Genomic DNA, 57,671 nt, shown 5'->3' on the forward strand with positions numbered 1-57,671 from the left:
CCTTGATGATCCGTCCCTTACCCGAGGAGGAGCAGTTGTCGCATCCGTAGAAGCGAAAATCGTGCTGCATCGGCGGAAAATACTCCGCTCCGTAGAAATAGGAACCCAGCCACAAACCGCCCTCACGGTCTTTATAGGCCTTGTAAACCAGTTCGTTCGCAACGGGAAGCACGCGCGGTTTGTGTTTATCGCCCGAACGGATCACCCCCTCTTCGATCTGAAAGATGCCGACCCCGTTGTCCGAAGCGACGAGTATCTCGTCGGGACCATAGGCGACGATGTCGTGGATGTGGTGGAGCAGGCTGCCGGGACGCCCGTCGCGGTAGTTGACGAAACGTCCGGTCCGGCGGTCAAAACAATCGATACCGGAAGAGTAGGTTCCGATCCAGAGATAGCCGACCGCATCTTCGTAGATGCTGTGCACCTGATTGTCCGAAAGACCGCCCGGCTGTTTGCGGTAGGCGGTAAAACGCCCGGTCCGCTTCGAAAAGGCGCAGAGCCCCTGATCGTAGGTCCCCACCCAGACAACTCCTTCGCTGTCAACCAAGAGCGAAGCGACCGAATTCTGAGAAATGGTCGACGCATCGGCCGGATCATGCCGGTAAACCCGCAACCGGCCGGTGGAGGGCGTATAACGGTAAAGTCCGTCGGTCATCGTCCCGATCCACAATTCACCGTCCGCGTCCTCGGCAATACGCAGCACCCGGCCGCTGATGGCTTCACCCGCATCGGTCCGGACGTCGAAATGGCTGAAAACGCCCGTTTGGGGATCGTAGACATCGACCCCGCTGTCCAAAGCGATCCACATACGATTGTCCCGGCTTATCAGCAGCCAGCGGACACTGTTGCTCGACATCCCGTCGCCATCCTCGCCTGTATAGTAGTACTTTCGGAAATCGAGCCCGTCGAAACGGTTGAGCCCGTCGTTGGTCCCGAACCAAATGAAGCCCAGCGAATCCTGCACAATGCTGTAAACACGATTCGACGAAAGTCCGTTCTCCATCACATACCGACGCGATATAACGCGGTCCGAGGTACGGGCCGCCACGACCGAGACCGCTGCGAACAGTAACAAGATATGGAGGATGATTCCGCGTTTCATGGGCAATTCGCCGTATCCGGAAACAAATTTAATCTTTTTTTCGAAAAAGAGCTTTCATGACCCGACAGGCCATGAAAGCTCGGCTCCGGTATTCCTCTCTACGAGAGAATTACTGCGCCTTGATCTTGATGCCGCCGTCGTTGAGGCTACGGATAGACATAGAACGGGCACTATTCTGCGATGTCTGCACATCTATCACATGAAACATGGAAGACCCCGTGGCATTCTGATAAGAACGTGTCCACATCCAGCAACCATTCTCAGCTCCGGAAGTCCAACTTCCTGTATTACTCCTATAACCGCTTCTGGGAGCATTGAACCCAGAAATATTGTCATCCTGCCGTCCTGCTGTCGGGAATACCTGCGGCTGGCCTTCGGCATCATAGTCGCAGAAGCAGCGCAGACGTCCCATGCAGCCATTGCCCCCGAGGTAGGCTTTCAGAGAATTAGCTTCGTCCTTGGTCGGCACGATCCAACCTTCAGGCGAAAGATTGTCCGCAATAAGGTCCTCCGCATTGCTCAACCCGGCATCCGCAACGGTCTCGAAACCGCCGATGGTCAGATAGGGATAAAGCAGTCCAAAACGTTCGCGATTCATCAACGCAGCAGTTTCCGTGCTCGCACCGTTGTTGTAATTGAAGATACAGTAGTTCGGTTTCCGACGGTCTGTTTCATTGGTCGTCACGTTCGTCGGAATGGCCTCGAAATTCTTGTTCTTGTTGTAATAGACCGTATTGAGGTGCTTGCCCATCCAGTACTGCGTGCCGATCTTCACGATAGGATAGATATTGGTTTCATCTTTACGCACATCGGTAATGACATGCGCAACCACAGTAGCCTCCTTGCTGCCGACGACCTCCTCGGGACCCATCCCCACGTCGCCGGGCATATAGACTTTTGTTACAGGTTCGGCCAGCGTCCCGGCGATATAGCCCGACAGCGTATTGTCGGCCGCATTGAACGATACGGTTCCACCGTGCACGGCGCCCGTCGGGGCAGCATAGACATAGGTAGCATCATCCAGATCGGAGTTGGCGAGCACGATCTGCGCCACATAGCCCATCGAGAGATCGACCTCGTCATTCTCCACCGGGTAGACCACCACGGCCTGCGCATTGATCTTGCCTTTCGCGCGCAGGAACTCCCGGGTAATCTGCGCCACCTGTTTCTGGCCGTCCATCACCTTGTAAACCTGCGACTCGCTGAAGTCGGGAATCTCGAAAACATAGGGCGTCATACCACCCTTACCCTGATAGACGGTGACGAAGGCCGTGCGCGTCTCACCGGTGATGGCCCGCTTGCCCGTAACGGTCAGCAGGGCGCTGCGCGCCTCCGTGCGGTCGTTGAAGCGGGTGTTGACGAAAAGCTGGTCGCCGTCAACCAATGCGGAGCACCACTCCTTCTCGGTATCCTCGACCGAGACCGACAGGTCGGTCAGGAACTCCGTGTTGAGTATGGTAAGCGTCGACGATGCCCCCAGATAGCGCACCGGAAGGTAGTCCGACGAAAGCGAGATGCCACCCTCGGTGTCCTGCGCCACCCGGATGCGCTGCGTCTGGCGTCCGCTGCGCACCATGATGTAGGAGGAACGCACATCGTCGGTGAGATTGCCGTCCACAACCACATACATCGACTTGCGGCCCGGAATCACCTCGTACTGAAGCCACGAATCCTCCGACGGAGCATAGATATGCCAATAGTTGCTGATCCGGTCGAGCGGCAGGTCGACCTGAACCGATTTCTTGGCCGGAGCGAAGTTCAGCGTCACATCGTCGAGCATCACCTCCTCGTCCGACTCCTCCTTCTCACACGAGAAGCCGACCAGCGCGAAGCACAATACGATCAGCGTCCGATACAGATACTTTTTCATAGTTCTCGGTTTTAGATTGTTCTATTTTCGTTTATTCGTTATTGGTCTGGTATACCTCGTCATAGGTCTCGTAACCCGGATTCTGCTGGTTGCGGATGGCCTTGTTGGCCTCCAGTTCCGACAGCGGAATCGGATAGACGACCTGCATGCGTGCCTGACTCTTGCCCGAGCCGTAACCGAAGGCAATGGTTATCTTGTTGGCATTTTCAAGCAGTTCGGGACGCTTCATCGTCTCGCCCCGGCGAAAATAGTCCCAGTAGTTGTGCCCCTCGAGCATCAGTTCCCGGCGCCGCTCGGCGAGCACCTCGGCGAGAGCCCCCGAAACAGAGGAGGACTCGAATCCCGTCGTGTTCGCGCGCGCCTCACGCACGCAGTTGTAATAGGGTTCGGCCAGCGCAACGGAACCGCCCTCCTTGCAGAGGTAAGCCTCGGCCAGCGTCAGATAGATCTCAGGCAGGCGGATGACAGGCTGATTGTAGACATAGTGATAGGTCTCACCCACATATTTGCGGTAACCCTTATAGTCCTTGTTGGCAATGCCCAAGTCGCAGACCAGATAGCCGCGCACATCGTCGGGATCGGACTGCAGCAGGGCGACCGTGGCCGGGAACAATCCGTAGGCGGCATAACCGACAGCCTGCGACACCTGTCCGTCGTTCTCTGCACCCGGATTTTCGTAGGTGGGCTTGCGGACAAGGTAGTTGAGGCTGTTGCCGCCGTTGTTGTCCGAAAGGCTGTAGACGAGTTCCCAGATATTCTCCGAGTTGAAGGGCTTGTAGTAGGAGGTCTTGTAGGTGTCGTAAGGAATCATCCGGTAGGTCCCGGCGGCGGCCCTCAACGCCTCCTCGCCCTGCTCAATGACATCGTCCCAGCGCTCCATGTAGAGATACAGGCGCGCCAGCAGGCCGCAGACGGCCACATAGTTGACGTGTCCCTGACGCGGAGCCGTGCCGGTCAGCAATCGCTTGGCCTCGAGCAGTTCGCCCTCGATGTAACCATAGACCGTGACCGCCGAATCGCGGCGCACCTCGTAGTCGAGGATGTTGTTGGCCATGTCCATGCCATCGAGAATGGGCACGCCCCACGCATAGGCTCCGGGCGTGGCGCCGATGTCGTACTCCTCGCCGTCGGGGAAGGAGAAGCGCGGCGGGTAGGCGAACAGCCGCATCAGGTCGAAATAGGCCAGTCCGCGCAGTGCACGGGCTTCACCCTCGACCCGGTGCAGGTCGTCGTCGCCCATGCCCTGCACTCCGCCGATAGCCTCGATGACGTCGGTGGCGGTCCGGATGCCGCCGTAAATCTTGAGCCACAGTCCCGAAGCGGCCCCCGACGAGGCTGTAGACTCGGCATAGCGGTTCTCGCGTTCGAAGCTGTTGCCGCTCGACACGCGCACGAAGAAGTCGTTGCCCTTGGCGGCCTCGTAGGCCATCAGGTTGCGTCCGTAATAGTTCGCATGCTGGAAGATGTCGTAGACACCGTTGAGCAGCGCTTCGATACCTTCGGGGGTCTTCAGTATCTCCCTGTCCTGATCGGTGTAGGACTCCTTGTCGAGGAAATCCCCGCACGAAGACAGCCCCGGAAGCAGGAGAAGCGCAGCCAAATAGATCCGTATCTTTTTCATGGTGCTTTGCGATTAGAAGTTGAAGTTGAGACCGGCCGTGAAGGTCATGGCCGAGGGGTATTTGGCCGTAGCGATGTAACCGTCGATCTGCAGGTCGGGATCGTAGCCCTGCGCCTCGGTCCACACCCAGAGGTTCTCGGCCTGCACGAAGAGCGAGAAGCCTGTCATGCGCAGTTTGCGGAAAGTGCTGGCCGGGAAGGTGTATTGCAGGCGAACGTTCTTCATCTTGAGGTAGTCGCCCTTATAGAGGTAACGCGTGGAACTGCCCGCCGAGGTCTGGCCGTTGATGCGGATGCGGTTGGAGGCGTAGCGGTTGTCCGGGGTCCAGCGGTCGAGCTGGCGCGCGTCGATGTTGTAGTCCATCGACTGGCCGTCGATACCCGTGCGGCCCGCGGCGCGCGAATCGTAGACGTCGTGTCCCCACGCATAGGTGAACAACGCCGAGAGGTCCCAGCCGCGGTAGCTGAACAGTGTGTTGAAACCGCCCGACACGGTCGGAACGCCCTTGCCCACGATGCGGCGGAACGAGGGGTTGTCGCTGTTGGAAATGATGTCGTTGCCATATTCGTCCACACCGTAGTAGAGCACCTGTCCGGTGTTGGAGTCGATGCCGGCGAACTTGTTCAGGTACCACGCACCGACACTCTGTCCGTTGCGCATGATCTGGGCATTGGAGCCGATGATGTCCTGTTCCAAACCGAAATATTTGGCGCTCAGGGTGGCCATGTTGAGCTTGAGATCCCACTTGAAGAGCTTGTTGAGGATATGCGCGTCGAGGTCCAGCTCGAAGCCCCGGTTGCGGATGCCCGCCGAGGTGTTCATCAGCATCGTGCTGTATCCCGACACCTGCGACACGGGAACCTCCTGCAACAGATCGGTGGATTTGCGCGAGTAGTACTCGGCCGAAATGCGGATGCGGTCCCTGAACATCCCCAAGTCGACGCCCACATTGAAGACGTTATTCTTCTCCCAGCTCAGGTCGTAAGTCGCACGGAACGTCTGCGAAAGGGCGTGCCCGGAGTCATAACGTCCCGAACCGTTGTAAAGCGTCCGCCAGTTGTAGTATTTCGACGGCAGGTTGCCGTTGTAGCCGTAGCTCGCCTTGAACTTGATGTTGTTGAATATCCGCTTCACAGGGTCCAGCCACGCCCAATTCTCGTTGGTGATGCGGTAAGCCGCCGACACGGACCAGAAATTACCCGTTCGGTGTTCGGGCGAGAAACGCGAAGAACGATCCTGACGGAACGACCCCCCGATGAAATAGCGGTAGCGGTAGGAATAGTCGGCACGGGTGACGATCGAGACCTGCGAATAGTCATAACCGCTGCCGTTCCACCCCGAGATTTCGGCGGCGGACGAAAGTACGGGCCGCAGGTCGTTGAGGAAATTGACCGCCGTCACGGAGTTCCACTCCTGACGGAAATCCACCAGTTCCAACCCCGCCGTCGCGCTGAAGCGGTGACGTCCGTTGAGCGTATAGTTGAAGTTGAGCATATTCTTGTTGGTGGTCTTCAGGCGCTTCGAATCATAATCGGTCAGCTCGCCGCCCACGAGGTAACCCGTACCGAAATCCCGGTCGAAATAGTCGGAGCGTCGGCCGGTGATGTAGTACTGCGAAATATCCGAACGGAAATCGAGCCAGTCGGTGATGTTGAGCCGCACCCACGCCGAGACGAAGAGGTTGAACTGCGGGCGTTTGCGGATGTTGTCGCGGGCACTGGCGATGGGGTTGTGGTTGCCGTTGAGCAGGTTGTTGGGAAAGCGGAAGTTATAGGAACCGTCTTCGAGGTAGGCCGGGACGACCGACGGCAGCAACAGCGCCGCGTAATGGGGCATGTTGTAGTTCGAACCGCTGGTGAGAGGCCCCGACTGTTCGGTTCGGCTGATGTTGGCCGAAGCTCCCCAGTTGATACGTTTCTTGCGGTCGTCGGCGCTCACGCTGACACGGGCCGAATAGCGTTGCAGGTCGCTGTTGATAATGATGCCCTGCTGGTTGAGGTAGCCCACGGACATATAGTATTTCAGGGTCGAACTGCCGCCCGAAAGCGAAAGGTCGTACTGCTGGAACGAGGCGTTGCGCAGGATCTTGTCGTACCAGTCGACCGAAGGGAGTTTACCGGCGTCGGCTCCCCAGAAGTCGTAGCTGTAGTACGAACCGTCGGGCCGGGGAACGGCGTAGTAATTGTTGAAATCCTGCTGCGCCTGCTTGTACCACTGGTAGTAGTTCTTACCGTCGACCGTGAAGCCAAGCTTGTTGTTATAAAGCCCGTTGAGGTTCTCGACGAACTGTCCGCCGGCCTGTTGCACCAAACGGTGGAATTGACCTTCGGTCCAAAGTTCCTTGTACTGCTCCGAATCGACGAGGTCGGGCCGCACTGCCGGAGAGATGCGCGAGAAACCCGCTTGCACCGAGAGCGTATAGCGCACGCGATCGGACGGGACGCCCTGCTTGGTGGTAATGACGATCACGCCGTTGGCGCCCTGCGAACCGTAGAGCGACGCCGAGGCGGCGTCCTTGAGGATGGTGATGCTGGCAATGTCAGCCGGATTGAGCGTAGCCATGGGGCTCGACACCGCACCGCTGTGCCCCGAGGTGTTGTCCTGATCGAAGACCACTCCGTCGATGACATAGAGGGGTTGCCCGCCCGAACCGATCGACCCGAAGCCGCGCAGACGCAGTTCGGCCGCATCGCCGGGCTGTCCGGAGCCCGAAGAGAGCAGGCCGGGGACAAGTCCGCCGAGCAGACCCTCGAACGACCCCGCGGCACGCCGGGAAATGTCGTTCGACGAAAGTATCGAGGCTGAACCCGTATAGGCCTCCCTAAGGATGTTCCCGTAACCGGTCACCACCACGTCGCTGATTTTCACGGCATCGCTTTTCAGCACCACGTCGATCGTACTCCGACGCCCCACCTCGACCGTCTGCGGCTCCATGCCGAGGAAACGATAGGTCAGCTTCAGGCCTTCGCGGGGCATTACCTGTATCTGGTAAGAACCGTTCTTGTCGACGGCCACGGCGTTCGTGGTCCCCTCCTCGGTGACGGTGGCGCCGAAAAGCGGCTGGTTGCTCTCGTCGAAGACATACCCTTTGACGGTTGTCTTCGCCGCGGCCGGCTGCCGCCGCACCGAATCCGCTGCCGGGGAGGCCGGATTCCCGGCAGCGTGCACCGACGCGAAAGCCGGGACAAGCAGGGTCAGAAATGCGACACATGCCGCCACACCCTTGCGCCGCAAACGGTTCGCATTTGTAGGACAATAGTTCATAAGCTCGGGTTTTAAGTTTTGTTCTCGGTTCGGTCTATCGTTCGAAAATCAGGCTGTAGGCCCCGCGGCCCGTCACATCCTTGAGGTTGTAGACCCGCTCGTCGTTCTCGATGCGCCAGTTGCGCACGCTTCCCTGTCCGTAGACCATCTGGCCGCTGTTGTGCCCGGCGCCGGGCACCTCCTGAATGGTCCAGTTGAACTCCAGCCCCTTTTTGAGAGCGATGTCGCGCGAGGCGTTGAAGAACTTCCATGCCCGCTCGTAGCGGTGACGGCCCTGAATGCGGTTGGGATTGTTCTCGGCCATGTCGGGGCTGACGGGCTCGGTGTCCTCGGTGCCGATCAGGATGATCAGGTCGCGCTTGAAGAAGGGCGCGAGATAGTCGTCCGAAGCAAAGGGGGTGTCCTTCACCGAATAGGGCCAACCGGGAGGATCCGCAGGTTCGCCCGAAGGGGTGAAAAGCCCGCGCTCGTCGGGATAGGTGTAGTTGCCGGGATTGGCCGCCACGGCACGTCCCACACGCGCTTCGGGCATGGCCAGCAGGTAACGGTGGACGAACTGCCCGCCGGCCGAATGGCCGAACATGTCGTAAGTCTCGCTCACATTGCCGGTCTTCTCCTTGAAATAGTCGAAAATGGCCTCGATAAGCCGGTAAGTCCACACCTCGCGCGGCCGCAGGCGGAAAATCTTCGGATCCTCGGAGACCCAGCCGAACTGGTAGCCGTTCTCCAGATAGCCGTTGTCGTGCTTGAACTCGGGAGCCAGTACGATGAAGCCGTACTCCTCGGCCAGATTGCGCCAGACACCGCGCTGGATGCGGCCGCTGCGCTCGGCGCCGTGCATGGAGACAAGCACCCGCATCTTCTTGATGTTGCCCTGCGTGGGAATGTAGTAATAGAGGTTCACGGGGTGCTCTTTCATCGGTCCGTAGCCCGTGAAGACCATCATCCCGCCACCGCGCCGAAACTTGCCGTCGTCTTGGGCGAAAGAGCCCGAAAAGACGAAGAGCACGGCGAAAATCGAAAGGATCGTACGTTTTATCATAGCAGTTATTCGAACAGTAAGTTAAATGCGCTGTTTTTGCCGCGGGCCTCGGTATCGGCGGGATTCGTCACGGAAGCCTTGCCGTAGACCATCCGCAGGGTCGAGTGGCCGACGCCGTCGACCTCGGAGAGAACGAAATGAAGCGGCAGTCCCGACTCCCCCGCCACCGTCGTACAGGCCGCGAAGAAATTCCGCCCGCGGGCATAACGGTGCGGACCCTGAGCCATCGACGGAGCGTCCTTGGGCAGCGACGAGTCGTTCTCGTCGGTATCGGCGGTACCTACCTGAACATACATTTTCCGGGCGAAGAAGGCCGTAAGGTGTCCGGCATCGGCAAAGGGCGTCGCGGCGACAGCATAGGGCCAGCCGTAGGATTTCCCGTCGGTTCCCGTGATACCCTCGGCAAAGGGAAAGGTCCACGACCCGGGATTGGCGGCCACGGCACGCCCCACACGCGCCCCGGGCATGGCCAGCAGGAAGCGGTGGACGAACTGCCCGCCGGCCGAATGACCGAAGAGATGATAGGTCGCAGAGGTATTGCCCGTTTCGCTTTTGAAATAATCGAAAAGCGCCTCGACGGTCCGATAGGTCCACTTCGGCTCCTCATTGAGCACACCGGAACCGGCCGAACGGTAGACACCCCCGAACTGGTAGTCATTTTCCGTATAATAAGTCTTGGAATATTCCGGCGCCAGAACGACGAAGCCGTACTCTTCGGCGAAATATTTCCAAGCGTTGCGCTGGATGGTGCCGTCACGCTCGGCGCCGTGCATGGAAAAGAGCACGGGCATCCGTTCGACCTCGCCGCCGGAAGGAATGTAGTAGTAGAGCGTGATCGGCTTGTCCTTCAACGGTTCATAGCCCGTATAGACGAACGAACCTTCGCCGCGCTGCTCGAACACCCCGTCCTTAGGCACGATGCCGGGCGGGGGGGGGTTCACGGGTTCGCCCTGATCCTTGCCGGAGCAGGAGGCAGACAGAAGGACAGCCAGCAAAAGATATTTCAGTTTGTCATACATGGGCGGACGGGTTTCATATTTTAAAATTAGACAATTCGTCAATATCCGAAGGAAAATCGAGTACAAAAAAACAACAAAATCGTGCGACCGGCCTTCGGGGGCATCAGCGGACCAGCTCGATGATCCCGAACGAATCGGCTGCCGCAGGACCGTCGAGAGTGACGAAAAGCGCCGCTTCGGCCGGAACGGTGCGCTGCGCATGACGGATCGGAATGACCGCTTCGGTGTGTGCGGGCCCCATCTCGGCTTCGCGCTGCGTCGAAGCGATATTCACCCGGTTGACCTGAAGGACGGGATTCCCCGCACGCACGCTCCCGCCACCCCGCAGAACATGGAAACGGACACCCCGGATACCGGGCACGGTCGCAGGATCGAGCGTCAGGCGGATGCGCCGCCGGGAGCCGTCGAATTCGAACGGCGACCACGAACCGACCATTCCCCGCGATTCGGGACGCACGAAGTCGCTCCCATAGGCTCCGTAGCGGGCGAACAGCTCTTCGACCGCAGCCTGCACATCGGGACAGCGTTCCTGCGGCGAAAGGGGTTCGGCGGCCGACGCGAGCCATGCAGAGTCGAGCCGCGCGAAGTCGGGCGTCATGCCGCGTTCCTTGCAATCGAAATAGTGCTCCCAACGGGGCACGATATAGTCGCGGATCAACCCCGACCAGACCCGACAGGCGTAATCGTGGAGCGAGGCACCATCGCTCCAGCAGGTGACAAGCCGCCGGGCGTCACGCCGGTAACGCTCCTTCTCCGCATCGCTGTGCCCCCGGGCTTCGGCAAAGCCGAGCCACCGTTCGAGCCTGTAATTGGGAGTCGATTCCAGCAAACGGTCGGCGGCGAGGAGCAGCGAGAGGAAGGTATCGCGTTCCGCAGCGGCGGTCGCCGGATCGCCCGCAAGATAGGCGGCGTTAGCGCGCTCGACGGCAATGTCCGCCTTGCCGGCCGCATAGAGCGCCGCATAGAGCGCCAGATCAGCGCGGTAGAGCCTGCTGTCGGACAGTTCCGGTCCGGCAGCCGCAAAGTGTTCCACGGCCCGGAAGAAATCGGCCGAAAGATCGACCGGACTGCGCCGCTGATCGTAAGGGGTCATCTGCCAGCGGTAGCGGGCCTGATTGGGAATGGAAACCGAATAGGAAGAACGGAGGATATGGTCCCAGAAACGGCCGAGCTCCCCGGGACAATCCCCGTAGCGGTTGCGGGCATAGCGTCGCACCCATTGCCCCACGTCGATCGGCTCGGAGGACCAGCCCGCATCGGCGATCATTTCGTACACCACATCGTTGTTCTCCACCCCTTCGGGTGCCGTGCCGTAGCCGACGAGGTTACCCCTACGCGCCGATTGCAGGGCAGCCAGATGACCGTTTGCATAGAATTCCAACGAGCCGCTGAGGGCCGAACGTCCCCCGAAATTGGGCACGGTGCTGTAAATCCACTGCTTGCCGCAGAAACCGTCGGCATACTCCCAGCCGGGGGTGTTGCGCCACACCATGGCGTTGAAATCCTCGGCCAGATCGACCACCAGCAATTTGTCGTCAGGAGCCCCCGCCAGCAGGGCCCGGATATTGTCCGGAGTCCATATGTCGCGCTGGTAGCCGAACATCCATCCCTGCAACACCCACACGGCGTCAGGATTGACGGCTGCGATGCTCTCGTAGATGGTTTTGCCGTAACGGGTCAACTGCGTGTGGACCTCCTCGGGCGAAAGTTCCCCGAAGGGAAGTTCCATCTCGTTGAACGAATCCACGAGGTAGTATTCACCCCGTCCGAACTCCCGTTCCCACTCCTCCATATAGCGGGCGGCAATCTCCCGGAAGACGGGCGATTCGACCGGGAGCATCCAACTCTTCATGTGACCGTTCCAGCGGGTCTCAGTCAACGTGACCCCGGGACGCACGCGGGCGATGGCCGGAGGCACGAAGCCGGCGAAACCGCTGAATACGGGCGTGATGCCCAGTCCGCGCATGCGTTCGAGAATCCGGTGCTGGAGGGCGACCTGTTCGTCGAGCCACTGCTCCGAAAGAGGAGAGTCCAGCCCGCTCATGTTCCCCATACGCATCCAAGGCAAGTGCCCCGGGGCGGTGAAGAGTTCATTGATCTCCTCTTCCGTAAGCCCCATATCACGCCATACGCGCGCCAGAATGGCCTCGCTGCCGATAGGCGCCAGCGCCATATCGAAGCCGTGCAGCGCCATCCAGTCGAGTTCCTTCTCCCACTCGTTCCAGCTCCAGTAGGGATAGGTATAGCCAAACGTGCATACGTTCATATAATAATGGTGGCGAAACGGCGATCTGACCTCGCGCAGCGGTGTATCGGGGAGCCGTTCGGGCAGTTCCATACGCGTACCCGTCCACGTCACCTGACCGTAGCCGTTGGTCGTAACATAATCGTAGAATCCCCGCGTCAGGGCCACGCCGCTGCTGCCCTCGATCACGAGGCATCCGTCCGTCACACGGGTCGCAAAGCGGTCATGCCCGTCGGGCGCCTTCTCCGTCAGACGCAGTTCGACATCGGGGGCGCGGCGGCCGAGCGTGCGTTCGATCACCTCCCGGGCACAGGATTCGGGACTTTGCGGAGCATCGCCGCACGACAGTGTCACCACAGCGAGAAGAAACAAAAGGACAGGTCGGTAGATTTTCATTATTTCATATGCTTTACGGTTCATCGGACAGTACAAAATTAAACGGCCGATATCCGAGAGATAAAAAAATAGATACAAAAGAAGGCTAAAATAGTACGGATATGCCCTTCGTCAAAGAGCAAAAAGGAATACGCAGGGAATCCGCGTCCCGAAAGCCGGCAAATGGAATAGATTTTGCTTTTGTTCCGGTAAAAACCGGAACGAGATGCAAAAGAGAATAGTCGTACTGGGCGGCGTGGGGTTCATCGGCACCCACCTGTGCCTGCGTCTGCTGGACGAGGGCCACGAAGTTTTCTGCGTGGACGTACGCGATACCGCCAATTCGCCGCTGCTGCGCGACATGCCCCCGTATCCGGGGTTCCGGTATGTCCGCCACAACATCGTCAACCATTTCGGGATTCGCTGCGACGAGATCTACAACCTCACCTCGCCGTCGCGCGTGCGTTACAACAAGGCGCTGCCCGTCGAAACGCTCAAGGTCAGCATGCTGGGGTCGATAAACGCCCTCGACACCGCCCGCACGGAGCATGCCCGCATCCTGTTCGCTTCGGCGGGAAATATTTACGCCACGGACGGCCGCGACACCTCCGAGCAGTCCGGCTCCGGCTCCACGCACCGCATCCTCGCCGAAGGCAATCGCGCCGCCGAGGCGATACACCGCGCCTATCAGCAAGAATTCGGGGTGGACGCCCGCATAGCCCGCATCTTCAACACCTACGGCAGCGGCGCCGACCTGATGGACCAGCGCGTGGTGATGAAGATGATCGTCGCGGCGTTACAGAACCGCGACATCCCGGTAAACGGCAGCGGCGAACAGTTGCGGACCTTCTGCTGGGTGGAGGATATCGTGGACGGGCTGGTGCGGCTGATGGACGCCCCGCCGACCGAGACCACGCGGACGATCAATTTCGGCAGCAACCACGAGGTGGCGATCCGCGCGCTGGCCGAGAAGATCATCGCCCTGACGGGCAGCCGCTCGCAGATCGTACACACCGACGCCCGCATCGACGACGTCCGGCGACGTACACCCGACATCTCGGCGGCACGCCGCGAGTTGGGATGGGCGCCCCGCACGCCGCTCGTCGAAGGGCTGCGCCGCACGATCAGCTACGTCGAGAAGGAGCTCGCCGACAAGACCCATGCGGGAATAACGTGGGTGGAGATAAGTTAAAAACAGACGAATATGAAAGACTTCGACAAGATCATCTGGCGGGATGCACTGACGTTCGTGGATTTCTTCGCCGTCTGGTGCGGGCCGTGCCGGGCGATGCACCCCGTGATCGACAAATTTCAAAAAGAGATGAACGGCCGCGCGGATGTTTACCGGGCAGACATCGAGGACCCCGACCTGATCGAAATCGTGCGGCGCTACAACATCATGTCGGTGCCGACACTGATGTTCTTCCGCCGCGGGGAGGTGCTGTGGCGCGAGAGCGGACGGGTGGACTACGAGCATCTGGTGAACGTGCTCAACGAACTCGAGAAGCGCGAACACATACTGCTTTAGGGCTCCAGACGCCAAGCCAGCTCCCCGCGGAGATACTCCGCGGCAGGGGACGGCTCCAGCGAACCGGCTGCGCGGAGTACCGCCTGCCGGTTTTCATCGTTCAGGGCCCCCACGGCGACCAGCAGCGCCACGGCCCCCTGCGCAAGCATTGTGTGTTCTTTTACTTGTTCATTTGGGGCGATCCACTCCGGCGACGGATGCGGGGCACGGGCGGCGGCCATCAGGACGGCATACTGCCGGAGGCAGGAAGCGTCCGGCGTGGTCCACGCTTCGAAGAGCGCGGGAAAGGATTCCGAACGGCTCAGGAGGGCGAAAGCGACCTCCTCGGCCATCTCGGAATTGAGCAGTCCGTCGCCCCAGAAAGCGAATTCGGAGGGCGTAAGGAGTGCGGGATCGGCGATGTGGAATGCCGCAAGGCGCAGACAGCGGACATCCTGCTGATAAAGGTATCGGGCAAATGCGTGATCGGTGCCCTCGGCACGCGCCAGCGTGCGGAGCGTCGGGAGGCTCACGCCGTAGTTCAGGCCGTAGGGCTTGCCGTAGAAGCGCATCGAATCGGCCACGGCGCCGTTGCGCTCACGTCGGAAAGCCCCGAGCAGCGCGGCCATTCGGGAGGTGAAATCCATATTCGGGACAGATTATTTGCGGCGCGGCAGGGCGACGTTGATCGTGCGGCCGAATTCAAAGACGGGAAGCACGGCACGGGCATATTCGCGGCCGCCCGCGAGGACGGTACAGGTCGAAGGATCGGCGACACGGCAGGCCACGACCGAAGTCTCCTTCGGACCGGCTTCGAGATCGCACTTCGTATTGCCCGAAGGCTCGATCTGCAACAGCACGATGTCGCCCGAAAGGTCGCTGTCAGGAAGCAGTCCGGCGGCCGGGCTGAAGCGGCAGACGATATATTGTTTCTTGTCGGCCTGCGGATAGACCACATAGCGGCGGGTCTGGGTCGAAACGGTGCGCTTGCCGAGGAACAGCTCCAGATAGCTCTGCTCCATGCGGTCGATCTCGGCCAGAGCGGCCCGGAGGCCCTCGCCGAAGACATTCTCACCGGCCTCGCCCGTGATGAGTTCGATGCGGTGGCGGCGCAGCGAGAAAATTTGGTTGGCGGCGGCACGCGCGGCATCCTCCAGCGCGGGAGTCGTCATGTCGGTCTTGTCGGGCTGCAGGCGCGCGAACTCCTCGTCGGAGGAGGCGTGGGTATAGGTGCGCGTCGAAGCGGGCACGGGAGCCGCGGCATTGAGGTAGGTATCGCGGTCCAACAGGGCGATCTGCGCCCCGGTGATGCTCCACGTCGTCTTGTCGGCAAGCGGGGCGCGCACGCCGAGGTATTTCTGGGCATAACGCGCATAGGGTCCCGTGAGGGTCAGGTCGCGCTCGACCGTGACATCCACGGCGAGGATCGTGCGGGGCTGGGCGATCGTGACGCCCGAAGCGGTCTCGTTCGCGCCTTGCAGGGCGATGTATGGGTTCTGTGCCGAAATGCCGCCCGTGAGCAGCAGGGCAAATGCCAAAAGTCTGAGTTTCATAGTCCGAGTCTTTTTATTGCAGTTCGACAAATGTAACTTTTTTTCGTGAGCCGTCAAAATTTCAGGTAAAAATCGCGGGTCAGGGTGCGGTATTCGGGGGTATAGCACTCGTGTTCGCCCGTGCCGACGACCAGTTCCGAGATTTCGGGTGCGGTCGCGGCCGCATCCGCCCGGGAGAACTCCATCAGCGCCCGTTTGGCCGGATGGCGGAGCGTGGTGCGCACGTCGGTGCGGCGCGTGAGGGCCAGCCGCCCGGCGCAGACTGTGAGAAACCGTGCGGCCTCGGACGTGGGAAGGATCACGGCGAAGCGGCCCGCAGGGGCCAGCAGGCGGAGGACGGCATCGCGCAGTTCGTCGAAAGGCAGGTGCACGGCATGGCGCGCGGCGGTGCGCCCCTCGTCGGGACAGGTGAGCGAATCGACGAAAAAAGGCGGGTTCGAGACGATCAGATCGAACAGCTCCGGCGTCGAAAACTCCTGCACCGCACACCGTTCGAAGGCTACCCTATCACCCCACGGCGAGGCGTCGGCATTCTCACGGGCCTGCACGACATCGTCGATATCGACACCTATAACGGATGCCTTCGGGGCCCGCTGGGCCAGCATCAGGGCGATCAGCCCCGTGCCGGTGCCGATGTCGAGCATCCGCCGGTCGGAGGGCCGCACGCCGGCCCATGCCCCCAGCAGGACGCCGTCGGTGCCGACCTTCATCGGGCAGCGGTCCTGACGGATGGAGAATTGTTTAAACCGGAACCCGCTTAAGAAGCGGGATTTATGCGGAGTATTCATTATTCCTTAAATAGTTATCGATCCCGGCCCCGAATAACGAGAAATCGTACCGCACGGGGTCGGCCGCATCGAACGTGCGGAGCGCGGCGGTGATCTCCTCCACGGCGCGCCAGTCGTTCTGGCGGCGGGTCAGCAGTCCCAGCGCACGCCCCATATTGCCGACATGGACGTCCAGCGGCAGATAGAGGGCCGACATGGGGATGCGCTCCCACGCGCCGAAATCGACACCCCGGTCGTCGCGGCGCACCATCCACCGCAGATACATGCAGAGCCGTTTGCAGGCCGCGCCCTTCTCGATCGACGAGAGGTGTTTCTCGCACCGCGGAGCATGGTCCCCGGCGAAAAACGCACGCCGGAAGTCGGCCAGCACCGCAGGCATGCTTTGCGTGACCTCGTAACGCTCTTCGAAGAAATTGCCGATGCCCCCGTGGCACTCCTCCATGCGCCGCAGGGCCAGCACGAAATCGCGCAGGTCCTGCCCGTTGAAAGTCCGGTGGACATAGGAGGAGAGCAGCGCCAGTTCGCGTTCCGAGGCGTTGCGGACGAAATCGGCCGGGGCGTCGTCCATGAAGTGCATCATGCGGTGGCCGCTGCTGACGATGGCTTTGCGGTTGCCCCACGCGATGGTGGCGGAGAAGAAGCCCGCGATCTCCCGGTCGGCACGCTCCGTATAGCGGTGCGGCACCGAAATCGGGTCGTCGGGGATAAATTCGGGACGGTTGTATTTGTCGTGCAGAGCTTCCAGCAGCTCCCGCAGGTCGTCGTCAGAGAATCGTTCCATCGGACATGGTGATCTTCCGGTCGGCCATCGCGGCGAGGTTCTCGTCGTGGGTCACGATGACGATGGTCTGGCCCAATTTCTCACGCAATTCGAAAAACAGGCGGTGGATCTCGTCGCGGTTGTGCGAATCGAGGTTGCCCGAAGGTTCGTCGGCCAGTAGTACGGCTGGGGAATTGACCAGCGCCCGGGCGATGGCCACGCGCTGCTGCTCGCCGCCCGAAAGCTGTCCGGGTTTGTGGTCGCGGCGTGCCGTGAGGTCCATCATGCCGAGCAGTTCGGCGGCACGGCGTTCGACCTCGGCGCGGGGGCGGCGGCCGATCAGCCCCGGGATGCAGACATTCTCGAAAGCCGTGAACTCCGCGAGCAGGTGGTGGAACTGGAAGACGAAGCCGATGCGCTCGTTGCGGAATTTCGACAGGGCCTTGTCGCCCAGCGACGAGACATCCTCACCGCCGATCTCCACACGTCCGCTGTCGGGGCGCGAAAGGGTTCCCATAATTTGCAGCAGCGTGGTCTTCCCGGCACCGCTGGCCCCCACGATGGAGACCACCTCGCCCTGCGCCACGTCGAGCGAAACGCCTTTCAGCACTTCGAGCGTGCCGAAACTCTTGTGTATGTCGGTAACTCGTATCATTGGCGGAACATATTAAACAATTGGACCGTATCGACGGCTTCCCGCACGTCGTGGACGCGCAGGATCGCCGCACCCTGCCGCAGGCACTCCCACCCCAGCGCGACGGTTCCGGCCAAGGATTCGGCGGGCGTCGCGTCGAGGACCTTATAGATCATCGACTTGCGCGAAAGGCCCGCCAGTACGGGATAGCCCAGTTCGCAGAGGCGGTGCAGGCCCGCCAGCAGTTCGTAATTCTGCTCCGTGGTCTTGGCGAAGCCGAAGCCGGGGTCGAGGATGATGTTCCCGGGCCGGATGCCCGCCGCAAGCATCGCCTCGGCGCGCATGCGGAAATAGTCCACGACCTCGGTGGTGATGTCGCGCCGGGAGTCGGTCTGCGACTGCATCGTGCGGGGATCGCCCTTCATGTGCATGGCGATGTAGGGAACGTCGTATTTCGCGGCGACGGAGAGCATCGCGGGGTCGAGTTCCCCGGCGGAAATGTCGTTGATAATGAGCGGACCGAACGTCTCGATGGCCTTTGCAGCCACCTCGCTGCGGAACGTGTCGACCGAGACCGTCACACCGGGAGCCAGCCGCCGCACGGCCTCTACGCCCAGCGCCACACGCCGCCACTCCTCGTCGGCAGGGACCTCGTCGGCACCGGGGCGCGAGGAGTAGCCCCCCACATCGATCAGATGCGCACCCTCGGCCACGGCCTCCCGGACATGCCGTTCGACAGCCCCGGCATCGGGCATGCGGCTGCCGGCGTAGAACGAATCGGGCGTGACGTTCAGGATCGCCATCACCTGCGGCGCGGAAAGGTCAATCGATACGGGCTTCATGGCTGAAAATTCGGTCGAGTTTCAAAACGGCAAGTTCGAGGTCCTCCTCGAAAATATTGATCACGACATAATCGGCTTTCTCGCTCAGCGCGTCGTCGTCCAACTGCACGGCGATGCGGCGGCGGACCGCTTCGGGATCGCACTTGTCGCGGCGGCAGGTGCGTTCGAGACGCAGTTCCAGCGGTGCGAGGACAGCGACGGTCCGATCGACCGAATCCTCCAGTCCCGCGTCGAAAAGGATAGCGCTTTCGAAAATCACATAACTCCCCTCCTGCCGTTCGGCCCATGCGGCGAAATCCGCAAGGACGGCCGGATGGACCAATGCGTTCAGGTCGGCCAGAGCCGCCGGGTCGGAAAAGACCTTTCCGGCGAGATAAGAGCGGTTCAGGGCACCGTCGGCATAGGCTTCGGCGCCGAAACGGGCCGAAATAGCCGTCCGTAATTCCGGGTTCTCCGCCATCAGCCGCTTGGCTTCGGCATCGGAGTCGTAGACCGCAACACCCCGCTGTGCGAAAAGGCGGCAAACCGCACTTTTGCCGCTGCCGATGCCTCCCGTAATTCCGACCTTCATCATGGATTTTCAGGGACGTTGATTTCGGGAATGTCGCCGACGGAGATAATCTTGATATCGCTGAAACGCGGAGCAAGGGCATTCTGCAACGACTGCGGGTCGATGATGAGCTTGCCTTCGTGTCCCTCCTCGTGCGACCGCTTCGTCTTAAGGTCCGTGAGCGGGATGCGCAGCGTCTTGTTCATGTAGACCCGGTAGCCGAAGAGGTTCGTGCCGACACCCTCGACCACGCATGTGACCTCGAAAGGCTGTCCGTCGACACTCACCTTCACGGTCTGTTCGGCGGTATATGTGTAGCTCAGCTTGGCGATATACCACAGGATGAACGACGCGACCAGCAGCGCCAGAAAAACCGGCGACACATAGCGGTGCATCCATTTCAGCAAATTTTCCATAGTGCGGATAGATTCTCTACGCAAAGATAATACAAGCCGCGCGCAATGCCAAATTTATTTGGCCATTGCAGGGCACAGCCGACAGCGTGCAAAAAAAGGACCGCCCCAAAGTCGGACAGTCCTTTTCAAAGAAATTAGCTTTGCGGATTATTTCTCCTCGTCGATCTTGGCACGCTTGGCCATCAGGTCGTAAGCGAGCGGCGTAGCGATGAAGATCGTGGCAGCCGTACCTACGACCACGCCGATGATCAGCGCGAAGATGAAGCCGCGGATCGTCTCGCCGCCGAAGAAGAAGATAGCCAGCAGCGTCACGAGCGTCGTACCCGAGGTGTTGATCGTACGCGACAGCGTCGAGTTGATGGCGTTGTTCACGTTCTCCTTCAGGTTGCGTTTGGGATAGAGGCCCAAGAACTCGCGGATACGGTCGAAGACCACCACGGTGTCGTTGATGGCATAACCGATGATCGTCAGGATCGCCGCGATGAACGCCTGATTGACCTCGAGGTTGAAGGGCAGCAGACCGTAGAACATCGAGAAGATACCGATAATCAGCAGGGCGTTGAAAGCCAATGCCGCCGTGGCACCCGTAGCCCACTGCCAGCGCTTGAAACGGAAGGTGATGTAGAGACCGATGGCGATGAGTGAGAAAAGCACCGAGTAGATGGCATTCCAAGTCATGTCCTTGGCAATCGAGGGGCCGATCTTGTCGGCCGTCAGGATACCGTTCTCGTCGGTCTGCGTATTGCGGAACTGCTCGAAGGTGATGTCATACGAGTAAAGCGATTTCAGCGCGTCGTAGATGATCTGTTCGACCTCGTCCGTAGCCTCGTCCGACGTGTCGTCGTAACGATACTGCGTCACGATACGCATCTGGTTCTCATTACCGTACTGCTTCACCTCGAAACTAATCGACGAGGCGTCGGCACCGGCGATCTGCGAGAAGGTCTCCTCCACATTGGCACGCACCTCTTCGGCCGAAACCGGTTTGTCGAAACGGATCACATAGGCGCGACCGCCGGTGAACTCGGCACCGAGGTTCAGGCCGCGGGCGAAGAACGACACGCACGAAAGAACCATCAGGGCACCGGTGATCATATAGGCAATTTTACGCATACGGATAAAATCGACATGCGTGTTGTTCAGGAAATTCTCCGACCACTTGTACGAGAAAGAGATGCTGCCCCACTTACCGACAACCCACTCGATCAGGAGGCGCGTAATGAAGATGGCGCAGAAGACCGAGGTGATGATACCGATGATCAGCGTCGTGGCGAAGCCCTGTACCGGACCCGTACCGAAAATAAAGAGGACGATACCCGTGATGATGGTGGTCAGCTGGCCGTCGATGATGGCCGAGTAGGCTTTCGAGAAACCGTCCTTGATGGCCAGACCAAGGCCCTTGCCGCCGCGGAGCTCCTCCTTGATACGTTCGTAGATGATGACGTTCGCATCGACGGCCATACCCATCGTCAGCACGATACCCGCAATACCCGGAAGGGTCAGCACGGCGCCGAACGACACCAGAACGCCCATCAGCAGGAAGACATTGGTAAGCAGCGCGATGTCGGCCATCCAGCCCGCAGTCTTGTAGAACAGCCCCATGTAGAGCAGGACGAGGATGAAGGCCAGCACGAACGAGATCATACCGGCATTGATCGACTCCTGTCCCAGCGAAGGACCTACGACCGTATCCTGAATGATCTTGGCGGGAGCGGGAACCTTACCCGAGTTGAGCACGTTGGCAAGGTCCTTGGCCTCCTGAATGGTGAAGTCGCCGGTGATCTGCGACTGGCCCTTGTCGATCTTCGAATTGACGCGGGGAGCCGAATAGACGTAACCGTCGAGGACGATGGCGATGCATTTGCCGATGTTCTCGCCCGTCATGCGCGCCCACTCCGAGGTGCCCTCGGCGTTCATGGTCATCGAAACCTCGGCCGTAGCGCCGCGCTGGGCGTACTGCTCGGTAGCCTCGGTAACAACCGAACCGTCGAGCGGAGCCTTGCCGTCGGGGGTCGAAACCCGGATGGCATAGAGGTAGAAGCGGCCGTCGATCTTGTCGTCGCCCTTGACGCCCCACTTGAACAGGATGTCGGCGGGGAACAACTCGCGCACGGCGGGCTGGGCGAGGTATTCGTTCACGGCAGCCATGTCGGCCTTGTAGGCGGCACCGATGGCGGCACCTCCGGCAAAGCCCGGATCGAGAACGGCAAAGAGCGGGTTCTGCTTGCGGTCGTAACGGCCCGTATGGGCAGCCTCGGCCGTGGCGGTCGAATCGGCGGCACCGACCTCGGCGATCAGGTCACCGGTCTCGGCAGCGGCAGTTTCGGCAGCGGCGGCAGCCTCGGCGGAAGCGGTTTCAGGCTCCGCAACAACGGGGGCCTGCTCCATTTCGGCCTTGATGAGCTTGTCGGCGGCAACCAGCGTCGGCAGCACCTCGTTGGCATCATAGGTGGTCCAGAACTCCAGCGAAGCGGTGCCCTGCAACAGGTCGCGGACACGCTGCGGCTCCTTCACGCCCGGAAGCTCGACCAGAATGCGGTGCGAGTTGGGAAGGCGCATGATGTTGGGCTGCGTAACGCCGAAGTGGTCGATACGGCTGCGCAACACGTTGAACGACGCGTTGATGGCGGCCTCGGTCTCCTTCTTCAGGATCTTCTCGACATCGGCGTCCGAACTCTCGAGCGTGATGTCCTTACGGTCGGGGCTCACGAAGATCTCGGCGATGGAACGGCCGTTCGACAGACGCGAATAAGCCTTCACGAAGTCGGAAATATAGTCGCTCGACGTGCCCTTCTTCATGGCCTCGTTCGCCTCGGCAACGGCCTCGACGAAGGCGGGATCGTTCTGGCTGTCGCCGGCGAGCGCCTTGATGACGTCCTCGACCTGCACCTCCAGCATGACGTTCATACCGCCCTTGAGGTCGAGACCCAGATTCAGCTCCTTCTCCTTGCACTCCTTGTAAGTGAACTTACGGAAGCCCAGATTGTAAACCGGCAGGTTCTGCACCGAATCGAGGTAGTGCTGTTCGGCCTCGGCCTGCTGGTCGAGGGGGAACTGCGCGGCATACGCGGCCGCCTTCTTCTCTACGCCACGCGTTTTAAACGTGAACGAGAGCTGGTAAACGCATGCGAGGCCCAGCAGGACCGCGATGAGTTTAATGAAACCTTTGCTTTGCATTTGAATGAAAAATAGTTGTTATTATTTGTTGTAATTCTTGTCATTACGCATAATAGCACGCAAAGATAGAAAAAAAGAATTAAATAACGCGGGTTCGGCGGGAGGAAATTGGGGATAATATGCAAAAATATCGCCATAAAGGTCCCGCCGGACCCGCATTGCAGCGTCCTGCCGACGCCGGATTTTCTGTCGGCAATCCCCGCCGGAAAGAAAGGCTTCAGCCATTATTCGGCTCCGAGGGGAGAAAACCGGCTTGCAAATGTCAAAAAATCCGTATTTTTGGGACCGCATGACAAAACATCCGGAATACAAATACCACCTCGCGGCGCTGTTCACCGTCACGGTGTGGGGCGCGACGTTCGTCTCGACCAAAGTGCTGATCGCCAACTCGCTGACCCCGGCGGAGATATTCCTGCTGCGGTTCGCGACAGCCTACGTCTGCATCTGGCCTTTCGCTCGACGGCGCATGTGGGCCGCGAACCTGCGCGACGAGCTGCTGCTGGCTGCGGCGGGACTGAGCGGCGGATCGCTCTATTTCCTCACCGAGAACATCGCTCTGGAGTATGCCCCGGCCTCGAACGTGTCGCTGATCGTCTGCACGGCACCCGTATGGACGGCCGTGGCGATGAGCCTCTTCTACCGCGGCGAACGGATGTCGCGGCGGCAGGTCACCGGATCGGCGCTGGCCTTCGCGGGGATGGTGCTCGTGGTCCTCAACGGCCATTTCGTGCTGCACCTATCGCCGCGGGGCGATATGCTGGCGCTGTCGGCGGCGTTGCTATGGATGGTCTATTCGCTGGTCATCAAGCGCATCGGAGGCCGCTACCCCGCCATCTTCATCACCCGGAAAGTATTTTTCTACGGGTTATTGACGATCCTCCCGGTCTTTGCCTTCCGGCCCTTCGCGGTGGAATGGGAGGTACTCGCGCGTCCGGTGGTCTGGGGCAACCTGCTGTTTCTGGGGGTCATCGCCTCGATGCTCTGCTATGTGCTCTGGAACGCCGTGATGCACCGTCTGGGAGCCGTGCGCACGACCAACTACATCTACTTCAATCCGTTGGTGACAATCGTCACCGCGGCGCTCTGCATCGGCGAGCGCATCACCCTTGCAGCGCTGACCGGCGCGGCGCTGATTCTCTACGGGATGTGGAGAGCCGAAAGGCCCGCCTCTTAAACAGGGGGGGGGCAGAACCGGATGATTAGCAGGCAGTGCATCTGCCGCCCCTAAATCCCGCTTCTTAAGCGGGCGGGAGCGCAGATTAGGGCCTGACACGCCAATTCCTGCAATCGCCCCTAAAACCCGCCTCTTAGGCGGGGACCATCTTCAGGCCGACGATGCCGATGAAAACCAGCGAGAGAAAGAACATCCGCCAGAAAGTCACGGCGTCGTGGAAAAAGACGATGCCGAGGATCACGGTTCCCATGCCCCCGATGCCCGTCCAGATCATATAGGCCGTACCCATCGGAATGCTTTTCTGCGCAATATACAGCAGCCAGCCGCTGACGCCCATCGAAACGGCCGAAAGGACCAGAAAAAGGAAATGGTAGCGCGGATTGAGGCTTGCCAGCTTGAAGCCCAGCGGCCACCCCATCTCGAAAAGACCCGCGAAAATCAGATAAACCCAAGCCATCGGAATCAAATTTTGTTGGCGAAGATAACGAAATTTACTGAAACACGCAGTTCCCATCCGGAAATCGTTATTTTTGATTATCGCGGAACAGATTTCGGCATAACACAAGTTCACCCCGGATGGGTCATACTAACGTATTTCCCATTCGGGGTGAACAAGGCAGGACGAAATATGTCCGCAAGAATCGAAAATTACTTAACCTCTTCGAACTCCACATCCTCAGGCTGTCCGTCGCCGCCCTGCTGGCCGCCGGCGTTCGACTGCGACTGCTGGCCGGCGTCGGCACCGGGCTGCTGGGCGCCCTGAGCCTGCTGCTGGGCAGCGTAGATGTCCTGCGAAGCGGCCTGCCATGCGGCGTTGAGCTCGGTCATCGCGGTGTCGATGGCAGCCACGTCGGCGTTCTTGTGCGCCTCCTTCAGCTTGCCGAGCGCCGTCTCGATGGCGGCCTTCTTGTCGGCGGGCAGTTTGTCGCCGTACTCGCTGAGCTGCTTCTCGGTCGAGAAGATGTTCGAGTCGGCAGCGTTGATCTTGTCGATACGCTCCTTCTCGGCCTTGTCCTTCTCCTCGTTGGCCTTGGCCTCGTCGCGCATCCGCTGGATCTCCTGCTCGGTAAGGCCCGAAGAAGCCTCGATGCGGATCTTCTGCTCCTTGCCCGTGCCCTTGTCCTTGGCCGAGACGTTCAGGATGCCGTTGGCGTCGATGTCGAACGTAACCTCGATCTGCGGCACGCCGCGCGGTGCGGCGGGGATGCCGTCGAGGTGGAAGCGGCCGATCGACTTGTTGTCGCGGGCCAGCGGACGCTCGCCTTGGCAGACGTTGATCTCCACCGAAGGCTGGTTGTCGGCAGCCGTCGAGAAGGTCTCCGACTTGCGGGTCGGGATCGTCGTGTTGGCGTCGATGAGCTTCGTCATCACACCGCCCAGAGTCTCGATACCCAGCGACAGCGGCGTAACGTCCAGCAGCAGCACGTCCTTCACCTCGCCCGTGAGCACACCGCCCTGAATGGCGGCGCCGATGGCCACGACCTCGTCGGGGTTGACCGAACGGTTCGGGGTCTTGCCGAAGAACTCCTCAACGATCTTCTGGATCGCGGGGATACGCGTCGAACCGCCCACGAGAATCACCTCGTTGATCTGCGAAGCCTCCAGACCCGCGTCACGCAGAGCCAGTTTGCAAGGCTCGATGGTCTTGCGGATCAGGTGGTCGCACAACTGCTCGAACTTGGCGCGGGTGAGCGTCATCACGAGGTGCTGCGGAATGCCGTTGACGGGCATGATATACGGCAGGTTAATCTCCGTGGTGGTCGAGGAGGAAAGTTCGATCTTCGCTTTCTCGGCAGCCTCCTTCAGACGCTGCAGGGCCATCGGGTCCTGACGCAGGTCGATCTGGTGCTCGGCCTTGAACGCCTCGGCCATGTAGTCGATCAGCACATGGTCGAAGTCGTCACCTCCGAGGTGCGTGTCGCCGTTGGTCGATTTCACCTCGAAAACGCCGTCGCCCAGCTCGAGGATCGAAATATCGAACGTACCGCCGCCCAAGTCATACACGGCGATCTTCATGTCGCTCGACTTCTTGTCCATGCCGTAGGCCAGCGCTGCGGCCGTAGGCTCGTTGATGATACGGCGCACCTTCAGGCCGGCGATCTCGCCCGCCTCCTTCGTAGCCTGACGCTGCGAGTCGGAGAAGTAGGCCGGGACGGTGATGACGGCCTCCGAGACCTCCTGTCCCAGATAATCCTCGGCCGTCTTCTTCATCTTCTGCAGAATGATGGCCGAAATCTCCTGCGGGGTATACTGCCGTCCGTCGATATCCACACGCGGGGTGTTGTTGTCGCCCTTGACGATCGTATAGGGAGCGCGCGCGATGTCGGCCGAAACCTTGTCGTAGGCCTCACCCATGAAACGCTTGATCGAGAAGACCGTGCGCTTGGGGTTGGTGATCGCCTGACGCTTGGCCGGGTCGCCGACCTTACGCTCGCCATCGGCCGTGAACGCCACGACGGAAGGGGTCGTGCGGTGTCCCTCGGAGTTGGGTATTACAACGGGCTCGCTGCCCTCCATCACTGCTACGCAGGAGTTCGTGGTTCCTAAGTCAATACCAATAATCTTTGCCATAATCGTAAATATGTTTTAATTGTTATTTATTTTCTTTTTCGTACCCCCGGTCCAGCCTCCCGGACTCCAGCCGCGGGTTACGCCCAAGATTTGAACAAAGGTCGTACCAATCGGCAATCCCTGCCAAATTGTCAGCCCGATGGCAGAAAAATGCCATACATCGGGTTGTTGTACGGCATTTTGTCACCCGCCCGCTTAAGAAGCGGGGCGGGAGCGCAGAACCGGATGGGAAGCGTTCCTGCATACTATCGCGCCCTAAAACCCACCTCTTAGGTGGGCGAAAGCTCGTACCTTTTGGTGCCAAAAGGTACCCAAAACCATCCGCATGTCGCTTTCGCGGGACCGTCGCTCGGCTGCACTAAAACGGGCGCCTGCGCGGGTTTGCAAGCAAACCGGCCCCGTTTTTAACGCTCCGCCTTCGCACCGTTCTTTTTCCGCTGCAAGCGATAATGCGGACCACTTCCCCGCACCGCCGGCATCGAGTAGGAGATTTAAAACCCGTTTTTTAATTATCGCGGAGCAGATTTCGGCATAACGCAGTTCGGCCCGGACGGGACATACAGAGGTATTTCCCGTCCGGGACGGACAAGGCAGGGCGAAAGGGACCCGTGAGAATCAAAAAAGGCCTGCAAGATGCAGGCCCTTCTCCGGCGGATGCCGGACTTAATCGCTATAACTCAACTACTCGCTCAGGATACGCATTGCAACGTCGAGAATCGTCGTGTCGTCCAACGTGACGACGCCCCCATCCGGACCCGGTTCGAAGTGCACGCCGACACATTCTTTCGACTCGTGCTTGCCCCCGAAATAGTTCCGGACCGTGTCCACATCGATTCCCAATTCATCTGCAATGCGTTGCGAGCTGCCGCTGGGCAGCCTGTCCTTGATACGGCGCAACTCGTTAAATGTGATAATCATATCCCTTGAATTTTTGGTTGATAGTTCTGCACAACTAAGTTAGTACAATTTTGCGTAATTGCAAAATTTCTGCCTGAAAAAGTGGAATTAAAATGAAACGCGCCGCAAAAAGGACGAAAGGCATTCCGGGGCAAAAGAAAAACCCCGCCGAAGCAGGGTTTTTCGTAGGTCGAAACCGTTGTGCGACACGCGGATCAATCCTCCGCCGGTTCGATATAGAACTGGAAAATCAGCGGCGCGAAAGAGGGAATCTCGGTCGTTACGGTCGTCGTGGTCGAGGTTTCGCCCGTCGAACCGTAATTGTAACCGTAGTCGCCGTAATAGCCGTAGCCGTAACCATAGCCGCCCAGACCGCCGTAACCGTAGTAATCGCCGTAATAGCCGCCGTAAAGGCCGCTGTTGCCGTAATACATCTGCGAATAGTTCAGGTAGTTCAGGTAATCCAGATAGTTCGAAGAATAGCCGTTACCCGACGGCGACGAGGTCGAACTGCCGCTCTTGCCGCTCGTCCCGTAGGCATTAGTCGAAGTGGTGACGAATGCCGCCCACTGACCGTATCGCAGGTTGGGGACCGTGTAGTAGAAAGCCGTAATCAGGCCGCCTTCCTCCGGCGTATAGGAGAGCGCCTCTCCCTCGGAGGTAACCTCTCCGTAGATGATTTTCTTCACTTCGTCGATATTCGTGTCGAAAATGAAGCCGTCGAGGAAACGGCCGATATACCAGATTTTGGCCGTACCGTCGAGTCCGACCGAATCCGATTCGAGTTTATCGACGCCTTCATAGGCTTTGTAGTCGTCGCCTTCGCCGTGGAAACGCTTTACAAGCGCCTCGGAAATCTCTTTTTCCAGATCGGAGCCGTTATAGGGCTCGAAACCGACATTATAAGGCTTGTTGCTGACCTTACTCTCCGCATCGCTGAAATCGAACGAGAACTTATCTCCTTTCCCCGTTTCGGCCGGATCGTACTTGACATTGACATAGAGCTGCGCCACGGTATCGCAGGCCGAAACCCACCGTTCGGCACGGTTATAGGGGTGCTTTCCGTCCTCGGGATCGGTCGGGCGCTTTTCGCTGCCGTCTTCCCCGTCCTTGGTGAACATCACCATCCCGCCGTTCTCTTTGGCAAAGGCGTCGACCAGCGAACCTTCGGCCTCCAGCGGGTTTTTGTCGATGCCGACAATCTCCATCTCCATGATAAGGGGACGCTTGGCGCTGAGCGAATACTGGCCCTCGTAACCGCCGTCGCCGCTTATGCCGCCCGAACCGACGACACGCGACGGCATATAGAGCCGCACTACGTCGCCATCGCGCAGAAGATACTCCCGGTCGATTCCCTTGTTGCGGGCATACTCCTCTCCCAGATGCAACGTATTGCGCATGGCCAGATAGGTACCCTCGATCAGACCAGCGTTCGCCTCGCCGCAATAGCGGTAATAAGGTACATAATGGGTATATTTGGTAAAGGTCCCGAGCTGGTAGGCTTCCGCGGCGCGGCGCGTGAGGGCGATGTTGCCGCTCAGGTCGCGGCCCGAGAAATCGAACTTCACCCAGCAGATCGTATCGTTCACCGGTTTGGCGTCGGCCTTGCCGGGCTCGAGTATATCGACATAATAACCGCCGTCGGTCTGCAGATTCTCCAACAGTTCGGGATGTTTCTGCGTCATATACGCCTCGAGGGCCTGGTCCTCGAACTTGTCGTACGACTCGGTCTGCTCTTTGGCACAGGAGGCCAGCAGCACGATGCAGGCTGCCGGGAGGTACAGAAAACGGGTGATCAATTTCATATTTTGTTAAACGGTTCTTTTTTCGGGTTCTGTATTATTCGACGGATTCGACCCTGAAATACCACGCGACCGGGCTTTCCCGCGGAATCGTCGTGAAATATTTGTCGCCGAAAGCCTCGTTGTAGGTCATGTATGCCTCGACATCGTCCTTCGCGCGACAACCAAGTAACGCATGCCGGAGCCCTTTTAGTATGTCGCCGCGCATATCGAGCGTCAGCGGTTCGAACGACCAAGCCCCGGGCGTCAGCCCCAAGTCCTCGTAAGCCTTCAGCAGCAGCGGATCGTTCGAGTAGAACGGGAACGTCGAATCCGTGATGTTCGAATAGCCGAAGACGTAGGCCCGGAAAGTAATGGTGACTTTCGACGCGGCCGTAACCTCCGGATTGGACTCCCGGTCGGGGCGGTAATAATTGACGATATACCGGTAGACCGTGCTGCCCGCCGTGGTGTAGAACGGCAACTGCCCGTCCTCACCGACCGACGCCTCGGGGATGAGCGCAGGGGAGTGAGTCTTCTCGAGGTACGAGACGATCTTCTGACGCTGCTCGGGAAGGATGTCCTTCTCGTCGGAGCAACCGCTCAGCAGCACGGGCAGGGCCAAGCCCAACAGGGTGATAAGTCGTTTCATCGGCATATAATCGTGCAAATTTACATAAAACAATCCGATTTACGAACAAGAAACGAAAAAAAACGTCCGCCCGGCATGCCGGCGGACAAAAAAAGCAAAGGAACCGGAACACCGGCTATCCCCTGCGCCTGTAATAATCCTTGTGCGGGTCTTTGAGACGCTGCAATTTACGCTGCTTCCACGCGTAAATGAGCATCGTGAACACGATACCGGCGGCAACGACACCAAGGAGAATGAAAATAAATCCGACAGGAATCCCTTCCATAGACACAAAAAATTGGTGAGGCAAAACATTTTGATTAGGCGGTGCAAAGTTAATACAAATAATTTGCCAAAGCAAGGGGGGGGGAAATTCCGGGACTCTTTCCGCAAAAAGAGCCGTTTGGTATACCATTCGGTCTTTTTATATTACAGCCGCTTGAGGGCCGCACGGATCAGCTCTTCGACCGAAGCCCGGGGAAGTTCGCGCATCACGGCGCGCAGGACCTTCTCGGCTGTGGCGCGGGCGAAGCCCAGCATGACCAGCGCGGCGAGAGCCTCGTCGAAGCTGCCTCCGTCAGCCCCGGCAAGGGGCGCATCGCCCGCCGCATCGGTGCCCAGCACGGCCAGCTTGCCGCTCAGCTCGACGATGATCTTCTGCGCCGTCTTCAGGCCCAGCCCCTTGACATTTTTCAGCAGCACGGCGTTGCCCGAGGTGATGATGCCCTGCAGCTCGCGCGGCGAGTAGGTCGAAAGGATCATGCGCGCCGTATTGCCGCCCACGCCCGAGACGCTTATCAGCAGCCGGAACACCTCGCGCTCGACCTTCGTCGAGAAGCCGTAGAGCAACTGGGCATCCTCGCGCACGACGTAGTGCACATAGAGTTTGGCCTCGGCGGCATGCTCGACGGCGGCATAGGTTTCGAGTGAAATATGGAGGTAGTAGCCTACCCCGCCGGCGTCGATAACGGCATAAGCGGGAGCGACTTCGGCAACGGAGCCCTTGATGTATTCGTACATGAAAATCAAAATTTAATGCGGGTTGGGCAAAAGTAAAGATTTTTTTTTACCTTTGTGACTCAAACGCGGAATAATTAACTTTTCAAATAGAAAAACGACATGAAAAAAACTCTCTTTCCGGCGCTGGCTGCGGCTCTCGTCCTTGCGGCCTGCGGCACGAAAACCGCAGAGCAGACCGGGGATGCGGCTGAAGCGGTCGCACAGCAGGTTATTTCGAGCGACATCGCTTACGTTCAGGTCGAAGCCGTGCTGGCACAGTGCGACCTTTACAAGACCGAAGGCGTAGCGCTTCAGGAGAAGACCGAGAAGGCGCAGAAGAGCTGGGCACAGCGTGAAAAGGGACTTCAGGCCGAGGCCGCACAGTTGCAGGAGAAGTACCAGAAGGGACTCATCACCTCGCGCGACGCACAGACCCAGCAGGAGAATATTCAGAAGAAGGCCGAGTCCTATCAGGCCAACGCCCAGAAGGAGGCCCAGACGCTCGACGAGGAGAACTATGTGTTCACCAACCGCGCTCAGGACCTGTTGCAGCGTGCCGTGCAGGATATCAACGCCGACAAGAAGTACAAACTGATCATCAACGCCACGGCGCTCATCGATGCCGACACGACGCTCAACATCACCCCCGCCGTGCTGGCGAAGGTCAATGAGCTCTATGCTGCGGACAAGAAAGCCGTGAAGAAATAACCCCGCCCCGCGGAATCTTAAAATACCGGCTTCCCCGCAAAGCGGAAGTCGGTATTTTTTTCGTACCTTTGCGAACGACTAATTAATAACGCCGACAAACGATGGGATTCGTTCCGTTTACATTCGTCGATTTCATCGACATCATCTTGGTTGCCGTCATCATGTATTGGATATACCGCATGACCAAGGGCACCAATGCGCCGTATATCCTCTCGGGAATCATAGCCGTCTACCTGCTGTGGGTGGTCGTGCGGGCGCTGAACATGGAGTTGTTGTCGACCATCCTCGGGCAGTTGATCTCGGTGGGAGCCATCGCGCTGATTATCGTCTTCCAGCCCGAACTGCGGCGGTTCCTGCAGATGATCGGCATGCGCCAGAAGCATTTCAACTTCATCTCGCGCATCTTCTCGACGGGCGAGGACACCGTGCAGACCAACGTGGCGCCGATCGTCACGGCCTGCCGCGAAATGTCGGAGACCAAGACCGGGGCCCTGATCGTCATCGGACAGCAGAGCGACCTGCGGCTGATCGCCGAGGGCGGCATCGCCCTCGACGCCAAGGTTTCGACGTCGCTCCTGAAGAACATTTTCTTCAAGAACGCCCCCCTGCACGACGGCGCCGTGCTGATCGAGGGCGACCGGATCGTGGCGGCCAAGTGCATCCTCCCGGTGACGCAGAGCGACGTACCCAAGTCGTTCGGCACGCGCCACCGCGCGGCGATCGGCATGAGCGAGATTTCGGACGCCATCATCGTGGTCGTCTCCGAGGAGACGGGCGACATCTCGATCGCGCAGGGCGGCGAAATCCGCCTGAACATCGACCCTGTCCGGTTGCAGCAGACCTTGCAGCGCTACCTGACGATCAATTCGCGCAAACGTTCGAAAAAAGAGGTGGCGGAATAATCAGCGCAAGACGCCGGATTCAGGGGCGGCGAAAGTTTTTCACGCTTTCCACCCGCTCCGCGTCCCCGCAACAGTCCAAAATACCCAAAACATAAATTATGCTTTATCCATCCCAAACGGCCCGCCTCGCACTGCGCGCATGGCGGGAGGAAGACCGGCCGGCTTTCGCCGCCATGAACGCCGACGAGCGTGTCATGGAGTTTTTCCCCGCACCGCTGACGGATGCCGAATCCCGGGAGATGTTCGACCGCATCCGCGACGAATTCTCGACGGAAGGATTCGGTCCTTACGCCGTGGAACGCCTCTCCGACGGCGAATGGCTGGGCTATGTGGGACTGCACCGCGTGACCTACTCCGGCGGCATGGAGGGTCAGGTTGAGATTCTCTGGCGCCTGCGTTACGACGTCTGGGGGCAGGGCTATGCCACCGAAGCGGCCCGGGCCTGCATCGCACACGCCGCGAAACTCGGCATCCCGGAGCTCATCGCTTTCACCTACGTCGGCAACCTGCGTTCGCTGGACGTGATGAAGAAGCTCGGCATGGAGTGCGTCGGGGAGTTCGACCACCCCGGTCTGGCGCCCGGCCATCCCCTGAGGCGTCACGCGCTCTACCACATCTGGACCGAATAACGACAAAGTCCGCGGCCCCTCGGGGTCGCGGACTTTTCTTTTACAAGAGTTCAAAGGTTACTTCAGCTCGAATCCCGCCGTGCCGCGGATATCGTCCGAAGCGGCTCCAACATAGGCCGTAAACGTGCCCGGTTCGGCAACCCACGCGCCCTTGGCGGCGTCATAGTATTGCAGCATATCGGGCGTTATGTCGAACGTCACCGTCTGCGTCTGCCCGGGGTTCAGCGAAATTTTCCGGAACCCTTTCAGTTCCTTCACGGGGCGCGGCAGCGACGACTGCTCGTCGCCGATATAGAGCTGCACCACCTCGGCACCCGGACGCGAACCCGTGTTGGTCACATCAGCCGAGATACGGATGCGGCCTTTGCCCGAAAGCGTCGAACGGTCGGCCTTCACGTTGGCGATGTCGAACGTCGTATAGCTCAGGCCGTGGCCGAAGGCGAACAGCGGCTTGAGCTGTTCCTTGTCGTGCCAGCGATAACCCACGAAGATGCCCTCATTATAGGTGACCTTGTCCGTGCCGGGGTATTCGCCCAGCGCATGGGCGCTGTTGTCCTCCAGCCGCACGGGGAACGTAAAGGGCAGTTTGCCCGAGGGATTCACAGCCCCGAACACCACGTCGGCCAGCGCATTGCCCGCCTCCGAGCCCGAGAACCAAGCCTCCAAAACGGCCGGAACGCGGTCGATCCACGGCATCGCAACGGCGTTGCCCGAGACGATCACCACCGCCAGATTGGGATTGGCCCCGGCCAATGCCTCGATCACCCGGTCCTGCGCATACGGCAGGCCGTACTGCAGGCGGTCGGAACCCTCGCAGTCCTGATGCTGGCTCTTGTTCAATCCCCCGACGAAGATCACGGCGTCGGCCTTGCGAGCCGCGGCCACGGCATCGGCAATGAGCTGCTCCTCGGAACGGCTCTCGCTCAGGTCCTGACCGGTCTTCACGCCGTTGTAGTTGCCCGTCACGTCACCGACATAACCACGCTCGTAAATCACCTCGGCCTTGTCGTCCACGGCGGCACGGATACCCTCGAGCGGCGTATATTCGTGCCGCACCTTGAGCGACGAGGAACCGCCGCCCACGGTCATCATCTTGACGGCGTTCTCACCGACGACGGCAATCGTCCGGGCTTTCCCGAGGTCGATCGGCAGCACCCCGCCGTCGTTCTTCAGCAGCACCATGCCCTCGCCCGCAATGCGGCGTGCGGCAGCCAGATGTTCGGGCGAATTGAGCGACCCGAAAGGCTTCTGCGAATTCATCGCCGTGCGGAAGATCAGCCGAAGCACCCGGCGCGCCTTGTCGTCGAGCGTCGCCGTCGAAGCCTCGCCCTTGCGCAGCATATCGAGGTAGGGAGCCGCCAGATAGTAGTTGTCATAGGCGTTGCTCGCGCCCCAGCTCAGGCCGTCGGTCCACGAGCCGAACTCCATGTCGAGGCCGTTCTCGGCCGACTGCTTCGTGTCGTGCGTACCGCCCCAGTCGGAAACGACCACGCCGTCGAACGCCCAATCGCGTTTGAGGATGTCGTTCAGCAGGTATTGGTTGTGGCAGCAATGCTGGCCCTTGTATTTATTATAGGAGCCCATGATGGCCCAAGCTCCGCCCTCCTCGACAGCCGCCTTGAAGGCCGGAAGGTAAATCTCGTAGAGGGTCCGGTCGTCGACCTCGACGTCGATGCCGTGGCGGTGCTCCTCCTGATTGTTCAGCGCGAAGTGCTTGACGCAGGCGGCGACACCGTTTTTCTGCACCTCCTGAACATAGGGAACCACCATCCGCGAAGCAAGGAACGGATCTTCGCCCATATACTCGAAATTGCGGCCGTTGAGCGGCGTGCGGTAGATGTTCACGCCGGGACCCAGCAGGATGTCCTTTTCGCGGTAGCGGGCCTCCTCGCCGATGGACTGCCCGTAAAGGGCCGACATCTCGGGATTCCACGTCGCGGCGAGGCACGTCAGGGCCGGGAATGCCGTGCAGGAGTCGTTCGTCCAGCCCGCCTGATCCCATTCGTCCCACAGCACCTCGGGGCGGATACCGTGGGGGCCGTCGGTGCACCAAACCTCGGGGATACCCAGACGCGGAACACCCGCCGAGGAGAATTTGGACTGCGCATGCAGGATGGCGACCTTCTCTTCGAGGGTCATGCGCGAGAGGGCGTCCTCCACCCGTTTTTCAAGCGGCTGCGACTCGTCGAGGTAGACGGCCACATCGCTCCCCGGCTGCTGAACGCCGCCGCAGGCGACCGCCGCAAGGGCACACAGCACAGTGAGGCTTTTCAAAAGCGATTTATTGTTCATCGACAAAGTGTTATTGGTAATTATACACAAAGATAACAAAAAGACGAAAGGGCGCAAAATCGAATAACGTTCAGCTCGGCAAAACGTTCCGACTGATAAAAGTGTCGTTACGACACCAAAACCGAATAACGTCCGGCCCTGTAAAAACTTTCCGACCTTCTGAAAGTGCCGTTACGGCACCAAAAAAGACCGTGGAAAAATCCACGGTCCCATTCTTTATCGTCCGTCCCTTGCGGGATGCGGAAACTACTCGGCCGATTGATCTGCGGCGGGCTGCTCGGCGGCCGGAATCTCGGCCTGCGGCATCGGGGCCGGAATCTCCGACTCGAGCACACGCTCCTGCAGTGCCTTGGCGTCGTTCGAAATCTTCGTATTGCTCTCGATCACGCGTCCCCGGTCCATGGTCAGCGTAGCCGCGAGGCTCAGCACCACGATGGCGACGGCCATCGTCCAAGTGAACTTCTCGAGGAAATTCGACGTCTCGCGCACACCCATGACTTGGTTCGACGCGCCGAAGTTGGCGGCCATGCCGCTCTTGGGGTTCTGCACCAACACCGCGAGGATCACCAATACGCTCGCAACGAGTATCAGGGCAATGCAAATCGTGTATAACATATCCTTAAATTTTAATTATTGTTATCTATTTTGCCAATTAGCTCGGCAAAGTAAACACTTTTTTCGGGATTTAGCAAACTTAATTTGCGATAAATCGCCACGGCCCGGTCCCGAAGCCCTTGGGCGAGATAGATTTCGGCCAGTTCCTCGGAGACCACCTCGTCCTCCTCCTCCAGCCGGGCCTGCGTCAGCACCTCCTCCTCGGGTTCGCCCTCCTGAGCGACGATGCGCAGGTTCTCCTCCCCGAGGAAGCGGTCGATGATTTCGTCGGACGAAAGCCTGCCCAGCGCCGAAGCATCGACGGCAGGCATGCACAGCGAACTCTCGGCCCGCCACGGAGCCATCAGCGCCGCCCGCGGGTCCTCTTCGCCCGTGACAGTCCCGAGCAGGATGCGCCCCGGAATGAACCACGGGCAGGCCCCGACCAGCGCCGAAACTTCGGCGGCGGAGGGCAGTCCGGCAGTGCGGGGTGCGGCAAAGTATGCTTTCAGGTCAGCCATGTCCGGATTACCAGTTGGAGGCCGAAGCCTGAAAGATGTCGGTCACGAGTTTGTCGACGATCTGCGGGATGAGCGTCCCCTCGACCTCGGTCAGCAGTTGGGTCGATTCGTAGTCCTCGTAGGCAGTGAAGGTCTTGTTCCACGAAGCCTTCTCGTCGAGGGCGTTCGTGAAGCGCACCTTGACGGTGATCGTCAGGCGGTTGAGCAGGGCGTAGTCGTCGCTCGACACCGAGGCCGTCGTCGACGTGTAGTTGACGATCTCGCCCTCGAAAGCGAAGTCGCCGCCCTCGTCGACCTGCATCAGCCGCGTGCGGCGCGTGAACATGTCGACCAGCGCCTCGGTGAGCGTCGAACTCAGGATCGGCGACACCATCGTCGCGTTGTTGGGGAAATAAGCCACCGAGAAAGTTTTGGCGTCGGGCGGGATCGAAGCGCCCGACAACGAGTACTTGATGGCCACGCCGCAGCCCGTGAGCAATGCGGCGCAGAGCGCCGCTATCGTAAGTTTGATCTTCATAAGCTAAATTTCCTCTATACCCAACTCCTTTATCTTGCGGTATAGTGTGCGCTCCGACATAAATAGTTCGGCGGCGGCTTCGCGGCGGCGGCCGTTGTTGCGCCTCAGCGCGCGCACGATCTGTTCGCGCTGCATGTCGGCCTTGGTCATCTCGCGGGGCGGCTCGTCGGTCACCTCCTCGCTCTCGGCATAGACCGGGGCGGAGGGATAAGCGGGAGCGGCCGGGACCACGGCCGGGACGAAACTGCTCTGCGTCGCGCTCGGCAGCAGGGCCTTGATGTCGCGGGCGGGTTCCGGGCAGCGGCCCGTGCCCTGAATCAGTTCGGCCATCATCCGCTTGAGGTCGTTGATATCGGCGCGCATGTCGAACAGCACCTTGTAGAGCAGTTCACGCTCGGTGGTCATGTCGTCCGGATGCGGCGTCCCGGCGGCCATCGGCGCACCGCCGCCCTGCGGAGGCAGGTATTTGGCCAGCACCTCGGCGGAGATCACCCGGGTCTGCTCGATGGCCGAGATCTGCTCAGCGACGTTCTTCAACTGGCGGATGTTGCCCCGCCAGTAATAGCGCATCAGCATCTCGCGGGCACTGTCGTCGAGCGTCACGGCGGGCATGCGGGACTGCACGGCCACATCGGCGGCGAAACGGCGGAACAACAGCGGAATATCCTCGGGGCGGTCGCGCAGCGACGGCACGAGGATCGGCACCGTGCCCAGACGGTAGTAGAGGTCCTCGCGGAAACGCCCTTTGGCAATGGCTTCCTGCAAGTTGACATTCGTGGCGGCCACGACCCGCACGTTGGTCTTCTGCACCTTCGACGAACCCACACGGATAAATTCGCCGGTCTGCAATACGCGCAGCAGGCGCGCCTGCGTCGAATGGGGCAGCTCGGCCACCTCGTCCAGAAAGATAGTGCCGCCGTCGGCCTCCTCGAAATAGCCCTTGCGGGCTTCGAGGGCTCCGGTAAAGGCGCCCTTCTCGTGGCCGAAAAGCTCCGAGTCGATCGTACCCTCGGGAATCGCCGCACAGTTGACGGCTATATATTTATTGTGTTTGCGCGCCGAGTAGGCATGGATGACCTGCGGGAAGAACTCCTTGCCCACACCGCTCTCGCCCGTGACGAGCACCGTCAGGTCGGTCGGAGCCACACGCAGGGCCACCTCCAGCGCCCGGTCGAGGAGCGGAGAGGTGCCGATGATGCCGAAGCGCTGTTTTACGGTCGTGATGTCTGTCATTTATTCGTTTTGTTCGGGTTGTGACGCCCCGTCGGGAGTCGTGGCCGCGGCCGTCTGCGCCGCCGGGACTTCGAGGTATTCCGCCTCGGCCTGCCTCTCCTTCGCGTCGCGCCAGTAGCCGAAGGCGATGGCGCCCGCGGCGATCACGGCGGCGGCGATCGCTATCCAGATGAACCAGTCGGCACGCCGCCGCGGAGGGCGGTCGACATAGCGGCAGGCGGCAGTGGTCTTGGGCGGCTTGCCGTAGCGCAGGCCCCGCACCGAAGGATCGGGATTCATCTTCGCGGAGGGCGACACATGCGGCTCGGCGAAGGCCGTGCGGACCGCTTCGGCCAGTTTTCCGGGTTCCAACTGCGACTGGCGGGCGGGTTTCCCGCCGTCGGGGAGCGGAGCCGCGGGGCCGGGGTCATAGATAAAGGCGATGGTGCCGTTGGGGCCGGGGTTCATCACCCCGAAACCCTCGAGCGGGTACTCCTGCCCGTGTTCGACGGCATGGCGCACTTCGAAAACGAAGCGGGCGATCTCGCCGGCGGCCTCCAGATCGCCCGTGCCGCCGTCGCGCAGGAGTCCCCGCAGGACCCCGTCGTCACGCTTGAGCAGCTCGGAAAAGACGACGCTCCGCTCCGGCTCCTTGACGATGAACGCACCGAGCTGGGGCACGACCAACCGCTTGTGCGCGGCCAGATATTGTTTTATAATGGGAATCAGCACTGTCGAATCTTCTTTAAATCCGGGTTCAAAATTACCTTTTTTCATAGAAAAAAGCAAAATATAACGGCCTTTTTCAAAATAATCGGACAAAGTGTTGGTTATCCGGAAAATATTCGCCTACTTTGCATCCCGATTTTTCGGAAAATCCGGGCGAGCTACTTCGGCCGAAAATTCACGATGTAGCCGAGCCGGATTGAAAAAACCTTACCGAACGAGCCATGAAAGACAAGTACATCGACCTGATCGAACAATCGTTCGATTTCCCGCAGGATGAGTTCTCCGTCGAGGACAACGAGCTGAATTTCCACGACATTCCGTTGATGGAACTGATCAAACAGTACGGAACTCCGCTCAAGATCACCTACCTGCCGAAGATCTCCCAGCAGATCAACCGTGCCAAGCGCATGTTCAACGTGGCGATGGCGAAGGTCGACTACAAGGGTTCGTACAACTATTGCTACTGCACCAAGTCGAGCCACTTCTCGTTCGTGCTGGAGGAGGCCATGAAGAACGACATCCACTTGGAAACCTCGTCGGCCTACGACATCCACATCATCAACGCCCTCTACGACGGCGGCATCATCGACAAGGACCGTTACATCATCTGCAACGGCTTCAAACGCCCGCAGTATGTCGAGAACATCGCCCAACTGGTCAACGACGGCTTCTCGAACACGATCCCCGTGCTGGACAACAAAGAGGAGCTCGAATTGTTCGAGGACTCCTTCACCAAGAAGTGCAAGGTCGGCATCCGCATCGCCTGCGAGGAGGAGCCCAAGTTCGATTTCTACACCTCCCGGCTGGGCATACGCTACAACGACATCGTCGATTTCTACAAGGCCAAGCTCAAAAACAGCAAGAAGTTCCAGCTCAAAATGCTGCATTTCTTCATCAACACCGGCATCAAAGACACGGCCTACTACTGGAACGAGTTGTCGAAGTGCATGAACGTCTACTGCGAGCTGAAGGCCATCTGCCCCGAGCTGGACAGCCTCAACATCGGCGGCGGTTTCCCGATCAAGAACACGCTCAACTTCGAATACGACTACGAATACCTCACCGAGGAGATCATCAGCCAGATCAAGAACATCTGCGAGCGCAACGGCGTCGAGGAACCCAACATCTTCACCGAGTTCGGTTCGTTCACCGTGGGCGAAAGCGGCGCGGCGCTCTACTCGATCGTCAACCAGAAGCAGCAGAACGACCGCGAGAACTGGTACATGATCGACTCGTCGTTCATCACTACCCTGCCCGACACATGGGGCATCAACCAGCGCTACATCATGCTGGCCGTCAACAACTGGGACAAGGAGTACCAGCGCGTGCTGCTGGGCGGGCTGACGTGCGACAGCGAGGATTTCTACAACTCGGAGTGCCACACCAGCGCCATCTTCCTCCCGAAACTCGAAGCGGGCAACACGCAGTATATCGGGTTCTTCCACACGGGAGCCTATCAGGAGTCGCTGGGCGGCTTCGGAGGCATCCAGCACTGCCTGATCCCCGCCCCCAAGCACATCATCATCGACCGCGACAAGTCGGACAACGAGTATTACACGCGTCTGTTCGCCAAGGAACAGTCCTACCGTTCGATGCTGCGCATACTGGGGTACTGATCCGACGCGCTTAAAAACGCGTGTAATACCCAGCGCAGACAATCCTCCCAACCCTCCTTTGAGAAGGAGGGCTTCCACGGGCCGCTGTTCGCCAAGGAGCAGTCCTACCGTTCGATGCTGCGCATACTGGGGTACTGATCCGACAGCCCCGCTATTAGGCTATTGACCCACAGCCGGTTCAATGCAGGTCCTCCCCCAAAGGGAGGACTTTTTTCAGTATTAGTAGGTCCGCGGTTGCCGGGATTGCGGAAAAATTCGTAACTTCGGCGTCAAAACAAGAATTTGAGCCTCACGATGAAAAATAAAATACGGACTTGGAAAACTGCGGTTCTTGCGGGAATCCTCGTCCTCCTGTCCGGCATGGCTGCGGCGCAAAGGCCCCCGGCAGGGACTCCCACAACCGACGAAACGACAGCCGATGCCCCGGACAGCATCCGCCAGCGCGACAGCAGCGCCTACCGAACAGGCTATCGGGCAGGATACCGCGCAGGCTATGAGGCCGGGCTGCGGGACCGGTCCGGATTCGACGCCAACCGGTTCCCCGCCGCAGGTAATACGGCATACAGCGCCAAAGCAGCCTCCACGCGCCGCTTCATGCACCGTCTCGGCGGCGAATTCCGCCCCGAATACATCTTCCCGACCAACCCCTTCGTGCAGGGCAACAATCTGGCCGGGAAACCCATCGACCTCTCCCTTTCGGGGCACCTCCGCTACTCGTTCCAGTACCGTCCGGGGTCGCTGCCCGACCGGATTTACGGCGGCGCCTATCAGGGACTCGGAGTCGCCTACTACGACTTCGGAAACCCCGACGAACTGGGCAACCCCATCGCGGTTTATCTTTTCCAAGGCGCCCGCATCGCCCGCATCAGCCCCCGGCTGTCGTTCGACTACGAATGGAATTTCGGGCTTTCGTTCGGCTGGAAGCCCTACGACGGGGAGACCAACCGGCTCAATATGATGATGGGCTCGAAGATGAACGCCTTCCTCAATGTCGATTTCCTCCTCAACTGGATGGTCACGCGCGAGGTCGATTTCTCGGCGGGCGTCTCGCTCTCGCATTTCTCCAACGGCAATACCAAGTTCCCCAACGCGGGCCTCAACTCCGTGGGCCTGCGCGCCGGGCTGACCTATAATTTCGGCCGCAACCCCTCCGAAGCCCCCACGAGAACCATCTACCCCGCATTCCCGCGCCACGTCAGCTACGACCTCACGCTCTTCGGTTCGTGGCGCCGCAAGGGCATCGAGGAGGGCGACAGGCAGTACGCCGCGCCGGACGCCTACACGGTCGTGGGATTCAACTTCGCCTCGATGTACAACTTCGGCTACAAGTTCCGGGCGGGCGTGTCGCTCGACGGCGTCTACGACGGCAGCGCCAACATCACCATCGGCGATCAGATCGTGCCGATGGGCGAAAGGCGGGACCTCGTGGTGGAGAAACCCGGGTTCGACAAGCAGATCGCGCTGGGAGTTTCGGCCCGCGGGGAGTTCGTGATGCCCTATTTCAACATCGGCATCGGACTGGGCGTCAACGTCCTGCACAAAGGCGGCGACCTGAAATCCTTCTACCAGATGCTGACCCTGAAAGTCGCCGTGACGCACAGTTCGTATGTCCACATCGGATACAGTCTGCGCGATTTTCACATGCCCAACTACCTGATGCTGGGCGTCGGCTACCGCTTCAACAACAAATATCCCCGTCACCGCTGATACGAAAAATCCCCGGAGCGCAAACTCCGGGGATTTTCATTTCCAGCAGCGCCGTCACGCCCCGAACAGGAACACGAACGGCTTGGCGCTCTTGCGGAACTTCGCCGTGGCGTCGCCCGCGTAGTTCTTTCCGCCGACGAGCGTGAGGGTCCGCTCGCCGCTGCCCTTCGAAAAGTCGATCGCCGCGAGGTTCACCCAGAAGGTCTCCATAGCCAGCGTCGGCTCGAAATAATAGACCCGGTTCTTCTGGTCGCAGACCGAACGCCAGCGCGTCGAGGAGATGTGCGGTTTGTCGGGCGTCGAGATGCCGTAGGGCACCGAGACGTTGCGCATGACCGACATCACAGCCGGCACGGCGATTTTCGGATCGGAGCTCTGCACGACGGCGTTGATGTAGAACGAAGCCCGCACGAAGCGGTCCGGAGCGCGGTTGGTGCCGGGAAGCATCGTAAGACCGCCGATCTGCTGCCAGTAGTCGAGGATCGCCAACTGGTCGTTGTAGAACGGTGAATTGGTCATCACCTGATACTGGCGACCGTGGTGTATCTCCAGTTTGCCGTCGCGGTATTCGAAGATCGCGCTGTCGCCCGAAGCGTCGGAAATCGCCAGGTGGAGCCGCGACTTCACGCCGTTCGGCAGGTCGGGGGCGTCGAGGCGGAACTTTTCTTTCGCAAGCTCGGTCACGGCCTCGTCCACGGTGGCGAAATTGTCCAGCACATATTGCGTCCAGATACTCAGGCCCATGACGGGGCGCGTGTCGCCGGGACGTTCGTAGACCGATTCGGGCAGGAACAGCAGGCTGGCGACCAGTCCGGCCTCGTTCATGCCGTCGGCGACGCCGATGTCGTAGCCTGCGGCCGAGAGCGAGCCGTATTTCGAGGTCCAGAAGACCGTATTGTCGCTGTTCGCACCGCGGCGCTCGATGCCGCGCGGGAAGATGTAGAGATTGGTGAGCGGGTCCTCGCGCCAGTCCATCGTGCGGCCCGTCACGGTCATGCCGTCGGGGCCGAGGTAAACGGCGCGGGTGCAGGCCTCGGCCTGGGGTGATTGGACGGCCAGCGCAGCAGCGCACAGCATCGTCAGAGCGGGAATTTTCATAAGCGGGTGTTTTTAATCCGGGTGTTTCGCTGCAAAACGGATGCAAAACAGGGCGGAAATCTGTCTTTTCGACAGCACAATATACAAAAAACAACCGACATCTCCAACCGACCGCGGCAAAGGTCCGCCGCCCGCCGTGATACGCTACTCGCTGAAGATGGAGCGGACGGGAGGAAGGTAAAAACTTTTTCGTATCTTTGTAGAAAATCCAGAAACGATGCAGATTACCAAAGCCGAATTCAAATGCTCGTCGGAGCGCATTTCGCAGGTCCCGAAAGACGACCTGAAGGACATCGCCTTCATCGGGCGCAGCAACGTCGGCAAGTCGTCGCTCATCAACATGCTCACCGGACACGGAGGGCTGGCCAAGGTGTCGGGAACGCCCGGCAAGACCCGGCTGGTAAACCATTTCCGCATCAACGACGCATGGTACCTCGTCGACCTGCCCGGCTACGGCTATGCCCGCACGTCGAAGGCGCAGCGCGGGGAGTTCTCGAAACTCATCACCGACTACATCCTCAAATGCGAGAAGATGCACTTCCTGTTCGTGTTGGCGGACATCCGCCTCGAACCCCAGAAGATCGACCTGCGCTTCATCGAGATGCTGGGCGAGAACGGCATTCCGTTCGCCATCATCTTCACCAAGGCCGACAAGCTCTCGAAAACCCAGCGGGAGAAGAGCGTGGAGCGGTTCCGGACGGCACTCGCCGAACAGTGGGAGGAGCTGCCTCCGATGTTCGTCTCCTCGTCGGAGAAGGGCACCGGACGCGAGGAGATCCTCGCCTATATAGATGAATGCTTACAGCAAAACTGACCCTAACCGTCCCGGAGGCCGGGAACAAAATGTCCGGTCCCCGAAGCGAAAACCGGCCCGTTCCGGAAATGTTTAACCGAATGTTGAAAAATCGCGCCTGAAAGGGGGCGATTTTTCGTCGTATTGTCCTATATTTGCAACGTCAAAAAAATCCTCGTAACCTATGGCTATCCACAAAATCAAAATCTTCACCGGACGCGGTTCGGAATATCTGGCCACCAAGATCGCCGCCAGCTTCGGCACGACGCTCGGACAGTCGGAGGTCCTGCGTTTCAGCGACGGCGAATTCCAGCCCTGCTACAACGAGTCGATCCGCGGCTGTACGGTCTTCATCATCCAGTCGACTTTCCCGCCCTCGGACAACCTCATGGAGCTGCTGATGATGATCGACGCCGCACGCCGTGCATCGGCGCATCAGGTCGTGGCCGTGGTGCCCTACTTCGGCTGGGCGCGTCAGGACCGCAAGGACCGTCCCCGTGTGCCGATCGGCGCCAAGCTGGTGGCCAACATGCTGATGGCCGCAGGTGTCGACCGCGTGATGACGATGGACCTGCACGCCGACCAGATTCAGGGATTTTTCGACGTTCCGGTCGATGCCCTCTACGCCAGCGGCATCTTCGTTCCCTACATCAAGAGCCTCAACATCGAGGACCTCTCGATCGCGGCCCCCGACATGGGCGGCGCCAAACGCGCCAACACCTACTCCAAGCTGCTGGGAACGCCGATCATCATTTCGCACAAGGAGCGTGCGAAGGCCAACGTCGTGGGCAAGATGACCGCCATCGGCGATGTGGAGGGCCGTAACGTGCTGATCGTCGACGATATGATCGACACCGCCGGCACGATCTGCATGGCCGCCGACATGCTCATGGCCCGCGGGGCGAAGAGCGTCCGCGCCGCCATCACCCACCCGGTGCTTTCGGGCCCGGCCTACGAGCGCATCAACGACAGCGCCCTCGAGGAGGTGATCGTCACGGACACCATTCCGCTCAACCCCGACAAGGACCTGCACAAATTCACCGTCCTGTCGGTCGCCGACCTCTTCGCCGACGTCATCGAGCGCGTACACAACTACAAGGAAATCTCGTCGATCTTCTCCAAATAGGAGAACCGACCGGCTCACTTACAAAAATCCCCGGGACCTGCGCCAAAGGTTCCGGGGATTTTCTGCATGCGAATGAGGCTTCTACCCTGCCTTCTCGCCCTTGGTGCGGCTGCGGACATACTCCGTGGGCAGGCATCCGACGTGCTTCTTGAAACTCGTGGCGAAATACGACGGGGAGTTGAAACCCACCATCGAGCTGATTTCCGAAATCGAGTATTTGCGGTCCAGCAGCAGTTTGCAGGCGTAGTTGAAACGTATCTTGCGGATGAACTTCGTGGCCGACTCGCCCGTGATGGACTTCATCTTCAGGTGGAGGTTCGAACGGCTCATGCAGAGCGCCTTGCTGAAATCGTTCGACGAGAACTCCTCGTTGTCCATGTTCTCCTCGACGATGCGGATGGCCTTTTTCAAGAACTCCCCGTCCATCGAGTTGGAGGTGATCTTGTCGGGGTCGATCTCCGCGTCGTCGGAATAGTAGTGGCGCATCCGGTAGCGGGCCTTCAGCAGGTTCTGGACATTGGCCGCAAGCAGCGAGATCGACAGCGGCATCGGCAGGTAGCTGTCGGCCCCGGCCTCGATGCCCGTGATCTGCTCCTCGACGCTGCCTTCGGTGGCGAGGATCACCACCGGGATGTGGCAGGTGCGGATGTTCTGCTTCACCGCCTGACAGAGTTTCAGCCCGTCCAATCCCGGCAGGACGCGGTCGGCGATGATGATGTCGGGCTCCAGCGTCTTGAGCCGTTCGAGGGCGTCGTTGCCGTCGGCGGCCACCTCGACGCTGTAACGGGCCTTGAAATGGTCGGCGACATAGCGCGCCACTTCGGCGTTGGACTCGACCAGCAGGATCGTGCCGCGCGTCTGCTCCGGAACCTCCTCGGCCGGAGCGAAATCGCCGCCCTCGCCCGACCACTCCTCGGGCAGGAACTTCTCGGCGTCGCGGATGATCGAGGCCCGCACGTCGTGCTCCCCGGCGCGTTTCCCGGCCGGATAGACTTCGATATTGTCGGGCAGCGTGATGGTGAACTCCGAAAAACGCCCCGGTTCGCTGCGCAGGGCGATCGACCCCTGATGCAGTTCGACGATGCGGCGGACGATCGAGAGCCCGATGCCCGAACCGTCGTGCGATTCGCTGACCTGATAGAAACGCTCGAAAATACGCTCCTGCTGGTCGGGCGGGATGCCGATGCCGGAGTCGCGGACCGTAAGGCGGAAACACCCCTCGCCGCGCTGCAACGCAACGCGGATGATGCCGCCGTCGGGCGTGAACTTGAAGGCGTTCGACAGCAGGTTGGTGAGCATCATCTCGAGGAACATCCGGTCGACGGGCAGCGCCTCGCCCTTCAGCTCGGAGCTGAGGATATAATCCATGTCGCGGTTCTGGGCCACCTCCTCGAACATCGAGAAGACCTCGGCGACGATGGCGTCGACGTCCTGCACGGCGACCTTCATCTTGAACATCTCCAGTTCGGCCTTGCGGTAGTCCAGCAGTTGGTTGATGATGTGTAACAGTTTGAGGCTGTTGCGGTAGATGTAGTTCAGACGCGACGAAACGTATTTGTCGGCCGTGCCGTGTTCACGAATCTCCTGCAGGGGCGAGAGAATCAGCGTCAGCGGCGTGCGCAGTTCGTGCGAGAGGTTGATGTAGAAACGTATCTTCTCCTGACTGAGCTGGCCGATGGACTCCTTCTCCAGCCGCTCCACACGCAACTGCATCTTCATCTTCATGCGGCCCAGCAGCGCCGCCACGACACCTCCGACGAAGCCCAGCGCCAGCAGCACCCACAGAATTTTCGCCACGAGAGTCTGCCACCACATCGGCAGCACGCGGATCTCGACCGTCGCGGGGAGTTCGTTCCAGCGTCCGTCGTTGTTCGCCGCGCGGACCTTGAAGACATAGTGCCCGGGCTTGAGGTTCGAATAGTTGGCCTCGAGGTGCGAGGTCTCGTACCAGCGGGTGTTGAAGCCCTCTAACTTATAGGCAAAGGTGTTGCGACCCCCGGAGAGCGGGTTGACCGCCACGAAGCGCACCGTGAAGATGTTGCGCACGGAGGGGAACGCCGCCGCCGTGACCCGACCCGCCGAATCGCGCTCGATGCGCACGCGGCGGTCGCCGTCCGCATCGGCCACGTCGACGCCCGTGATCTGCGGCTCGGGCGCGAATGGGTTGTCCACCAGATCGTGGGGCCGGAACCATGTGATGCCGCCGATGCCGCCGAACCAGAATATCCCGTCGCGGCTCCGGCAGTAGGAGTAGAGGTTGAACTGGTTGTTGGCGATGCCGTCGCGCAGGGAGTAGCGGCGGAAGGTGTTCTTCCGGGTGTCGAAGCACGCCAGACCGCTGTTGGTCGAAATCCACAGCCGCGCCAGCTCGTCCTCGAGGATGCCGTAGACGAAGTCGTTGGGCAGTCCGTCGGCCACGGTGAAGCGCGTGAACGAATTGTCCGAAGCGTTGTAGCGGTATAACCCGTGACGGGTACCGATCCAGATATTACGGTGTGAATCCTCCGTGACGCACATCACGGCGATATCCCGCCGGGGGGGGGAAATTCCCTCCTTCACCGGATTCAGCTCGCAGGTCATCACCTGCCGCACGTCGGGCTGCCAGAGGTACAGCCCGGCCCCGGTGCCGATCCACACGCGGCGTTTCGAATCGCGGAAAAGCGTCGTGATCTGCAACGACCCCAGCCGGGGCTCGTAATCGGCGCAGAGGTGGCGCGAGAAACGCCCCGCGGCGGTGTCGAACGACAGCAGTCCGTTGAGCGTGCCGACCCACAGCGTCCCGTCGCCGCCGTCGAGCAGCGAATAACAACTGTTGTTGATCGGGATCGAGGCGTTGACCGGATAGTGGCGCGTGCGCCGTGTCGCGGCATCCATCGAGCTCAGTCCCCCGGCGTGGGTGCCGATCCACACGCGGCCGCGGCCGTCGGGATAGACGCATTTGACGTTGTTCGACAAAAGGGCGCCGTTGGCGGTGTTGAACTCCGTAAAACGCCCCGTGCGGCGGTCGTAAAGATTCACGCCGTCGTCGTTGGTGCCGATCCAGAGGCTCTCCGACGCGGGGTCCTCGACAATGCAGCTCACCGTGTTGTCGCCCAGCGAATTGCGCGTCGGGTCGTGGCGCAGCACCCCGAAACGGCGGGCCAGCGGATGGTAGTAGCTCACTCCGCCGTAGTAGGTCCCGAGCCAGACACCCCGCTGGGCGTCGATGAAGATGGAGCGTATCGAGTTGTGGCTCAGCGAACCCGCCTCGGAGGTGTGCACATAGCGTTCGAAGCGCCCGCTTTGCGGGTCGCGGATCGAAAGGCCGTCGAAAGTGCCGATCCAGAGCCGCCCCTCGGAGTCGGTTTTCAGGACGCGGATGTAGTCCGAGACCAGCCCGGGATTCGCCGCCGCGTCATAGCGCCCGGTGACCTGCAACGTCCCGTCGAGGCGGTAGAGGCCGTTGCCGTGGGTGGCGACCCAGTATCCGTCGCCGTCGGCGACGATGCTGGCGATGTCGTAACGAGCCATCTGCGGCAGGATGCGCACGGCGTTGCCGTAGGTCGAGGAGTAGGTGTAGATGCCGTTGGAGGTTCCGACCAGAAATCCGTCGCGCGAGGGACAGACGGCATGCACGCTGATGCCCGTAAGGTAAGTCCTGATCTCGAGCTCGCGGCTGGCGCGGTCGAAGAGCACGATGCCCAGATCGGTGGCGAGGATCAGATCGCCGTCGGCCGTGGCGGCAATGTCGGCGACCTGCATGTTACGCCCCTCGAGCCGGAAATTCTCGAAAGTCTGCGTCGAGGCGTCGTAACACGACAGTCCCGACGCCGTGCCGATCCAGAGCAGGCCCCCGTCGGCGAACAGCGCGTTGACCGAGTTGTCGCCCAGACTCTGCGGATCGCCCTCCATGCGGCGGAACACCGTGAACGAATAGCCGTCGTAGCAGTTCAGACCATCCTGCGTCCCCATCCAGATACGCCCCATCCCGTCCTGCGCAATGGCCATCACGGTGCTTTGCGACAGACCCTCGTTGACCGACAGCGTCCGGAATTCGATGGCTGCGGAGGCCCTGCCGGAGAAAACGGCGAACAGAGCGAGCAGGAGAAGCGCATGTTTGAGTTTCAGCATATTGTAGTGGCTTGGGTGTATAAATATACGCTTTTTTTCGGAATTTCCGAAGCCCTCAGCGTTTTTCGGCCCCGGAAACGCCACCGCCGGGCGTAAGGCACGTCCGGCGGCAGTCGCGGAATCAGCGGCGTCAGCGCACCGACGCGGGGAGCTCGTCGACCAGTTCGCGGTCGGCCTCACCCCTGCGGCGAACGACGGTGCTGCCCCCGGTCTTCGACGCCGGGGTGTTGTAGAGCACGGCGTTGCCGCGGCGGTCCGTGACCGAGAGCGATGCGGGTTTCGAGGCGTCGAGTTCGGCGGCGACGGTCCATCCGCCGACCGTCACGCGGCCTTTCGAGTCGCGTTTCAACGCCAGCGGCTTGCGGCCCTCGGGGGTGATGCGGAAAATGGCCAGAAAACGCTGCGCGCGGCTCTTCGCCACGGTCGTGAACTCCGAATGCCACTGGTTCACATACTCCTGCACCTTGCCGTCGGGTCCCGTGCGTTTCTTCCAGTTGACCGCCGGGGAGAAGAACCGGTCCGTGAGGTTCAGCTCCAAATCACTTGAGGTGAAGAGGTCCATCCGCCCCTCGGCCAGCGAGTTGGAAGCCGCGACGGCATTCGTTCCGGCTTGTGTCAGGCGGTTGTGGCTGTGCAGCAGCCACGTCCATGCGACGGGTTCACGGGCCTCCAATTCGTCGTAAATGACGACGACGTCGGGTTTCAGGAAGAGGAAATGGCGGCGGAAGCGCGTGACGCCCGGATCGCCCAGCCCGTTTTCACGGGTGTAGTCCACGCCCGATTTCTCCATGCGGTCGATCCAGAACGGCGTGCGGATCGAGTCGTAGGCGTGCGAAGCGTCGCCCAGCGTGTAGGTCAGCGCCTCGTTGTCGGCGAAGCGCGCCAGCCAGCCGTAGCCGTTCTCGCCGATGACCTGCGCCATGCCGTCGGCGAGGATCGTGTTGTGGCCCCGCGAACGGTAGTGCATCAGCGTATGCTTGTCGTTGAAATTCGAATAGTAGCCCGTACCGCCGAACAACTGGCGGCCGCCGTAGTTGATCGTGAAGCCGTTGTGCGCGGCGTGGACATGGCCCGTCGAGCCGAACGGCAGGGCGAAGAAGGCCGCCATCAGGTCGTCCGACGCATCGGCCGGGTCGGTGTGCATCAGCGAGAAGCCCGCATCGGGATAAAAGCGCGAAGTATTGCGCGCAGGGGCCTTGGGGGCCACCCGGTCGGCGGGTTTGTCGGTCAGTATGCGGTAGAGCGTGAAGCCCTTCGAACGGTAGAGGTTCTTCGGATCGCTGCCGATCAGTTGGTCGGCGTACCACCGTGCTTCGGGGCTCGGGAGTTCGCGGGCCAGCGCGTCGGCGAAGCCCATGTAGAGCTGCGACGGGGAGGTCATCTTCTCGTAATCGTCGCCGAAACCCGTGGCGTAGGAGCCTTTCGGGAAGGAGTAAATGAGAAACGAGGGCAGGTTGCGGTACCACGGCAGGTCGAAGAAATCGACACCCGTCAGGCGCGTGAGGACGAACGGCACATAGATGAACGTCACCAGATTGGCCTGCATGTAGCTGCTGCCGTCGTGCCAGCCGCCGTCGTCGCCGCCCAGAATCGGGAAGCGTGCGCACCAGATCTCATAGCAGTAGCGGAACCACTTTTCGGCCTCGGGCAGGTCGCCCAGCGTGGCGATCGACGAGAAGAAGAAGTTACGGAACGTGTGCTGCCAGACGTGGTTGTCCATCGAGTGAACCTCGAAATCCTTGACATAGTGGTTGTAGAAATATTCGCCCCGGACACGGATGGCTTCGAGCACCGCGGCCCGCTCTTCGGGCATCATGCGGTCGCACGCCGTATCGTATCCCACGGCCAGCCCGTACATGATGGCCGAGCGGTTGAAATCCTCCGACGTGGCATCGCTGTCGACGGGCAGCGCGGCGGCGTGGAGAGCGTGGCGCACGGCGGCATCGCGGAACGGCTCCTCGCCCGTGAGCAGGTAGGCCGTCGAGAAATCGACGACGGGTTGCGTGACCACCTCGCCGAATTTGTGGTACATGAAGTTGATGAGCGATTTCTTCTCGAAAGGCGTCATCCCCGTGGTATCGCGCGGACGCGTCGGGGCTACGGGCACGAGCTCCATGCCGAGTTTGGCGCGGGCCTGCCGCACCGCTCCCCGGGCTTCGGGGTTTCGCTGCGCCCGGGTGCGGAACGCATCGACCCCGTCGCGGGAGACATAGAGGCGGTGGTGAGGCATCGCGGCGACCCTGCGCACCAGCTCGGCACCCGTCAGGGTGGCGAACCGTCGGGCCGAAGCGTCGACGGTAAAGGCATGGATTTCCGACCAGCGTTCCGGTGCGCCGGGCTCGGCGACGGACCATTGCCAGTACCAGCGACCCTCGGCGAGCGGCTCGTGGCAGGCGTAAGCCGCCCATTCGAAAGGCTCCGAGGCCGCAACTCCGGCAAAGGTGCTGTCCTGCGACAGCCGCACACGGTAGCGAGCATGTTTCGAATCGCCCGAGGCGGGCCAGAGCAGTGCGGGCGGATTCTGCATCACCGCAACGCCGCCCGTGGGCTGCGCCCACTCGCGGTAGCGGGGACGCAACGCCTGTTTGTCGAGCCGGATTTCGGCCGGGAGCTGCGCCGCGGCCGCGGATGCCGCGAGAAGCGCGGCCAAGAGCAGGATTCGTTTCATCGTCACGGCATTTTATCGAGGACGAGACCCGCGGCGCCCATGCACCCGGCACGGTTGCCCAGCGTGGCGGCCACGAGTTCGGTATCTTCGCCGCAGACCGACATCATCTGCCGCCGGACCCCCTCGCGGAGTTTGGCGAGGTAGAACTCCCCGGCTTCGGAGATGCCGCCCCCGACGACCACGCGCTGCGGGGCGAAGAGGTTTATCATCGAGGCGATGCCGTGCGCGAGGTAGTTCCAGTGCTCCTCCATGGCCTGCACGGCGGCCGGGTTCCCCTCCTTGTAGAAGAAAACCACATCCTTGCCGTCGACGTCGGCATCCCCGCCGCTGCCGATCAGTTCGCAGAACCGCCGCACGAGCGCCGAGGTCGAGGCGTAATGCTCCAGACATCCCCGTCCGCCGCAGGCGCACGCCTCGCCGTCGCATTTGACGGTGATGTGGCCCATCTCCATGCCGCGGTTGCGGTAGCCGCGGAAAAGACGGCCGTCGATCAGCACGCCGCAGCCGATGCCCGTTCCGACGGTGACGAAAACCACGTCCGTGGCCCCTTTCGCGGCCCCGAACAGCGTTTCGCCCAGCGCCATCATGTTGGCGTCGTTGCCGGCGAGGGTCTTCAGCCCCGCGGCCTCCTCGATACGGGCGGCGAGGGGGATGTTCTCCCACCCCGCGATGTTCTCCGCACCGCCCAGCACCGTGCGGCCGTCGGCCGAGACGACGCCCGGGGTGCCGATGCCGACCCCGGCCAGCGTCAGCCCCTTGCCGGCGGCATAATCCCGGCAGGCTTCGACTCCTTTCAGAACCTGCCCCAGCACCGCTTCGGCGCTCTCCTGCGCAAAGGCAGGGAGCTGGCCGCTGAAAAGCACCTCCCCGGAGGAGGCGACCACGGCGTACTTCACCGAAGTGCCGCCGAGGTCTATTCCGATCGCATAGCGTTCCATACGTCAGGCCCTTTCCACCCAGATCGGCGAACACCAGCCCCACTGTCCGTCGCGCTGGCGCACGCGCACATAGTAGTAATCGGTATCGCGCTGAGCCTTGTCGTCGACCATGTAGTGACCCGCGCAGAAAGCCGCCTCGGGCTGTGCGCGTTCGAACTGAACGGCCTCCGAGAGCCATCCGCGCAGGAAATGCGCCCGGGCGCCCTCCAGCAGCTCCCCGATCGAATGTTCGTAGGTGTGGCCGTTGAACTCGGCGACGAGCTTCGCCGTGCGGGGAGCCGTCACGTCGAGGACCACGCCCTGCATGGCCGGGGTCATCACATTGGGATTCTTCGACGAATACATGTCGAGCGCCACATGCCGTGCGTCGCGCTCCACGACACGGTTGACCCGCGTGTGGAACTCCGTTTCGCCGGGCTGCGGCGAGGTGAAGGCCGCACCGCGGAAGCAGGTCTGCAAATCATCTATCGAGCCGTCCGTCAGGCGCAGCAGTCCCTGCCAGTGGACGTACTCCTCCTCGCGGTTCCAGCCGAAGTTGACCTTGATCTTCGTGCGGATCACCTCGTCGCCGGGCGCGGCGGCGCGGTGCGGGCCGTTGAGCCGTGCGATGCACTGGCCGTTCTTGATGAGGTCCACATAGTCGACGGCGTTCTGACCCTCGACATTGAGGTATATCTCGCGCCGTCCGGCCCTGATGACGTCGCCCGAAGCGCCGCCGTTGATGCGGAAGTCGATCTTGATCTTGTCGCCCGTAACGCCGCAGACATGGCGTTTGCCCATGTTCTCCCAGATGGCGTCGCGGTCCAGCGCCGGGGCATAGACTCCGATGCGGCCGTCGCCGTAGCTGCCCGGATAACCGGCATGCTGGTCGGTGGAGCACATCAGGCCGAACTTGTGGCCCTGCTCCAGACCATACTGGATCGAGCCCTCCCAGATGCGCGGGCCCATGTCGTGCAGGTAGTCGTAGTCGCCCGTGTCGCTCTCGGCGAGTCCGTGGCGCGAGAACATCTCGACGAACGGCGTCTGCCGGTCCTCGCGGAATGCCGCCCAGTTATAGCCGCGAAAACCCGTCATGTAGCCCATGTGGTGGGGCGTGATGTAGCAGTCGTACTCCTTGAGCCGCTCCTTGAGGTCGGGAACCGAGGTGCACTCGACCAGCGGAGCGTCGAAATCGTGGAACAGCGCCACATGGTCGCCGTGCTCCATGCTGTGGCACTCGTAGGAGGGGAATGTCAGGAACTCACCCGGGCGGTCGGCCGCCTTGACTGCCGCGAGGTATTTGTCGTAACCCCCGGCGCGCAGGCGCTTGAAAGCCTCGGTGTGGTAGCCGATGACCCAGTCGAGGCGCGGATCGTTCTCGCCCGGGATGTCGGGCCACAGGGCGTGGGGCGTCACCGACACGAAATCCAACTGCTGTTCGGCGGCGGCGAGGGCATCCGAGAGGTCGCCGTGGCCGTAGGTCACGTTGCAGTGGTTGTGCACGTCGCCCCAGAAGACCTTGAGGTCCTTGAGCGAGGGAAATCCCTTTTTCAGGTTGTCGGGCAGCGAATCCTTGTCGCCCAGTTTCGAACATCCGGGGAGCGTGCCCGCGGCCGCCAAACCGAGCAGGGTCCATCCCGAAGCCTTCAGAAAATCTCTTCTATCCATAATATAACGCGAGTTCGACGGATCGGTTAGTTGTTTCATTCGGTGCAATTTCAAAGATAAAAATCCGTCGAACTCCCGTTACAGCGTTTAAAACGCCGATTTTCATCTTTAAAATCCCTCTAAATCTCCCTTTGTAAAGGGAGACTTTCAATTTATCAGAGTTGGTCCGCGCCGCGGAAAAATTCGTACTCCCGCTCGCAGGGGTCCGTGTCGCCGCACTCCTGCTGGAGTTTTTCGAGCCGCGCGTGCATGTCGCTGCGAATGGCGGCATAGCCGGGATCGTTGTAGACGTTGTGCATCTCGTGGGGGTCTTTCTTCAGGTCGTAGAGCTCCCACTCGTCGACGTCGTTGTAGAAGTGGATGAGTTTGTAATCGGCCGTCCGGATGCCGTAATGCCGCTTCACGGAGTGCCACGAGGGGTATTCGTAATAGTGGTAGTAGACCCCCGTGCGCCACGCTTCGGGCGTCTTGCCGCCCGAGGTGAGCACCCCTTTCAGCGAACGGCCCTGCATGTCGGCGGGAACCTCCAGCCCGGCCATGTCGACGAACGTCGGCGCCAGATCGATGTTCATAGCCAGCGCCTTGGTGCGGACGCCCGCGGCGACGGCCTTCGGGTAGCGCACCAGCAGCGGCGTGCGCTGGCACTCCTCGTACATGAAGCGTTTGTCGAACCACCCGTGCTCGCCCAGAAAGAAGCCCTGATCGGAGGTGTAGACGATGATCGTGTTGTCGAGCTCGCCGATCTCTTCGAGGTATTTCAGCAGACGCCCGACGTTCTCGTCGACACCCTTGATGACGGCGCAGTAGTCCTTCATATACTGCTGGTATTTCCAGCGCGTCAGCTCCTCCTGCGTCGCCCGTCCTTTCAGACGCCCGTACTCGGCGATGCGCGGGGCGTAGGCCCGATCCCAGTTGGCCCGCTCCTCGGGGGTCATGCGGTTGTAGGCCGCCTGATACTGCATCAGGCTGCTGCGCCAGTCGTTGGCGCGCGACACGTCGTCCTTGTTGGCGTCGCCCGAGGTTTCGAGTTCACAGGACTGCGCCAGTTGCTCGGGGGTCATCAGCTTGAGGTCCCACTCGGGCCACATGTCGCGGCCGATCTCCATCGCCTGCTCGCGGGCGGCGCTGCCGCGACCCGAATAGTCGTCCAGCAGGTTGAAGGGCTCGGGGAAAACCCGGTCGTCGTTGATGCCCAGATGACGCTGCGCGGGCATCCAGTTGCGGTGCGGGGCCTTGTGGTAGTAGAGCATGGCGAAAGGACGCGACTTGTCGCGCCGCTCGAGGAATCCGATGGCCTTGTCGGTGATGACGTCCGTCACATAGCCCGGCTCGGTCCGCTCCTCGCCGTTCTCGATGAACAGCGGCGAATAGTACTCGCCCTGCCCCACGAGAATGCTCCAGAAATCGAAACCCTGCGGCTCGGAATTGAGGTGCCACTTGCCGATCATCGCCGTCTGGTAGCCGGCGTCGTGCAACAGCTTGGGGAACGTCTGCTGGTCGCCGTCGAACGTGCGCGAATTGTCCGTGAAGCCGTTCACATGGCTGTACTTGCCCGTGAGGATGCAGGCCCGCGAGGGTCCCGAAATGGCATTGGAGACGTAGCAGCTCTCGAAGAGCATGCCTTCGCGCGCCAGACGGTCGAGGTTGGGGGTTTCGACCAGCAGGCTGCCGTAACAGCTCATGGCCTGCGTGGTGTGGTCGTCGGTCATCATGACGATGATGTTGGGGCGCTTGGGCTGCCCCTCGCTGCACCCCGCAAGGGCTGCCAGCGTCAGCGGCACGGCGGCATAACGCGCACCGCACCGCATGGAATCGAGGTTTTTCATATATCAGGTCGGTTTCAGTTCCGTGTTTCGGCATAGGGCCGCAGGTTGCGCACAAGCTTCGGGTCACCGATCCCGACGCCCCGGTCGTACATCGCCCGGCGCAGGCGGTTCAGCTCCCCCTCGTAGCGGCGGTCGACGGCCAGATTGACCATCTCGCCGGGGTCGGCCTGCAAATCGTACAGCGCCTCGCGGTTGCGGCCCCACTGGTAAAGGACGTATTTGTAACGCGGGCCGACGATGCACCAGCCGCGCATGCCGGGGCCCGGGAGGAGCGTCTCGACGAACACCTCGTCGTGAAGCGTCGCCTGCCGGCCTTCAGCCACGGGGCGCAGGCTCCGCCCGCGGTAACGCTCCGGATCGGGGATGACGCCCGCATAGTCGCAGACCGTGGCATAGAGGTCCAGCCCGACGTTCGACAGCGCTTCGTCGTTGCACACGCCCTCCAAACCGGTCCCCTTGGGGGCCTTGACGATCAGCGGAACGTTGACCACCTCCTCCTGCAAATTCCATTTCTGGTTCCAGCCGTGGGCGGCCACGCCGTCGCCGTGGTCCGAAAGGAAGATGATCGCCGAATCGTCATAGAGCCCGTGGGCCTTGAGCACCCCGACGATGCGGCCCACCTCGCGGTCGACGCGCTCCACAAGGCGGTAATAGGCATAGAGATAGCGCCGCCAGTCGTCCTCGGTGTAGGTGTAGGTGTCGTGGTAGCGGGGCGAGGAGGCGTGTTCCAACGCCAGAGCTTCAGCGGAATAGGTCGAGGGCATGAAGTTGGCCGGGAGGTTGGGGCACTCGTCGGTGGAGAAGGGCGCCAGCTCACCGTAATGCAGCGTCTCGTTGCGTCCGTATTCGCAGATTTCGTGGGGATTGAGCAGCGAAGCCACCAGAAACAGGGGCTTCGTGCCGTCGTATTCCCTCAGCGCCGCGTCGCAGGCATCGGCCAGCGTCGGGTCGTCCATCTTCGAAATGCGGCGGAATCCCGTGCCCGAATCGGGCAGGTTGACCTCCGGGACATGCCACTTCCCGGCGTAGAGGCACTCGTAACCCGCCCCGGCAAGACGGTGGCCGATGCCGGCCTGCATGTCGGCTCCGTTGGGGCGTATGGCGTTGTCGAAGGCCCCGACCTCGAAGGGCATGCGGCCCGTGACGAGCGAGGCGCGGCAGGGACCGCTCAGCGGAAAGGGGCAGTAGGCGCGTGTGAACCGCACGCCGTCGGCGGCCAG

General features: G+C 60.7%; 46 protein-coding genes (2 of these 46 running past the window's edge). 10 read left to right on the plus strand and 36 right to left on the minus strand.

What is annotated here, in order from left to right:
* The 7 genes from BN5935_RS14070 to BN5935_RS14100 form a co-directional block, all read right to left on the minus strand.
* Nucleotides 1-1,102: the 5' portion of a hybrid sensor histidine kinase/response regulator transcription factor gene (locus BN5935_RS14070; protein ID WP_064976978.1), read on the minus strand. 2,984 nt of this gene lie to the left of the window's left edge; 1,102 of the gene's 4,086 nt are visible here — the first part of the coding sequence; it begins with the start codon at nucleotides 1,100-1,102; its stop codon lies beyond the left edge, outside the window.
* Nucleotides 1,103-1,211: 109 nt separating this feature from the next.
* Nucleotides 1,212-2,972, minus strand: a complete 1,761-nt coding sequence (locus tag BN5935_RS14075; RefSeq protein ID WP_064976656.1) for an FISUMP domain-containing protein — start codon at nucleotides 2,970-2,972, stop codon at nucleotides 1,212-1,214.
* Nucleotides 2,973-3,003: 31 nt separating this feature from the next.
* A complete protein-coding gene (locus tag BN5935_RS14080; protein ID WP_064976657.1) occupies nucleotides 3,004-4,593 on the minus strand; it encodes a RagB/SusD family nutrient uptake outer membrane protein in 1,590 nt (529 codons plus the stop codon).
* A gap of 12 nt (nucleotides 4,594-4,605) precedes the next feature.
* Complete coding sequence (locus BN5935_RS14085; protein WP_082944162.1) at nucleotides 4,606-7,857, minus strand: SusC/RagA family TonB-linked outer membrane protein; 3,252 nt, start codon at nucleotides 7,855-7,857, stop codon at nucleotides 4,606-4,608.
* Between the two features lie 34 nt (nucleotides 7,858-7,891).
* Nucleotides 7,892-8,899 (minus strand): alpha/beta hydrolase family protein, encoded by a 1,008-nt coding sequence (locus tag BN5935_RS14090; protein WP_064976659.1) that lies wholly within the window; start codon nucleotides 8,897-8,899, stop codon nucleotides 7,892-7,894.
* A 5-nt stretch (nucleotides 8,900-8,904) separates the two neighbouring features.
* The gene (locus BN5935_RS14095) at nucleotides 8,905-9,918 is read right to left on the minus strand and encodes a PHB depolymerase family esterase (protein ID WP_064976660.1); all 1,014 of its coding nucleotides are present in this window, start codon (nucleotides 9,916-9,918) and stop codon (nucleotides 8,905-8,907) included.
* 103 nt (nucleotides 9,919-10,021) lie between these two features.
* Nucleotides 10,022-12,535: an alpha-N-acetylglucosaminidase gene (locus BN5935_RS14100; RefSeq protein WP_064976661.1), complete on the minus strand. Its 2,514-nt coding sequence runs from the start codon at nucleotides 12,533-12,535 to the stop codon at nucleotides 10,022-10,024.
* 229 nt (nucleotides 12,536-12,764) lie between these two features.
* Here BN5935_RS14100 and BN5935_RS14105 point away from each other — a divergent pair, with 229 nt between their 5' ends.
* Complete coding sequence (locus BN5935_RS14105; protein ID WP_064976662.1) at nucleotides 12,765-13,730, plus strand: NAD-dependent epimerase/dehydratase family protein; 966 nt, start codon at nucleotides 12,765-12,767, stop codon at nucleotides 13,728-13,730.
* A gap of 12 nt (nucleotides 13,731-13,742) precedes the next feature.
* Entirely contained in the window at nucleotides 13,743-14,066 is a 324-nt protein-coding gene (locus BN5935_RS14110) for a thioredoxin family protein (RefSeq protein ID WP_064976663.1), read from the plus strand.
* Here BN5935_RS14110 and BN5935_RS14115 read toward each other — a convergent pair.
* From BN5935_RS14115 to secDF, 9 genes are all read right to left on the minus strand, one after another.
* A complete protein-coding gene (locus tag BN5935_RS14115) occupies nucleotides 14,063-14,692 on the minus strand; it encodes a DNA alkylation repair protein (RefSeq protein WP_064976664.1) in 630 nt (209 codons plus the stop codon). The genes BN5935_RS14110 and BN5935_RS14115 overlap by 4 nt on opposite strands.
* Before the next feature lie 12 nt (nucleotides 14,693-14,704).
* Nucleotides 14,705-15,598, minus strand: coding sequence for a DUF4831 family protein (locus BN5935_RS14120; protein WP_064976665.1), 894 nt, complete (start codon nucleotides 15,596-15,598; stop codon nucleotides 14,705-14,707).
* Nucleotides 15,599-15,651: 53 nt separating this feature from the next.
* Entirely contained in the window at nucleotides 15,652-16,308 is a 657-nt protein-coding gene (locus tag BN5935_RS14125) for a tRNA1(Val) (adenine(37)-N6)-methyltransferase (RefSeq protein ID WP_082944164.1), read from the minus strand.
* Nucleotides 16,309-16,369: 61 nt separating this feature from the next.
* Nucleotides 16,370-17,167 carry a TIGR02757 family protein gene (locus tag BN5935_RS14130; protein WP_064976667.1) on the minus strand — a complete coding sequence of 266 codons (798 nt, stop codon included), beginning with the start codon at nucleotides 17,165-17,167 and terminating at the stop codon, nucleotides 16,370-16,372.
* Nucleotides 17,151-17,801, minus strand: a complete 651-nt coding sequence (locus BN5935_RS14135) for an ABC transporter ATP-binding protein (RefSeq protein ID WP_064976668.1) — start codon at nucleotides 17,799-17,801, stop codon at nucleotides 17,151-17,153. Before BN5935_RS14135 ends, BN5935_RS14130 begins: the two co-directional genes overlap by 17 nt.
* The gene (gene folP / locus BN5935_RS14140; RefSeq protein WP_064976669.1) at nucleotides 17,798-18,622 is read right to left on the minus strand and encodes a dihydropteroate synthase; all 825 of its coding nucleotides are present in this window, start codon (nucleotides 18,620-18,622) and stop codon (nucleotides 17,798-17,800) included. Before folP ends, BN5935_RS14135 begins: the two co-directional genes overlap by 4 nt.
* Entirely contained in the window at nucleotides 18,603-19,193 is a 591-nt protein-coding gene (gene coaE / locus BN5935_RS14145) for a dephospho-CoA kinase (protein WP_064976979.1), read from the minus strand. The genes folP and coaE overlap by 20 nt, the downstream gene beginning before the upstream one ends.
* Nucleotides 19,193-19,588 carry a hypothetical protein gene (locus tag BN5935_RS14150; protein ID WP_064976670.1) on the minus strand — a complete coding sequence of 132 codons (396 nt, stop codon included), beginning with the start codon at nucleotides 19,586-19,588 and terminating at the stop codon, nucleotides 19,193-19,195. The genes coaE and BN5935_RS14150 overlap by 1 nt, the downstream gene beginning before the upstream one ends.
* 147 nt (nucleotides 19,589-19,735) lie before the next feature.
* Nucleotides 19,736-22,765 carry a protein translocase subunit SecDF gene (gene secDF, locus BN5935_RS14155; protein ID WP_064976671.1) on the minus strand — a complete coding sequence of 1,010 codons (3,030 nt, stop codon included), beginning with the start codon at nucleotides 22,763-22,765 and terminating at the stop codon, nucleotides 19,736-19,738.
* Nucleotides 22,766-23,054: 289 nt separating this feature from the next.
* On the opposite strand from secDF, the gene BN5935_RS14160 reads away from it, so the two are divergent.
* Nucleotides 23,055-23,939, plus strand: coding sequence for a DMT family transporter (locus BN5935_RS14160; RefSeq protein WP_064976672.1), 885 nt, complete (start codon nucleotides 23,055-23,057; stop codon nucleotides 23,937-23,939).
* A 133-nt stretch (nucleotides 23,940-24,072) separates the two neighbouring features.
* On the opposite strand, the gene BN5935_RS14165 is transcribed toward BN5935_RS14160, so the two are convergent.
* The 7 genes from BN5935_RS14165 to ruvA all read right to left on the minus strand — a co-directional run bounded on the left by BN5935_RS14165 (nucleotide 24,073) and on the right by ruvA (nucleotide 30,839).
* Nucleotides 24,073-24,396: a DMT family transporter gene (locus tag BN5935_RS14165; RefSeq protein ID WP_064976673.1), complete on the minus strand. Its 324-nt coding sequence runs from the start codon at nucleotides 24,394-24,396 to the stop codon at nucleotides 24,073-24,075.
* A 191-nt stretch (nucleotides 24,397-24,587) separates the two neighbouring features.
* On the minus strand, nucleotides 24,588-26,510 hold the full coding sequence (gene dnaK, locus BN5935_RS14170; RefSeq protein ID WP_064976674.1) for a molecular chaperone DnaK: 1,923 nt from the start codon (nucleotides 26,508-26,510) through the stop codon (nucleotides 24,588-24,590).
* 681 nt (nucleotides 26,511-27,191) lie between these two features.
* Nucleotides 27,192-27,428 (minus strand): hypothetical protein, encoded by a 237-nt coding sequence (locus BN5935_RS14175; RefSeq protein WP_010260803.1) that lies wholly within the window; start codon nucleotides 27,426-27,428, stop codon nucleotides 27,192-27,194.
* A gap of 194 nt (nucleotides 27,429-27,622) precedes the next feature.
* Nucleotides 27,623-29,212, minus strand: a complete 1,590-nt coding sequence (locus BN5935_RS14180) for a hypothetical protein (protein ID WP_064976675.1) — start codon at nucleotides 29,210-29,212, stop codon at nucleotides 27,623-27,625.
* Between the two features lie 34 nt (nucleotides 29,213-29,246).
* The gene (locus tag BN5935_RS14185; RefSeq protein WP_064976980.1) at nucleotides 29,247-29,840 is read right to left on the minus strand and encodes a hypothetical protein; all 594 of its coding nucleotides are present in this window, start codon (nucleotides 29,838-29,840) and stop codon (nucleotides 29,247-29,249) included.
* Between the two features lie 115 nt (nucleotides 29,841-29,955).
* Nucleotides 29,956-30,234: a hypothetical protein gene (locus tag BN5935_RS14190; RefSeq protein ID WP_064976676.1), complete on the minus strand. Its 279-nt coding sequence runs from the start codon at nucleotides 30,232-30,234 to the stop codon at nucleotides 29,956-29,958.
* 14 nt (nucleotides 30,235-30,248) lie between these two features.
* Nucleotides 30,249-30,839: a Holliday junction branch migration protein RuvA gene (gene ruvA / locus BN5935_RS14195; protein ID WP_064976981.1), complete on the minus strand. Its 591-nt coding sequence runs from the start codon at nucleotides 30,837-30,839 to the stop codon at nucleotides 30,249-30,251.
* A gap of 99 nt (nucleotides 30,840-30,938) precedes the next feature.
* Between ruvA and BN5935_RS14200 the strand changes: the two genes are divergently transcribed.
* The 3 genes from BN5935_RS14200 to BN5935_RS14210 all read left to right on the plus strand — a co-directional run bounded on the left by BN5935_RS14200 (nucleotide 30,939) and on the right by BN5935_RS14210 (nucleotide 33,057).
* Nucleotides 30,939-31,526, plus strand: coding sequence for an OmpH/Skp family outer membrane protein (locus BN5935_RS14200; RefSeq protein ID WP_064976677.1), 588 nt, complete (start codon nucleotides 30,939-30,941; stop codon nucleotides 31,524-31,526).
* Between the two features lie 101 nt (nucleotides 31,527-31,627).
* Nucleotides 31,628-32,428, plus strand: a complete 801-nt coding sequence (gene cdaA, locus BN5935_RS14205) for a diadenylate cyclase CdaA (protein WP_064976678.1) — start codon at nucleotides 31,628-31,630, stop codon at nucleotides 32,426-32,428.
* A 98-nt stretch (nucleotides 32,429-32,526) separates the two neighbouring features.
* Complete coding sequence (locus tag BN5935_RS14210) at nucleotides 32,527-33,057, plus strand: GNAT family N-acetyltransferase (RefSeq protein WP_064976679.1); 531 nt, start codon at nucleotides 32,527-32,529, stop codon at nucleotides 33,055-33,057.
* A gap of 57 nt (nucleotides 33,058-33,114) precedes the next feature.
* Here BN5935_RS14210 and BN5935_RS14215 read toward each other — a convergent pair whose 3' ends face one another.
* The 6 genes from BN5935_RS14215 to BN5935_RS14240 form a co-directional block, all read right to left on the minus strand.
* Nucleotides 33,115-35,349 (minus strand): glycoside hydrolase family 3 C-terminal domain-containing protein, encoded by a 2,235-nt coding sequence (locus BN5935_RS14215; protein ID WP_064976680.1) that lies wholly within the window; start codon nucleotides 35,347-35,349, stop codon nucleotides 33,115-33,117.
* 246 nt (nucleotides 35,350-35,595) lie between these two features.
* Nucleotides 35,596-35,964, minus strand: coding sequence for a preprotein translocase subunit SecG (gene secG, locus BN5935_RS14220; RefSeq protein WP_064976681.1), 369 nt, complete (start codon nucleotides 35,962-35,964; stop codon nucleotides 35,596-35,598).
* Between the two features lie 11 nt (nucleotides 35,965-35,975).
* On the minus strand, nucleotides 35,976-36,464 hold the full coding sequence (locus BN5935_RS14225) for a hypothetical protein (RefSeq protein ID WP_064976682.1): 489 nt from the start codon (nucleotides 36,462-36,464) through the stop codon (nucleotides 35,976-35,978).
* 7 nt (nucleotides 36,465-36,471) lie between these two features.
* A complete protein-coding gene (locus tag BN5935_RS14230; protein WP_064976683.1) occupies nucleotides 36,472-36,981 on the minus strand; it encodes an LptE family protein in 510 nt (169 codons plus the stop codon).
* A gap of 3 nt (nucleotides 36,982-36,984) precedes the next feature.
* Nucleotides 36,985-38,214 (minus strand): sigma-54 interaction domain-containing protein, encoded by a 1,230-nt coding sequence (locus BN5935_RS14235; protein WP_064976684.1) that lies wholly within the window; start codon nucleotides 38,212-38,214, stop codon nucleotides 36,985-36,987.
* A complete protein-coding gene (locus BN5935_RS14240; protein WP_064976982.1) occupies nucleotides 38,215-38,925 on the minus strand; it encodes a hypothetical protein in 711 nt (236 codons plus the stop codon). It abuts the gene before it with no gap.
* Between the two features lie 218 nt (nucleotides 38,926-39,143).
* Between BN5935_RS14240 and BN5935_RS14245 the strand changes: the two genes are divergently transcribed.
* Nucleotides 39,144-40,538 (plus strand): type III PLP-dependent enzyme domain-containing protein, encoded by a 1,395-nt coding sequence (locus BN5935_RS14245; RefSeq protein ID WP_010260865.1) that lies wholly within the window; start codon nucleotides 39,144-39,146, stop codon nucleotides 40,536-40,538.
* Nucleotides 40,539-40,832: 294 nt separating this feature from the next.
* Nucleotides 40,833-42,245, plus strand: a complete 1,413-nt coding sequence (locus BN5935_RS14250; protein ID WP_064976983.1) for an acyloxyacyl hydrolase — start codon at nucleotides 40,833-40,835, stop codon at nucleotides 42,243-42,245.
* A 54-nt stretch (nucleotides 42,246-42,299) separates the two neighbouring features.
* Here BN5935_RS14250 and BN5935_RS14255 read toward each other — a convergent pair whose 3' ends face one another.
* Nucleotides 42,300-43,343, minus strand: a complete 1,044-nt coding sequence (locus BN5935_RS14255; protein WP_064976685.1) for a linear amide C-N hydrolase — start codon at nucleotides 43,341-43,343, stop codon at nucleotides 42,300-42,302.
* Nucleotides 43,344-43,560: 217 nt separating this feature from the next.
* Between BN5935_RS14255 and yihA the strand changes: the two genes are divergently transcribed.
* A complete protein-coding gene (gene yihA, locus BN5935_RS14260) occupies nucleotides 43,561-44,157 on the plus strand; it encodes a ribosome biogenesis GTP-binding protein YihA/YsxC (protein ID WP_064976686.1) in 597 nt (198 codons plus the stop codon).
* Nucleotides 44,158-44,320: 163 nt separating this feature from the next.
* Nucleotides 44,321-45,262 (plus strand): ribose-phosphate diphosphokinase, encoded by a 942-nt coding sequence (locus BN5935_RS14265; RefSeq protein ID WP_010260905.1) that lies wholly within the window; start codon nucleotides 44,321-44,323, stop codon nucleotides 45,260-45,262.
* Nucleotides 45,263-45,343: 81 nt separating this feature from the next.
* On the opposite strand, the gene BN5935_RS14270 is transcribed toward BN5935_RS14265, so the two are convergent.
* The 6 genes from BN5935_RS14270 to BN5935_RS14295 form a co-directional block, all read right to left on the minus strand.
* On the minus strand, nucleotides 45,344-49,372 hold the full coding sequence (locus BN5935_RS14270; RefSeq protein WP_064976687.1) for a hybrid sensor histidine kinase/response regulator transcription factor: 4,029 nt from the start codon (nucleotides 49,370-49,372) through the stop codon (nucleotides 45,344-45,346).
* A gap of 130 nt (nucleotides 49,373-49,502) precedes the next feature.
* Complete coding sequence (locus tag BN5935_RS14275) at nucleotides 49,503-52,040, minus strand: DUF4962 domain-containing protein (RefSeq protein ID WP_064976688.1); 2,538 nt, start codon at nucleotides 52,038-52,040, stop codon at nucleotides 49,503-49,505.
* Nucleotides 52,041-52,042: 2 nt separating this feature from the next.
* Complete coding sequence (locus tag BN5935_RS14280) at nucleotides 52,043-52,978, minus strand: ROK family protein (RefSeq protein WP_064976689.1); 936 nt, start codon at nucleotides 52,976-52,978, stop codon at nucleotides 52,043-52,045.
* 3 nt (nucleotides 52,979-52,981) lie between these two features.
* Nucleotides 52,982-54,625, minus strand: coding sequence for a Tat pathway signal sequence (locus BN5935_RS14285; protein ID WP_064976690.1), 1,644 nt, complete (start codon nucleotides 54,623-54,625; stop codon nucleotides 52,982-52,984).
* A gap of 155 nt (nucleotides 54,626-54,780) precedes the next feature.
* On the minus strand, nucleotides 54,781-56,433 hold the full coding sequence (locus BN5935_RS14290; protein WP_064976984.1) for a sulfatase family protein: 1,653 nt from the start codon (nucleotides 56,431-56,433) through the stop codon (nucleotides 54,781-54,783).
* Nucleotides 56,434-56,465: 32 nt separating this feature from the next.
* Nucleotides 56,466-57,671, minus strand: partial view of a sulfatase family protein gene (locus BN5935_RS14295; RefSeq protein ID WP_064976691.1) — the 3' portion only. Its footprint extends 198 nt past the window's final position; only the last 1,206 of its 1,404 coding nucleotides appear in the window; the start codon falls outside the window, past its right edge — the gene reads right to left on this strand; its stop codon occupies nucleotides 56,466-56,468.

Source organism: Alistipes provencensis, assembly GCF_900083545.1.
In the GTDB taxonomy this organism is placed as follows: domain Bacteria; phylum Bacteroidota; class Bacteroidia; order Bacteroidales; family Rikenellaceae; genus Alistipes; species Alistipes provencensis.

Excerpts from the sequence above, each read along its gene's own strand:
- BN5935_RS14175 (WP_010260803.1), bottom strand. The coding sequence starts at position 27,428 with ATGATTATCACATTTAACGAGTTGCGCCGTATCAAGGACAGGCTGCCC.
- BN5935_RS14125 (WP_082944164.1), bottom strand. The coding sequence starts at position 16,308 with ATGAAGGTCGGCACCGACGGCGTCCTGCTGGGGGCATGGGCCGGCGTG.
- BN5935_RS14090 (WP_064976659.1), bottom strand. The coding sequence starts at position 8,899 with ATGATAAAACGTACGATCCTTTCGATTTTCGCCGTGCTCTTCGTCTTT.
- BN5935_RS14105 (WP_064976662.1), top strand. The coding sequence starts at position 12,765 with ATGCAAAAGAGAATAGTCGTACTGGGCGGCGTGGGGTTCATCGGCACC.
- BN5935_RS14120 (WP_064976665.1), bottom strand. The coding sequence starts at position 15,598 with ATGAAACTCAGACTTTTGGCATTTGCCCTGCTGCTCACGGGCGGCATT.
- BN5935_RS14130 (WP_064976667.1), bottom strand. The coding sequence starts at position 17,167 with ATGGAACGATTCTCTGACGACGACCTGCGGGAGCTGCTGGAAGCTCTG.
- secG (WP_064976681.1), bottom strand. The coding sequence starts at position 35,964 with ATGTTATACACGATTTGCATTGCCCTGATACTCGTTGCGAGCGTATTG.
- BN5935_RS14200 (WP_064976677.1), top strand. The coding sequence starts at position 30,939 with ATGAAAAAAACTCTCTTTCCGGCGCTGGCTGCGGCTCTCGTCCTTGCG.
- BN5935_RS14110 (WP_064976663.1), top strand. The coding sequence starts at position 13,743 with ATGAAAGACTTCGACAAGATCATCTGGCGGGATGCACTGACGTTCGTG.
- BN5935_RS14235 (WP_064976684.1), bottom strand. The coding sequence starts at position 38,214 with ATGACAGACATCACGACCGTAAAACAGCGCTTCGGCATCATCGGCACC.
- BN5935_RS14250 (WP_064976983.1), top strand. The coding sequence starts at position 40,833 with ATGAAAAATAAAATACGGACTTGGAAAACTGCGGTTCTTGCGGGAATC.
- dnaK (WP_064976674.1), bottom strand. The coding sequence starts at position 26,510 with ATGGCAAAGATTATTGGTATTGACTTAGGAACCACGAACTCCTGCGTA.
- BN5935_RS14165 (WP_064976673.1), bottom strand. The coding sequence starts at position 24,396 with ATGGCTTGGGTTTATCTGATTTTCGCGGGTCTTTTCGAGATGGGGTGG.
- BN5935_RS14245 (WP_010260865.1), top strand. The coding sequence starts at position 39,144 with ATGAAAGACAAGTACATCGACCTGATCGAACAATCGTTCGATTTCCCG.
- cdaA (WP_064976678.1), top strand. The coding sequence starts at position 31,628 with ATGGGATTCGTTCCGTTTACATTCGTCGATTTCATCGACATCATCTTG.
- yihA (WP_064976686.1), top strand. The coding sequence starts at position 43,561 with ATGCAGATTACCAAAGCCGAATTCAAATGCTCGTCGGAGCGCATTTCG.
- BN5935_RS14265 (WP_010260905.1), top strand. The coding sequence starts at position 44,321 with ATGGCTATCCACAAAATCAAAATCTTCACCGGACGCGGTTCGGAATAT.
- BN5935_RS14190 (WP_064976676.1), bottom strand. The coding sequence starts at position 30,234 with ATGGTATACCAAACGGCTCTTTTTGCGGAAAGAGTCCCGGAATTTCCC.
- ruvA (WP_064976981.1), bottom strand. The coding sequence starts at position 30,839 with ATGTACGAATACATCAAGGGCTCCGTTGCCGAAGTCGCTCCCGCTTAT.
- BN5935_RS14290 (WP_064976984.1), bottom strand. The coding sequence starts at position 56,433 with ATGCGGTGCGGTGCGCGTTATGCCGCCGTGCCGCTGACGCTGGCAGCC.
- BN5935_RS14255 (WP_064976685.1), bottom strand. The coding sequence starts at position 43,343 with ATGAAAATTCCCGCTCTGACGATGCTGTGCGCTGCTGCGCTGGCCGTC.
- BN5935_RS14270 (WP_064976687.1), bottom strand. The coding sequence starts at position 49,372 with ATGCTGAAACTCAAACATGCGCTTCTCCTGCTCGCTCTGTTCGCCGTT.
- BN5935_RS14230 (WP_064976683.1), bottom strand. The coding sequence starts at position 36,981 with ATGAAGATCAAACTTACGATAGCGGCGCTCTGCGCCGCATTGCTCACG.
- BN5935_RS14215 (WP_064976680.1), bottom strand. The coding sequence starts at position 35,349 with ATGAACAATAAATCGCTTTTGAAAAGCCTCACTGTGCTGTGTGCCCTT.
- BN5935_RS14075 (WP_064976656.1), bottom strand. The coding sequence starts at position 2,972 with ATGAAAAAGTATCTGTATCGGACGCTGATCGTATTGTGCTTCGCGCTG.
- folP (WP_064976669.1), bottom strand. The coding sequence starts at position 18,622 with ATGAAGCCCGTATCGATTGACCTTTCCGCGCCGCAGGTGATGGCGATC.
- BN5935_RS14185 (WP_064976980.1), bottom strand. The coding sequence starts at position 29,840 with ATGAAACGACTTATCACCCTGTTGGGCTTGGCCCTGCCCGTGCTGCTG.
- BN5935_RS14225 (WP_064976682.1), bottom strand. The coding sequence starts at position 36,464 with ATGGCTGACCTGAAAGCATACTTTGCCGCACCCCGCACTGCCGGACTG.
- BN5935_RS14150 (WP_064976670.1), bottom strand. The coding sequence starts at position 19,588 with ATGGAAAATTTGCTGAAATGGATGCACCGCTATGTGTCGCCGGTTTTT.
- BN5935_RS14115 (WP_064976664.1), bottom strand. The coding sequence starts at position 14,692 with ATGGATTTCACCTCCCGAATGGCCGCGCTGCTCGGGGCTTTCCGACGT.
- BN5935_RS14135 (WP_064976668.1), bottom strand. The coding sequence starts at position 17,801 with ATGATACGAGTTACCGACATACACAAGAGTTTCGGCACGCTCGAAGTG.
- BN5935_RS14180 (WP_064976675.1), bottom strand. The coding sequence starts at position 29,212 with ATGAAATTGATCACCCGTTTTCTGTACCTCCCGGCAGCCTGCATCGTG.
- BN5935_RS14275 (WP_064976688.1), bottom strand. The coding sequence starts at position 52,040 with ATGAAACGAATCCTGCTCTTGGCCGCGCTTCTCGCGGCATCCGCGGCC.
- BN5935_RS14095 (WP_064976660.1), bottom strand. The coding sequence starts at position 9,918 with ATGTATGACAAACTGAAATATCTTTTGCTGGCTGTCCTTCTGTCTGCC.
- secDF (WP_064976671.1), bottom strand. The coding sequence starts at position 22,765 with ATGCAAAGCAAAGGTTTCATTAAACTCATCGCGGTCCTGCTGGGCCTC.
- BN5935_RS14285 (WP_064976690.1), bottom strand. The coding sequence starts at position 54,625 with ATGGATAGAAGAGATTTTCTGAAGGCTTCGGGATGGACCCTGCTCGGT.
- BN5935_RS14085 (WP_082944162.1), bottom strand. The coding sequence starts at position 7,857 with ATGAACTATTGTCCTACAAATGCGAACCGTTTGCGGCGCAAGGGTGTG.
- BN5935_RS14080 (WP_064976657.1), bottom strand. The coding sequence starts at position 4,593 with ATGAAAAAGATACGGATCTATTTGGCTGCGCTTCTCCTGCTTCCGGGG.
- BN5935_RS14160 (WP_064976672.1), top strand. The coding sequence starts at position 23,055 with ATGACAAAACATCCGGAATACAAATACCACCTCGCGGCGCTGTTCACC.
- BN5935_RS14210 (WP_064976679.1), top strand. The coding sequence starts at position 32,527 with ATGCTTTATCCATCCCAAACGGCCCGCCTCGCACTGCGCGCATGGCGG.
- coaE (WP_064976979.1), bottom strand. The coding sequence starts at position 19,193 with ATGAAGGTCGGAATTACGGGAGGCATCGGCAGCGGCAAAAGTGCGGTT.
- BN5935_RS14280 (WP_064976689.1), bottom strand. The coding sequence starts at position 52,978 with ATGGAACGCTATGCGATCGGAATAGACCTCGGCGGCACTTCGGTGAAG.